Source organism: Streptomyces sp. NPDC012825, assembly GCF_042900925.1.
In the GTDB taxonomy this organism is placed as follows: Bacteria; Actinomycetota; Actinomycetes; order Streptomycetales; family Streptomycetaceae; genus Streptomyces.
The window spans coordinates 1-55,173 of the sequence record NZ_JBIBBZ010000025.1 but is presented as its reverse complement, the minus strand read 5'-3'; the positions used below and the strand labels follow the sequence as shown (position 1 = coordinate 55,173).

The 55,173-nt window shown below is 72.0% G+C and carries 43 protein-coding genes and 2 pseudogenes; 12 read left to right on the top strand and 33 right to left on the bottom strand.

Annotation, left to right across the window (positions count from 1 at the left end):
- From ACFY7E_RS30530 to ACFY7E_RS30515, 4 genes and pseudogenes are all read left to right on the top strand, one after another.
- A pseudogene (locus ACFY7E_RS30530) lies at positions 1-591 on the top strand (hypothetical protein); the annotation flags it as partial.
- Positions 592-599: 8 nt separating this feature from the next.
- Positions 600-1,394, top strand: a complete 795-nt coding sequence (locus tag ACFY7E_RS30525) for a thioesterase II family protein (protein ID WP_389490507.1) — start codon at positions 600-602, stop codon at positions 1,392-1,394.
- Positions 1,372-2,514 (top strand): acyl-CoA dehydrogenase family protein, encoded by a 1,143-nt coding sequence (locus tag ACFY7E_RS30520; protein WP_389490504.1) that lies wholly within the window; start codon positions 1,372-1,374, stop codon positions 2,512-2,514. The genes ACFY7E_RS30525 and ACFY7E_RS30520 overlap by 23 nt, the downstream gene beginning before the upstream one ends.
- Positions 2,515-2,544: 30 nt before the next feature.
- A complete protein-coding gene (locus ACFY7E_RS30515; protein ID WP_389490502.1) occupies positions 2,545-3,684 on the top strand; it encodes an acyl-CoA dehydrogenase family protein in 1,140 nt (379 codons plus the stop codon).
- 65 nt (positions 3,685-3,749) lie between these two features.
- On the opposite strand, the gene ACFY7E_RS30510 is transcribed toward ACFY7E_RS30515, so the two are convergent.
- From ACFY7E_RS30510 to ACFY7E_RS30450, 13 genes are all read right to left on the bottom strand, one after another.
- On the bottom strand, positions 3,750-6,914 hold the full coding sequence (locus ACFY7E_RS30510; RefSeq protein WP_389490511.1) for an amino acid adenylation domain-containing protein: 3,165 nt from the start codon (positions 6,912-6,914) through the stop codon (positions 3,750-3,752).
- A gap of 12 nt (positions 6,915-6,926) precedes the next feature.
- Positions 6,927-7,103 (bottom strand): hypothetical protein, encoded by a 177-nt coding sequence (locus tag ACFY7E_RS30505; RefSeq protein WP_389490500.1) that lies wholly within the window; start codon positions 7,101-7,103, stop codon positions 6,927-6,929.
- A gap of 123 nt (positions 7,104-7,226) precedes the next feature.
- A complete protein-coding gene (locus ACFY7E_RS30500) occupies positions 7,227-7,556 on the bottom strand; it encodes an acyl carrier protein (protein ID WP_389490497.1) in 330 nt (109 codons plus the stop codon).
- Positions 7,553-8,956: a DegT/DnrJ/EryC1/StrS family aminotransferase gene (locus ACFY7E_RS30495; protein WP_389490494.1), complete on the bottom strand. Its 1,404-nt coding sequence runs from the start codon at positions 8,954-8,956 to the stop codon at positions 7,553-7,555. Before ACFY7E_RS30495 ends, ACFY7E_RS30500 begins: the two co-directional genes overlap by 4 nt.
- Positions 8,953-9,978 (bottom strand): BtrH N-terminal domain-containing protein, encoded by a 1,026-nt coding sequence (locus ACFY7E_RS30490; protein WP_389490492.1) that lies wholly within the window; start codon positions 9,976-9,978, stop codon positions 8,953-8,955. Before ACFY7E_RS30490 ends, ACFY7E_RS30495 begins: the two co-directional genes overlap by 4 nt.
- Positions 9,975-10,598, bottom strand: a complete 624-nt coding sequence (locus ACFY7E_RS30485) for a hypothetical protein (RefSeq protein ID WP_389490489.1) — start codon at positions 10,596-10,598, stop codon at positions 9,975-9,977. The genes ACFY7E_RS30490 and ACFY7E_RS30485 overlap by 4 nt, the downstream gene beginning before the upstream one ends.
- Positions 10,598-11,515: a GNAT family N-acetyltransferase gene (locus tag ACFY7E_RS30480; RefSeq protein WP_389490487.1), complete on the bottom strand. Its 918-nt coding sequence runs from the start codon at positions 11,513-11,515 to the stop codon at positions 10,598-10,600. The genes ACFY7E_RS30485 and ACFY7E_RS30480 overlap by 1 nt, the downstream gene beginning before the upstream one ends.
- A complete protein-coding gene (locus ACFY7E_RS30475) occupies positions 11,508-12,869 on the bottom strand; it encodes a M20/M25/M40 family metallo-hydrolase (RefSeq protein WP_389490485.1) in 1,362 nt (453 codons plus the stop codon). The genes ACFY7E_RS30480 and ACFY7E_RS30475 overlap by 8 nt, the downstream gene beginning before the upstream one ends.
- On the bottom strand, positions 12,866-14,152 hold the full coding sequence (locus tag ACFY7E_RS30470; RefSeq protein WP_389490483.1) for a cytochrome P450: 1,287 nt from the start codon (positions 14,150-14,152) through the stop codon (positions 12,866-12,868). Before ACFY7E_RS30470 ends, ACFY7E_RS30475 begins: the two co-directional genes overlap by 4 nt.
- Positions 14,149-15,951 carry an amino acid adenylation domain-containing protein gene (locus ACFY7E_RS30465; RefSeq protein WP_389490481.1) on the bottom strand — a complete coding sequence of 601 codons (1,803 nt, stop codon included), beginning with the start codon at positions 15,949-15,951 and terminating at the stop codon, positions 14,149-14,151. Before ACFY7E_RS30465 ends, ACFY7E_RS30470 begins: the two co-directional genes overlap by 4 nt.
- 57 nt (positions 15,952-16,008) lie before the next feature.
- Complete coding sequence (locus tag ACFY7E_RS30460; RefSeq protein WP_389490478.1) at positions 16,009-16,221, bottom strand: MbtH family protein; 213 nt, start codon at positions 16,219-16,221, stop codon at positions 16,009-16,011.
- A 58-nt stretch (positions 16,222-16,279) separates the two neighbouring features.
- Positions 16,280-17,089: a hypothetical protein gene (locus ACFY7E_RS30455; protein ID WP_389490476.1), complete on the bottom strand. Its 810-nt coding sequence runs from the start codon at positions 17,087-17,089 to the stop codon at positions 16,280-16,282.
- 2 nt (positions 17,090-17,091) lie between these two features.
- The gene (locus ACFY7E_RS30450) at positions 17,092-17,763 is read right to left on the bottom strand and encodes a LuxR C-terminal-related transcriptional regulator (RefSeq protein WP_389490473.1); all 672 of its coding nucleotides are present in this window, start codon (positions 17,761-17,763) and stop codon (positions 17,092-17,094) included.
- A gap of 285 nt (positions 17,764-18,048) precedes the next feature.
- Between ACFY7E_RS30450 and ACFY7E_RS30445 the strand changes: the two genes are divergently transcribed.
- Positions 18,049-18,195, top strand: coding sequence for a hypothetical protein (locus tag ACFY7E_RS30445; RefSeq protein WP_389490471.1), 147 nt, complete (start codon positions 18,049-18,051; stop codon positions 18,193-18,195).
- Between the two features lie 95 nt (positions 18,196-18,290).
- Entirely contained in the window at positions 18,291-19,499 is a 1,209-nt protein-coding gene (locus tag ACFY7E_RS30440) for a helix-turn-helix domain-containing protein (protein WP_389490469.1), read from the top strand.
- Between the two features lie 121 nt (positions 19,500-19,620).
- On the opposite strand, the gene ACFY7E_RS30435 is transcribed toward ACFY7E_RS30440, so the two are convergent.
- The 3 genes from ACFY7E_RS30435 to ACFY7E_RS30425 are packed head-to-tail and all read right to left on the bottom strand — an operon-like array spanning position 19,621 to position 28,612.
- The gene (locus ACFY7E_RS30435; protein WP_383440251.1) at positions 19,621-19,971 is read right to left on the bottom strand and encodes a VOC family protein; all 351 of its coding nucleotides are present in this window, start codon (positions 19,969-19,971) and stop codon (positions 19,621-19,623) included.
- Positions 19,972-19,993: 22 nt separating this feature from the next.
- Positions 19,994-21,319 (bottom strand): MFS transporter, encoded by a 1,326-nt coding sequence (locus tag ACFY7E_RS30430; protein ID WP_389490466.1) that lies wholly within the window; start codon positions 21,317-21,319, stop codon positions 19,994-19,996.
- Positions 21,320-28,612, bottom strand: a complete 7,293-nt coding sequence (locus ACFY7E_RS30425; protein WP_389490464.1) for an amino acid adenylation domain-containing protein — start codon at positions 28,610-28,612, stop codon at positions 21,320-21,322.
- 806 nt (positions 28,613-29,418) lie between these two features.
- Here ACFY7E_RS30425 and ACFY7E_RS30420 point away from each other — a divergent pair.
- Positions 29,419-31,311 (top strand): DNA/RNA helicase domain-containing protein, encoded by a 1,893-nt coding sequence (locus tag ACFY7E_RS30420; RefSeq protein ID WP_389490462.1) that lies wholly within the window; start codon positions 29,419-29,421, stop codon positions 31,309-31,311.
- A gap of 253 nt (positions 31,312-31,564) precedes the next feature.
- Positions 31,565-31,693, top strand: a complete 129-nt coding sequence (locus ACFY7E_RS30415; protein WP_234344666.1) for a DUF6408 family protein — start codon at positions 31,565-31,567, stop codon at positions 31,691-31,693.
- A gap of 55 nt (positions 31,694-31,748) precedes the next feature.
- Here the strand turns inward: ACFY7E_RS30415 and ACFY7E_RS30410 are convergent, their stop codons facing one another.
- From ACFY7E_RS30410 to ACFY7E_RS30395, 4 genes and pseudogenes are all read right to left on the bottom strand, one after another.
- A complete protein-coding gene (locus tag ACFY7E_RS30410) occupies positions 31,749-33,878 on the bottom strand; it encodes a DNA/RNA helicase domain-containing protein (RefSeq protein ID WP_389490509.1) in 2,130 nt (709 codons plus the stop codon).
- A 241-nt stretch (positions 33,879-34,119) separates the two neighbouring features.
- Positions 34,120-35,942, bottom strand: a pseudogene (locus tag ACFY7E_RS30405) (helicase-related protein); the annotation flags it as partial.
- Between the two features lie 591 nt (positions 35,943-36,533).
- On the bottom strand, positions 36,534-37,862 hold the full coding sequence (locus ACFY7E_RS30400) for a class I SAM-dependent RNA methyltransferase (protein ID WP_389490459.1): 1,329 nt from the start codon (positions 37,860-37,862) through the stop codon (positions 36,534-36,536).
- Between the two features lie 94 nt (positions 37,863-37,956).
- Positions 37,957-40,008 (bottom strand): APC family permease, encoded by a 2,052-nt coding sequence (locus ACFY7E_RS30395; protein WP_383440241.1) that lies wholly within the window; start codon positions 40,006-40,008, stop codon positions 37,957-37,959.
- 233 nt (positions 40,009-40,241) lie between these two features.
- On the opposite strand from ACFY7E_RS30395, the gene ACFY7E_RS30390 reads away from it, so the two are divergent.
- Positions 40,242-40,910: a TrkA family potassium uptake protein gene (locus ACFY7E_RS30390; protein ID WP_030211255.1), complete on the top strand. Its 669-nt coding sequence runs from the start codon at positions 40,242-40,244 to the stop codon at positions 40,908-40,910.
- On the top strand, positions 40,910-41,581 hold the full coding sequence (locus ACFY7E_RS30385) for a TrkA family potassium uptake protein (RefSeq protein WP_030211251.1): 672 nt from the start codon (positions 40,910-40,912) through the stop codon (positions 41,579-41,581). The genes ACFY7E_RS30390 and ACFY7E_RS30385 overlap by 1 nt, the downstream gene beginning before the upstream one ends.
- A 140-nt stretch (positions 41,582-41,721) precedes the next feature.
- Here ACFY7E_RS30385 and ACFY7E_RS30380 read toward each other — a convergent pair whose 3' ends face one another.
- From ACFY7E_RS30380 to ACFY7E_RS30345, 8 genes are all read right to left on the bottom strand, one after another.
- Positions 41,722-42,468 (bottom strand): DUF3159 domain-containing protein, encoded by a 747-nt coding sequence (locus ACFY7E_RS30380; RefSeq protein WP_389490455.1) that lies wholly within the window; start codon positions 42,466-42,468, stop codon positions 41,722-41,724.
- A gap of 3 nt (positions 42,469-42,471) precedes the next feature.
- Positions 42,472-42,870 carry an OB-fold nucleic acid binding domain-containing protein gene (locus tag ACFY7E_RS30375; protein WP_383440238.1) on the bottom strand — a complete coding sequence of 133 codons (399 nt, stop codon included), beginning with the start codon at positions 42,868-42,870 and terminating at the stop codon, positions 42,472-42,474.
- Between the two features lie 57 nt (positions 42,871-42,927).
- Positions 42,928-43,614: a response regulator gene (locus tag ACFY7E_RS30370; RefSeq protein WP_383440236.1), complete on the bottom strand. Its 687-nt coding sequence runs from the start codon at positions 43,612-43,614 to the stop codon at positions 42,928-42,930.
- An 82-nt stretch (positions 43,615-43,696) separates the two neighbouring features.
- The gene (locus tag ACFY7E_RS30365; protein WP_389490452.1) at positions 43,697-46,243 is read right to left on the bottom strand and encodes a DUF4118 domain-containing protein; all 2,547 of its coding nucleotides are present in this window, start codon (positions 46,241-46,243) and stop codon (positions 43,697-43,699) included.
- A 106-nt stretch (positions 46,244-46,349) separates the two neighbouring features.
- Positions 46,350-47,078, bottom strand: coding sequence for an ABC transporter ATP-binding protein (locus tag ACFY7E_RS30360; RefSeq protein WP_389490450.1), 729 nt, complete (start codon positions 47,076-47,078; stop codon positions 46,350-46,352).
- A 252-nt stretch (positions 47,079-47,330) separates the two neighbouring features.
- Entirely contained in the window at positions 47,331-48,089 is a 759-nt protein-coding gene (locus ACFY7E_RS30355) for a DUF3710 domain-containing protein (protein WP_389490448.1), read from the bottom strand.
- Position 48,090: 1 nt separating this feature from the next.
- Positions 48,091-48,603, bottom strand: coding sequence for a dUTP diphosphatase (gene dut, locus ACFY7E_RS30350; protein ID WP_383444323.1), 513 nt, complete (start codon positions 48,601-48,603; stop codon positions 48,091-48,093).
- Positions 48,603-49,187 carry a PaaI family thioesterase gene (locus ACFY7E_RS30345; protein WP_030211231.1) on the bottom strand — a complete coding sequence of 195 codons (585 nt, stop codon included), beginning with the start codon at positions 49,185-49,187 and terminating at the stop codon, positions 48,603-48,605. Before ACFY7E_RS30345 ends, dut begins: the two co-directional genes overlap by 1 nt.
- A gap of 58 nt (positions 49,188-49,245) precedes the next feature.
- On the opposite strand from ACFY7E_RS30345, the gene ACFY7E_RS30340 reads away from it, so the two are divergent.
- Positions 49,246-49,758 (top strand): DUF3093 domain-containing protein, encoded by a 513-nt coding sequence (locus ACFY7E_RS30340; RefSeq protein ID WP_389490445.1) that lies wholly within the window; start codon positions 49,246-49,248, stop codon positions 49,756-49,758.
- A 24-nt stretch (positions 49,759-49,782) separates the two neighbouring features.
- On the opposite strand, the gene ACFY7E_RS30335 is transcribed toward ACFY7E_RS30340, so the two are convergent.
- The 4 genes from ACFY7E_RS30335 to ACFY7E_RS30320 all read right to left on the bottom strand — a co-directional run bounded on the left by ACFY7E_RS30335 (position 49,783) and on the right by ACFY7E_RS30320 (position 53,461).
- Positions 49,783-50,856: a hypothetical protein gene (locus tag ACFY7E_RS30335; RefSeq protein WP_389490442.1), complete on the bottom strand. Its 1,074-nt coding sequence runs from the start codon at positions 50,854-50,856 to the stop codon at positions 49,783-49,785.
- Positions 50,857-50,868: 12 nt separating this feature from the next.
- Positions 50,869-51,165: a DUF4193 domain-containing protein gene (locus tag ACFY7E_RS30330; RefSeq protein ID WP_003955561.1), complete on the bottom strand. Its 297-nt coding sequence runs from the start codon at positions 51,163-51,165 to the stop codon at positions 50,869-50,871.
- 395 nt (positions 51,166-51,560) lie between these two features.
- Complete coding sequence (locus ACFY7E_RS30325) at positions 51,561-52,802, bottom strand: sensor histidine kinase (protein ID WP_383444333.1); 1,242 nt, start codon at positions 52,800-52,802, stop codon at positions 51,561-51,563.
- A 5-nt stretch (positions 52,803-52,807) separates the two neighbouring features.
- Positions 52,808-53,461, bottom strand: a complete 654-nt coding sequence (locus ACFY7E_RS30320; protein ID WP_030211224.1) for a response regulator transcription factor — start codon at positions 53,459-53,461, stop codon at positions 52,808-52,810.
- A 348-nt stretch (positions 53,462-53,809) separates the two neighbouring features.
- Between ACFY7E_RS30320 and ACFY7E_RS30315 the strand changes: the two genes are divergently transcribed.
- Positions 53,810-53,983 carry a hypothetical protein gene (locus ACFY7E_RS30315; protein ID WP_167346881.1) on the top strand — a complete coding sequence of 58 codons (174 nt, stop codon included), beginning with the start codon at positions 53,810-53,812 and terminating at the stop codon, positions 53,981-53,983.
- A gap of 124 nt (positions 53,984-54,107) precedes the next feature.
- Here ACFY7E_RS30315 and ACFY7E_RS30310 read toward each other — a convergent pair whose 3' ends face one another.
- Positions 54,108-54,917: an inositol monophosphatase family protein gene (locus ACFY7E_RS30310; RefSeq protein WP_389490440.1), complete on the bottom strand. Its 810-nt coding sequence runs from the start codon at positions 54,915-54,917 to the stop codon at positions 54,108-54,110.
- Positions 54,918-55,173: the final 256 nt, after the last annotated feature.

Below are 55,173 nucleotides of genomic sequence, written 5' to 3'. Positions count from 1 at the left end.
GTCATCCGCCCCCAGACCGCCGAACACCCCGACTACCGCGGCTACGCCGGACAGATCGCCGCCGGAACCTTCCACGTCGGCGAAGAAGTCACCGTGCTCCCCGCGGGGCACACGAGTCGCGTCAAGGCCATCGACGTCCTGGGAGTTCCCGCGGACACCGCACGGGCCGGTCAGTCCGTCGCCCTCCACCTCACCGAGGAGCTGGACGTCTCCCGGGGCGACATGATCGTCCGCACCGCCGAGGCGCCCCGGGTCGTGCAGGACGTGGACGCGACCGTCTGCCACGTCGCCGACCGGCCGCTCACGGTCGGCCAGCGGGTCCTGCTCAAGCACACCACCCGCACGGTCAAGGCGATCGTCACGGACATCCCCTCGCGGCTCAGGCTCGATGACCTCTCCCAGGACGCCGGTCCCGGGGAACTCGTCGCCAACGACATCGGCCGCGTCCGGGTGCGCACGACCGAGCCGCTCGCGCTCGACGCGTACGCCGATTCGCGGCTGACCGGCTCCTTCCTGCTCATCGACCCGGCCGACGGCACCACCCTCGCCGCCGGCATGGCGTCCACGCCCGCCGCTCCCGTCACGAGGTGATCCCCGGTATGGCCCCTTCGCCCCGTCCCCCACGCTGGCTGCTCCGCAAGCCCAAGGACGAAGCCCCCGCCCGGCTCTTCTGCTTCCCGTACTCCGGCACGGGAGCGTCGATGTACCACCGCTGGCCGCAGCGGATCGGCCCCGCCGAGGTGTGCCTGATACAGCTGCCCGGCCGTGAGAACCGCGTGCGCGACCCGCACTACGGCACGTACGAGGACCTCGCGGAGCCGCTGGCCGAAGCGCTGCTCCCCCATCTGGACCGGCCCTTCGCCTTCTTCGGCCACTGCGGCGGGGTGCTGCCCGGCTTCGCCACGGCGCTGCATCTGCGGGACCGGGGCATGCCCGTGCCCTCGGCCCTGTTCCTCTCCTCCCAGGTCCCTCCGCACGAGGGACCGTTCGGCCGCTTCCTCGGCATGTCCGACGAGGAACTGGCCGTGGAACTGGCCGAGCTGACGCGTGCCATGGGCGGTGAACCGCATCCGGCGCTGATCGAGATGAACCTCGGCGTGCTGCGCGCGGACGTGGACGCCAACCGCGCCTACCGCCTCGACAAGCCCGTGCGCCTGCCGTCCGCGCTCCACGCGATCGGCTGGGACGCCGACGTCGAGATCCGGCCCGACCGGATGAGCGGCTGGAGCGAGTACGCCGAGCCGGGCCGCTTCCACCCCTGTGTGCTCCCCGGCGAGCACTACACGTTCCTGGACGCGCCCGAGGCGCTGACCGAGGTCGTCGCGGCCGGCATGCGGCGCGTACTGGACGAGCACGGCGAAGGAGGGCCCGATGCTTCTGGAACCGACGCCTGAGCAGCGGACGTACCGCGACGCCGTGCGCGCCGTCCTCGGCACGGACGAGACGCGCGCCGAGGCGGCGGCGGTACGCGCCCGCCCCGGCACCGAGGGCGGCCTCCTCGACGTCTACCGCCGCCTCGGGGAACGCGGCCTGCTGGCCCCCAACTGGCCCCGCGAGTACGGGGGCCTGGGGGCGGGCATCGCCGAGAAGGCGATCCTCACCGAGGAGCTGATCGCGCACGGCGTGCCCGACATCGCGCACACGCTCAGCATCGACATCGTCGGCCTCGCGGTGCTCCTGTACGGCAGCGAGCGGCAGAAGACGCGGCTGCTGCCGCCCATCGCCCGCGGCGAGAGCATCGCCGGTGTGCTCTTCAGCGAACCCGAGGCGGGCTCGGACCTCAGTGCCCTGCGCACCAGGGCGGAGAAGGACGGGGACGGCTGGCGGCTCTTCGGCACCAAGGTCTACAGCGCCAAGACGCACCTCGGCGACTTCGCGCTGTGCGCCGCGCGGACCACCGAGTCCGGCGTCCGCTTCCACGGCATCACGGTCTTCCTGGTCCCCCTCCGGTCCCCGGGCGTCGCCGTCGAGCCGCTGTGGAACATCGGTGACGAACGCTTCAACCGGATCACGCTCTCCGGCATCCGGCTCACGGCCGACGACGTCCTCGGCGCGGTCGACGACGGCTGGCACCTCATCGGCGAGGTCCTGGGCCTCGAACGGACCGGCATCGAGTTCCAGGCCAAGGCGCGTCACTGGCTCGACGCCGTCCTGGACGCCACCGACGGCTCCGACCCGGTCGCGGACGAGCGCCTGGTGGCCCTCGACGCCGAGGTCACGGCCGCCCGCCTGCTCGCCTGGCGGTGCGTGGACCACCTGCGCGACGGGCAGCCCGACGAGGTGCACTCGGCGATGGCCAAGTACGCGGCCGGCGAGACGGCCCGCCGGGTCGCCTCGACGGCCGCCGAGCTCTGCGGCCTCGACGCCCTCCTCGCCGGCGACGACGAGGAGGCGGCAGGCCTCGCGGTCCTGGAGGCCGCCGCCCGGGAGGCACCCGGCCTCACCCTCGCCTCCGGCACCTCCGAGGTCATGCTCACCCTGATCGCCGCAACCGGACTCGGCCTGCCCGGCTGAGCCCCCGACACGGACTGGGAACCACCCGCCATGGATGTCACCCCCGCCCCCGAGCACACAGCGCTCCGGCAGATCGTCACCGACGTGTTCGACGACGAACTCGCCCCTCTCGTCCGGCGGATGGCCGATCGCCCCCGCCACACCGACGCCCCCGCCGACGGACCGGACGACGCGGACGTCCGCGCGATGGTCTGGCAGGCACTGACCGATCTGGACGTCCTGGCCCTGAACCAGTCGCCGGTCCCCGGCGCGCTGCGGGGACTGCAGAGTCTGGCCGTGGTCGCCGAACGGCTCGGCGAGGTCCTCTACCAGGGGCCGTTCGCCGACACGGTCCTCACCTCCGAGGCACTGCTGCGCACGGCCCCGGGTTCCTCCCGTGACACGCTCCTCAAGCGGATCGCCGCCGGTACCTCGGTCGCGGCGGCGATCCGCGACGGTCGCCCCGACCCCGGCGGCGCTCCCCTCTCCGTGGACGCGACCGGGCGGCTGCTCACCGCGGAGCGGCGTTTCGTCGTGTGCGCCGCCGAGGCCGACCTGCTCCTCGTCACGGGCCGGACGGCCGCCGGAGAGTTCCGCACCGCCCTGGTCGAGCGCGACGACCCCACCGTACGGCTGCGCCGGCAGGAGGAGCTGAGCCGCGGTGAGCTGTACGCGGTGGGGCTGGCCGGCACCCCGGTCCTCGCGTGGCTCGACCTCGACGAGCGGGACTGGCGGGAGCTGACCGGCTCGGCCCGGGTGCTGCAGGCCGCCCACCTCGTCGGGCTGAGCAGGGGGGCGCTGCGGCTCGGTGTGGCCCACGCGGGCGAGCGGCACCAGTTCGGCGGCCCGATCGGCCGGCAGCAGTCGCTCGCCTTCACGCTGGCTCGTCTCGCCACTCGGACCGACTCCGCCCACCTGCTCACCCGGGCGGCGGCGTGGGAGGCCGACCGGGGCGGGGACCACCGCCTCACAGCGGGGCAGTGCCTCGCCATGGCGGGTGAACTGGCCCGTGACACGGCGCGTGACGTGCTCCAGGTGCACGGTGCCCACGGCCTCACCGAGGGGTGCGACGCCCAGCTCTTCTACCGGCGGGCGGCGCTGGACTCGCTCGCCCTGGGCACTCCGGCACAGCTGCGCGCCGATGTCCTCCCCCTGCTCCGCGCGCGCCGCAGGACCTCGCCGCCCGTGTGATCCGCCGACGCGGAAGGGCGCCGGACCCCTCGGGGTCCGGCGCCCTTCCGCGTGTCTCCGGAGGATCAGCCCTCCTCCCTGAGCAGCCGGTCGAGCTCCTCCTCCGAAAGACCGGCGATCTCCGCCTCCAGGGCCGCCTCCAGAGCCGCTTCCTCCGCGGCCGCGTCCGCCAGGTGCTGGTCGATCCTGGCGGCCAGGTCGTGGAGCGCGGAATGCGCGAAGAGGGTGCGGGGCTCCAGGTCGATGGAGAGGGAGTCCCGGATGCGGGAGATCAGGCGGGTGACCTGGAGCGAATTGCCGCCGAGGTCGAAGAAGCCGTCGTGGCTGCCGATGCCGGCCGCGGGAACGCCCAGGAGCTGCGCCCATATGTCCGCGAGGACCTGCTCGGTGGGGGTGCCGGGCGCCACGTGGACCCGGTCGCCGGCCTGCCGGGGAGCGGGCAGCGCCTTGTGGTCGAGCTTGCCGTTCGGGGTGAGCGGCAGCGCGTCGAGGGCGAGGATCTGCGCCGGGACCATGTGCTGGGGCAGCGAGTTCATCAGCGCGCCGCGGAGCTTCTCGGTGTCGGCGCCGGTGCCGCTCTCCAGGACGGCGTACCCGATCAGCCGTGCCTGCGGCGTGCCCGGCAGGTCGACCGTGACGACGGCCTGCCGGACCCCGTCGAGCCGGATCAGCGCGTGCTCGATCTCGTCGGGTTCGATCCGCAGGCCGCGGATCTTGACCTGGCGGTCGGCGCGGCCCCGGAACTCGAGGTTGCCGTCCGCGCGCCGGACGACCACGTCACCGGTGCGGTACATCCGTTCGCCGACGCCGGTGAAGGGGTCGGGCAGGAAGCGTTCGGCCGTGAGGTCCGGGCGGTTCAGATAGCCGCGCGCCAGGCCGGCTCCCGCGACGTACAGCTCGCCCGGCACCCCGATCGGGACGGGCTCGTAGGAGTCGTCGAGCACGTAGGCCCGGTGGTCGTCCATCGCGGTGCCGATCGGCGGCGGCGCGGTCAGTCCGCCGGGCGGGCAGAGGTAGTCGATGCAGGCCACCGTCGCCTCGGTCGGGCCGTAGCCGTTGTGGAACGCGCGCTTCCCGGTCGCCCAGCGGTTGACCAGTTCCGCGGGGAAGGCCTCCAGACCCACGAACAGCGCCCGGAGTTCGGTCAGCGGTTCGGGGTCGAGGAGCCGGAGGACGGCCGGCGGCACGTCGGCCACCGTGACGCCCTCGCGCCGCATGAGGTCCTGCAGCCGGTCCGGGTCGAGCAGGGTGGTCCGGGGCGCGCCGACCACGGTGGCTCCCGAACCGAGCGCGCCGTAGAAGTCGAAGACGGACACGTCGAAGGCCGGGTTGGCGAACTGCAGCAGCCGGTCGCCCGGGGCGATCCCGAACAGCTCCCCGGCGTTGAGCACGAAGGTGGCCGCCGCCCGGTGGGATATCATCACGCCCTTCGGCGCGCCGGTCGATCCCGACGTGTAGATGACGTAGGCGAGGTCGTCCGGGGAGTTCACGGCGTGCGGCGCGGTGGCGGGAGCGGAGGCCAGGCGCTGCCGCACCGCCGGGTCGTCCAGGCTCAGCACCGGTGTGCCGGCCGGCAGGCCGGCGGCGAGCACGTCGGTGGTGATCACCACCCGGGCGCGGGCGTCGCCCAGGTACACGGCGACGCGTTCCCGCGGATGCTGCGGGTCCAGCGGCAGGAACGCCCCGCCGGCCTTGAGCACGGCCAGCTGCGCGACCGGGATGTCGGGGCCCCGGTCGAGGAACAGCCCCGCCACGGTGTCCGGTCCGATGCCGAACTCGTCGCGCAGCAGGTGCGCGAGCCGGTTCGCGTCCGCCTCCAGCTCCCGGTAGGTCAGCTCCGCGCCCTCGAAGCGCACGGCCGGCAGGTCGCCCGCGGCACGGGCCTGCCGCTCGACGAGCTGGTGCAGCAGGCCGTCCCCGGCCCGGTCGACGGGCGCGGGGTTCCAGCCCTCGATCAGTCGCCTGCGCTCGTCCTCGGGCACCAGGCTCACGGCGGACAGCCGCAGCCCGGGATCGGCGATCACCTGTTCGAGCACGTGGCGGAAATGTCCCACCAGGCGTTCCATCCGGTCCCGGTCGAAGAGTTCCGTCGAGTACTCCAGCCAGACGCCGAGCCGGCCGTCGGTGCCCTGGTTGACCTGGAAGGCCAGGTCGAAGCGGGTGGTGCCGTTCTCCACCGGCACGCTCTCGACGGCCAGGTCGCCGAGGGCGAACTCGCCGACGACCGACCCCGTCAGCAGGGTGAAGCTGATCTGGAACAGCGGGTTCCGGCCGGGTACGCGCTCGGGGCGCAGCTCCTCCACGAGGGTGCCGAAGGGAACGTCCTGATGGGCGAGGGCGCCGAGCACCACCTCCTTGCACCGTGCGACCAGGTCCCGGAAGGTGGGGTCGCCGGCGATGCTCGTCCGCAGGACCAGGGTGTTGGCGAAGAAGCCCACCAGCGGCTCGGTCTCGCTGCGGGTGCGCCCGGAGAACACCGAGCCCACCGCGAGGTCGTCCTCGCCCGTGTAGCGGCCGAGCACGGCCAGGAAGGCGGCCTGCAGGACCGCGAGCAGCGGGGCGCGCTCGGCGCGGGCGAGCCCGGCGACGGCGGGGCCCAGCTCGTCGGGCAGTTCGAGTTCGAGCTCGGCGCCCGCCCAGGCGGGCTGCGAGGGGCGGGGCCGGTCCGTGGGGAAGTCCAGGGACGGTACCGCGTCGAGGGTGTCGCGCCAGTAGTCGAGCTGTTCGCGCAGGGCGCCCCCGGCCAGGCGCCGGCGCTGCCAGGCCGCGTGGTCGGCGGGCTGGATGTCGAGGGGGCCGAGCTCCCCGCCCTCGTACAGCGCGGCCAGCTCGTGGGTGACCACGCCGACGGACCAGCCGTCGACGACGATGTGGTGCAGGCAGAGGGCGAGGACGTGTTCGTCGTCGGCGAGCCGCAGGAGGTGCGTGTGGAAGAGGGGTCCCGTCTCCAGGTCGAAGGGGGCCCGGGCGCGCTCTTCCGTCCAGGCGCGGGCCCGGGCCTCGCGGTCGGCCGGGGGGAGCCCGGACAGGTCCGTGACCGGGAGCCGCCAGGTGTCCGGTGCCTCGTCGATCACCTGGTAGGGCACGCCGCGCTCCGCGCCGAACCGGGTGCGCAGCGCCTCGTGGCGCACGACGAGGCGGCGCAGCGCCTCGGTGAGCGCGGCCACGTCGAGCCGGCCGCGCAGCCTCAGGACGATCGGGACGTTGTAGACCGGATCCTCGGCGGCGATCTGGTGCAGGACCTACAGGTGGCGCTGCTGGTCGGACACCTCCAGCCGTCCCGTGCGGTCGACGCGGTCGATGCGGTTCTCCTTCGCCGCGCCGGCCCGCTGCCGGCTCAGCTTGGCCTCCAGGAGCGCCTTCCTGATGTCGGCGAGCCCCTTCTTCTCGGGCGCGGTGTCCGATCCCGTGATGGTCATTCCTCATTCCCTTCGCGCCCTGTCGGGGCTGTGAGTCCGAACTGTCCTGCGTGGGGGAACCGCCGGTCGCGCCCGCGGGCACCCGGTGGCCGGCCCCGGGGCCGTGGCGGGAGGGCGTGGGCGTCAGGCATGGTCTCCGGTCCGTTCGGCCCGTGCGGTCTCCTCCTGCAGCAGCCGCAGGGCCTCCTCCGGGGTGAGGCCGTCGAGCCCCGCGAGAAGGCCTTCCTCCACCAGCTCGGAGAGGCGGCCGACACTGCCCTCGGCGTAGATGACGGCCAGTTCGATCTCCACCCCGAACGCTTCCCGGATGCGGGTCATCAGCTGCACGGCCTGCAGCGAGGTCCCGCCGACCTCGAAGAGGAACTCCTCCGGATCGACCTCGTCCTCGTCGAGTTCGAGGACCTCCCGCCAGATGGCGGTCAGTTCGCGGGTGATGTGGTCCTCGGCGCTCATGACGCGCCTTCCCGGGGGCCGAACGCGCCGTCCCACTCGGACGCGGCGATCTTCTCCGCCTGTTCCCACGGAGGGGTGTGGGGCAGCGACGTGGCGATGCCGAGCAGGTTCTCGCGCAACGCCCACACCTTCTCGAACGCGTCCGCGTACCGGTCGAGCAGCGGCCCGGCGTCCGGGTGCAGGTGGGCCTTCTGCAGGGCGAAGGAGTCGTCGATCAGGCGGTACGCCACCGGGAAGTCCTCTTCCCGGAAGGGGCGTTCGGGCACCCCGGGCAGCGACCACGGCAGTCCGCCGAACCCGCGCCGCTCCCTGAAGATCCGCTGGGCGGGCAGCGGCATCAGCTGGTACGGGGCGGCGGGCACCCCTTCGGCCCGCAGCGCCCGCTGGACGACGGCGCGCAGCGGACCCGCGTACGAGTCGGCGAGGCCGAAGGCCGCCGGATCGACCCGGAAGCGCAGGATGTGCCAGGCGTGGGTGCGGTCGGCGGGCACCCGGGGCCGGAGGAACCCGGGCAGTTCCGCGACCCGGTCGAGCAGCCGGCGGACGTTCTCGTCACGCCGCTTGGCCTCGTCGGGAAAGCATTCGAGCCGGTTGCGGGTGAAGGCGGCCTGCAGGGCGCTCGGCTTGTTGTTCCAGCCCAGCACGTGCGAGACGTAGGACCGCTCGCCGCGCTCGGGGATCAGCTCGCCGAACTGGCGCAGCATGACCGCCCTGGTGGCGAGCCCGTCGTCGTCGGTGGTGACGAGGCCTCCCTCGCCGCACGTGGCCAGGTTCTTGCTGACGTTGAGGCTGAACGTGTTGATCGCGCCGATCGAACCGACCTTGCGACCGCGGTACTCGGCGCCGTGCGCCTGTGCCGCGTCCTCGACGACGGCGATGCCGTGCCGTCGCGCCAGTGCGGTGATCTCGTCCATCTCGGCGGGCAGGCCGTGCAGGTGGACGACGACGACGGCCCTGGTCCGCTCGGTGACGGCCGCCTCGATCGCCGCCGGGCTCATGTTGTAGGTCACCGGGTCGACGTCCACGAACACCGGTACCGCGAGGAGGTGCAGCGGCGCGGCCGCGGTGGCGATGAAACTCAGCGCGGGCACGATGACCTCGTCACCGGGTTCGAGGCCGAGGGCTCCGAGGGCGATCGAGATCGCCGCGGTGCCGTTGGCGACGGCGACGGCGTGCCGGGTGCCGGTGAACCGCGCCCACTCCTCCTCCAGGCCGGGTATCTCCCGCTCGCCCGCCGCGGCCGCGGTGAACCGGCCGGAGTCGAGGGCGCGCTGCACGGCCGCCCGGTCCTGGTCGGTGACCTGCGGCCAGGCGGCGATGCGCAGGTCCTTGGGCACGGCGCGGCCGCCGCCCAGCATGGCGAGCTTGTCCGCGGTACGGCCCTGCTTCGGTCCGGTCACAGGTGTGCCCTCTCGTACTCCAGCCCGCTCAGGGTGTTCTCGTGGTCCCTCATCAGGGCGTCCACCCGTCGGTTCAGGCGGTCGGGGGTGACGTCGCCCTCGGTGGTGAGGGCGGCGAAGATGCGGAGGGCCGACCAGTGGTGGGCGACCCGGTCCACGGCCCGGGCCTGCTCCACCAGGCCCGGCAGGTCCAGCGTGCGGCCGGCGAGGGCCAGCCAGTCGGCGTGCACGGCGGTGCAGGCGAGGGCGGCTCCGGAGGCCACGAAGAGTTCGTCGCGGACGTCCTCCCCCGCGCCCAGCCGCTTGACCGTGTCCCGCAGGAAGGAGTGCTGCCCGGCGAGCCCCCGGTATCCGTCGCCGCCGGACGGCGCCGCGAAGTGTTCCCGGTTGAGGCCGAGCACCCGGTCCACCTCGGCGCGGTCGAGGGCCGGGAAGTCCTCCGGGGCGGCGTCCAGCTCGACGGACAGCCATCTGTTGCCGATCCGCACGCCGGTGAAGAACATGTCGCGCTCGTGCACGAGTTCGTTGCCCGAGTCCCGCGCCGCGGCGAGTTCGGCGAGCGTGATGTCGCCGTGGAAGGCGGGCGGCACCGCGTCCAGGACCCGTACGGTGCCGCGCTCCTCGTCGTAGCCGTGCACGACCACCAGGTGGTTGGAGTGCACGTCCCGGTAGGCCGGGCGGAACGGCAGGTGGTAGTTGTCCACGGCGACCGCGACGGGGACGCCCGCGCGGAGCTGTTCCCGCACCTCCCGCCAGCCGGCCGCCGCGTCGGCCGGCTCGTGCCAGCGCGAGCGCACCGGGTGGTGCGGGGCGAGCGCCCCGAGCAGGGAGTCGTCGCCCGCGTACGGGTAGTAGTACTCCTCGCGGCGCACCCCGTCGGGGAAGTGCCGGAAGGTCCAGGCCGCGCCGAGCACGGGGAGCGCCGCGACGCCCCGGTGCTCCAGGAGCGTGGCCAGGCAGCCGTGCAGGCAGCCGCCGAGGTCGTGGCGCCACGGCCGTACGCCGTCGATGAGCACGCTCATGACGGCACCTCCTGCGCCCGCGGTCCGGGCCGTGCCGGGACGAGGGTCATCGCGAAGACGTGGACGGCGGGGTTGTCCGGCAGCCGGATCGCGGCGAGTGCGCTCTCGCGCGGTACGGGCACGCGGTGCCGCCACAGGGTGGGGCCGAACTTGCGCTCGACGTGGCGCGGGTAGTGCAGGCGCGTGCACGTGTAGGCGGGGACGCCGCCGAAGCGGGAGGCGGTCTCCGGCCAGAAGTCGGAGACCCGCAGCCACTCGGGGTCGACCGAGCCGTCGGCGTAGTGCAGGAGGACCTGGTCCTCCGTGCGGCGTTCGGCGGCGGCGAGCAGCTGGATCCAGTCGTAGCGTCCGGGGGGCAGCTCGATCAACTGGCCGGCACAGCGCACGTTGTCCGGTTCGCCGGGCGGGCCGAGCGGAAAGCGGAAGGGCAGTCCGTCGACCACGGCCGTGCCGGCGGTGGGCAGTTCGTCGGCCGGATAGGTGTTGCCCCACAGGTTGAAGGCACCGCCGGACAGGCCGTCGGCACCGGTGATCCCGGTGTTGTCGGCGTGGGGTGCGAGGTCCACCGGGAGCGGTGGCGCGTCCTGGTGCCCATCGGTGTGGGCCTGGAGTAGTTCCATCACGTGCACCTGACTGCGTCGGTACGGATATCGGGACGGGCGGCGGACGGGACGGGTTCGGGGAGGTCCGGACCCGCCCCGTTCCAGGGGAGCTCCGCGCCGGGGCGGAACCGGCACCATGCGTGCAGCCGGGGTTCCGCCGCGCGGGGCATCAGATGGACGGGAGCGGCGTGGCGCCCGGGCGGGAAGGCGACGGTCGTCCCGCCCGCGCGGCGGCCGGTCGCGGTGAGCAGGTCGCGCAGGCGGCCGTGCGCGCGCGGGCCGTCGCCCCGCCACACGTCGATGCCGGCGAGGCGGGTGCCGGGCGGCACCTCGGCGGTGTCGTCGCCGATGACGGCGAGCAGGGCGTCGCCGGTCAGCAACCAGTGCACGCGCACACCGTCGCCGGCCCCGAGCCAGGATCGCTGCCCGGGCCGCGGGGGCGCACCGGGACGCCGCTCCATGGTGACCTCGGTCAGGGGCTTGTCGCCGCTCGGCCAGTGGCGCACGGGGGCGAACCCGAGGCGCGCGTACAGCGGGGGCAGGCACCGCTCGACCACCGCGTCGAGGCGCAGGACCGGCACGCCCTCGCGCAGCGCGGCGTCCTCGACGGCGTCGAGCAGGGTCCGGGCGACCCCGGTGCCGCGGGCGGCGGGCAGTACCGAGACCCGGCCGATTCCCCAGGCTCCGTCGGGCAGTTCGGTGACCCTCAGGGCGGCGACGGGACGGCCTGGCGCGCTTTCGGCGAGCCACACGGTGGCACCGGACGCCAGATCCGCGCGGACGGCGGCCTCCGTCTCGGTGGCCCCGTCGGGGACCGGCAGGCCGGGCAGGGGGTCCGAGCCGCGGTACGCGGCGCGGGTCAGCGCCGCGATCCGGCCGGCGAGCCCGGCGGCCGTCCGGGGCGGCAGCACGGTGACGTCCGGCCCCTCAGCCATGGCCGGCCAGCAGTTCGTGGAAGCAGTCCGCGCCGAATTCCAGGGCCTCGACGGAGATGCGTTCGTCCGGGCAGTGAAGCCTTCCGCGGTAGGACCTGTCGAGGGCGTGCCGCATCGGGAACCAGCCGAAGCAGCGGATGCCGAGCCGCGGGAAGACCCGGGCGTCCGTGGACGCCGTCGTCACCATGGGGAACGGCACGCCCTGCGGGTCCTTCGCCCTGAGGATCCCGGCGAGCCGGTCGTAGAAGCCGTCGAGCCGCGGTTCGGGCATCTGCTCGCCCTCGACGAGGACCTCCAGGTCCATTTCGCAGCCGGCCCGTTCGCGCAGCCGCGCCAGGAAGTCCTCGCGCCCGAAGTCACCGGGCAGCAGCCGCCCGTCGAGGTCGACGTCGATCCGCGCGGGCAGCACGTTGGTGGCCGTGCCGCCGTGGACGACGGTGGCGTTGACGGTGTGCTGGACGAGCGAGCGCAGGTACCGGGCGTCGCCCTCCTCGAAGACGGCGAGCGCCGCGGCGTCGTCCGGGTCGGCCCGGAAGGCGGCCAGGTGCCGGGCGTAGGGGTCGGGCAGCACGGCGGACAGTTCGGCGAGCATCCGGTCGACGACCGGGGTCATCACCGTGCCGAGGCCTCCTCCGTCGATGGCGGTGAGGAGCCGCAGGAGCTTGTGCGCGGCGCCGCCCGGGCCCGCGGCCCGCGAGCCGTGGCCGGGTTCGCCGCGCACGGTGGCGCGCACCCAGCAGGCGCGCTTCTCCGCGACGACGACGGGGTGCAGCCGCAGTCGCCGGCCGAGGGCGAGTTCGGCGCCGCCGTCCTCGCCGATCGCGTGGCGCACGCCCTCGAACAGTTCGGGGTGGCGCTCCACCAGGAAGCGCGCGCCCGTGCCGCTGCCGGCCTCCTCGTCCGGCACCACCGCGAGGATCACGTCGCCCGCGGGCGGGGTGCCGGTCCCGGCGAGCCGCAGCAGGGCGGCCAGCATCATCGCCAGGTGGCCCTTCATGTCGACCGCGCCGCGGCCCCACAGCTCGCCGTCGACGACGTCGGCGGCGAACGGCGGCCGGGTCCAGTGCTGGCCCGCCACCGGCACCACGTCGACGTGGGCGTGCAGCAGCAGGGGCTCGGCAAGGCCCCGGCCCGGGAGGCGGGCGATCAGGTTGGGCCGCTCCGGGTCGAGGGACAGCAGCCGGGTCTCCAGGCCGGCCGCGTCCAGGAGGTCGCGTATCCACAGCACGCAGGCGCGCTCGGCGCCCGGCGGGTTGACGGTCTCGAACCTGATCAACCGCTGCGCGAGGGCCACGGGACCCGCGGCGGGCCCCGTCGTCTCCGGTGCGGTCGGATGGGTGGCGGAGGATGTCATGCGCTCACGAGTCCCTCGCGCAGCGCGTCCCGCAGCAGTCGCTCGCCGCCCGCGCGGAACCGGGCGGCGAGCGGCAGGTGCTTGATGCCGGCCACGAAGTTCGACTCGAGGTGTTCGACGGGTCCGGCGACCTCGAACTCCTCGACCACCCGCACGATCTCCTCGAAGAGGAGGTTGAGCGCGATCTTCGCCAGTGGCGCGCCGATGCAGTAGTGCGGGCCGAAGCCGAACGCGACGTGCCGGTTGGGCCGGCGGGAGACGTCGAAGCGGTAGGGCTCGGGGAAGACGTCCTCGTCGCGGTTGGCCGAGCCCAGCCAGGTGACGAGCGCGTCGCCCCGCGCGATCCGGGCGCCGCCGAGCTCCAGGTCGCGCACCGCGTACCGCATGAAGTGGTTGGCGGGCGAGGACCAGCGCAGTCCCTCGTCGACCGCTCCCGGCACGAGGGCCGGGTCCGCGAGCAGCCGCCGGTACTCCCCGGGGTGCTCGATCAGGGCGAGCACGGTCGAGGCGATGGCGTGCGGGGTGGTGACGTTGGCGCCCAGGAGCAGGCTGTAGCAGTTGTAGACGATCTCGTCGTGCCGCAGCCGGCGTCCGCCGGCCTCCATGGAGGCGAGGAAGCCGACGAGGTCGTCGCCGCCGGGGTGGCGCCGTACGAACCGGGAGAAGTAGTCGAAGAGCTCGTGGTGCGCGGCGACCAGGGTGGCGTGGCCGCCGCCCTCCTGGAACTCCGAGTCGGTCGGCGCGACGGCCATCGTGGTGAGCTTGGTCAGGCGCGGCCAGTCGCGCTCCGGCAGTCCCATGAGGGTGCCGGTGAACGCCATCGGGAAGTCGGCGGCCGCGGCCGCGATGTCCCACGTCCCGCCGTCGAGCAGGTGGGCGAGCAGCCGGCGGTGCACGATGCGCCGGATCTGTGGTTGGCGGTCCTTGAGCGCGCGGTGCGACATGACCTTCATCAGCGGCTCGCGCATCGCGGAGTGCACCGGCGGGTCGCTGGCGGCCATCATCTTGCCGCCGGCCGGATCCTGGGAGCCGAGGATGGACAGCAGGGTGCCCTTGCTCGAGGTGAAACGCGTGTGGTCGCGCAGCACGTCGTTCACGTCGTGGTACTTGGTGACGTTCCAGAAGGAGCGGCCGTCCGGCAGCGTCTGCCGGTGCACCGGTGCCTGGGCGCGCAGGGCGCGCCAGACGGCGTGCGGGTCGCCGGTGGAGTACAGGGTGGGGTCGAACAGGTCGACGGAGTCCGGGTCGATCGTCGGCTCGCCCGTGGGAACGGTGATCCTCACTTCACCGACTCCTCTATGAGGGCCGCGAGTTCGGCCACCGAGGGGTTCTCGTAGAAGGCCCGGGCGGTGACCTCCACGTTCCAGCGGGCGGAGATGCGCGCGGTGATCTGGGTGGCCATGAGGGAGTGGCCGCCCAACTCGAAGAAGTCGTCGTCGGCGCCGATCTCGTCGATCTCCATCAGGTCGCCCCAGAGCTCTGCGAGCTCCCGCTCCACCCCGTCCCGCGGAGCGCGGTACTCGCTGCCCAGGTCGGGCCGGTCGCGGAAGATCTCGCCGAGGAGCGCGGCCCGGTCCACCTTGCCGTTGGCGGTCAGCGGGAGCCCGGTCAGCCGTACGAACGCGGCCGGGACCAGGTACGGGGGCAGGGTCTCCGACAGGCCCGCGCGCAGCTCGGGGACGGACAGGCCGTGGTCGGCGACGTAGAAGGCGACCAGGCGCTTGCCGCCGTGGACCCGGTCCTGGGCGACGACGGCCGCGTCGGAGATGTCGTCCCGGGCGAGCAGGGCGGCTTCGATCTCACCGGGCTCGACCCGGTAGCCGCGGATCTTCACCTGGTTGTCGACCCGGCCGACGAACTCCACGACGCCGTCGGCACGCCTCCTGGCCAGGTCGCCGGTGCGGTAGAGCGTGCGGCCCGGCAGGGGGCCGAAGGTGTCGGGGACGAAGCGCTCCCGGGTCTGCTCGGGCCGGCCGAGGTAGCCGAGGGCCACGCCGTCGCCGCCCGCGTACAGCTCGCCGGTCTCGCCGTCGGGGACCGGACGCATCCCGTCGTCCAGGAGGTACACCTGGGTTCCGGTGACGGGGGTGCCGATGGGCACGGTCTCCGAGTCGATCTTCTCGGTGATCACGTGGCAGCAGGTGAACGTGGTGTTCTCGGTGGGGCCGTAGCCGTTGATCACCCGGATGCCGGGGTGGGCGGCGAGGGTCTTGTTGACGTGGGCGACGGACAGCACGTCACCGCCGGCCACGAGCTGGCGGACGCCGGCGAGCCGCTCCAGGGGGCCGTCGGCCATCTGGTGGAAGAGCCCGGCGGTCAGCCACAGGACGGTGACGCCTTCGCGTTCGACCTCCTCGGCGAGCTGGTCGAGCGTCGGCGCGAAGGGCGGGAAGACCGCGAGCCGGGCGCCGTTGAGCAGCGGTGCCCAGATCTCCAGGGTGGACGCGTCGAAGGCGACCGGCGCGAACTGCAGGAAGACGTCGTCGGCGCCGATCGTGAGGAAGTTCGGCTCGGTGACCAGGCGCAGGACGGCGCGGTGCGGGACCACCACGCCCTTGGGGACGCCGGTCGACCCCGAGGTGTAGGCGATGTAGGCGGGGTCGTCCGCGCCCGGTGACGGCGCGGGAGCGGTGTCGGGCCACCGGTCGTTCCCGGAGGACTCCTCGTCCAGGACCAGGGAGCGGCCGGCCAGGCCGTCGACGTCCGCCAGGAGGTGGCTCTCGGTGAGCAGGACCGTGATGCCGGCGTCCTCGACGATGGTCCGGTGCCGTTCCCGCGGCTGCTTCGGGTCGAGGGCGACGTAGGCGCCGCCCGCCTTCAGCACGGCGAGCAGCGCGACGATCAGCCGGGGGGAGCGCTCGGCGCAGACGCCGACACGGGCGCCCGGCGACACTCCGGCCTCGCTCAGCGCGTGTGCCAGGCGATTCGCGTCGGCGTCGAGTTCGGCGTAGCTCAGCCGCGTGTCACCGCCGCTGACGGCCGTGGCGTCGGGGGTCAGCGCGACCCGGCGCTCGAAGAGTCCGGGAATGGAGTCAGCGCTCCCGGTGCGCGACGGTTCACGTATTTCAGCAAAGGTGGTCACTGGGTAGTCCTTCTGCCGAGCAGTACAGGAGGTCGGAGGGCGCCTGGCCGGTCGGGGTCAGACGCGGGCGGAGTCCCGGCGGCGCAGGCTGAGGGGACGCATGTCCTGCCAGTTCTCCGCGACGTACGCGAGGCAGTCGTCCTTCGTTCCCTGCTTGCCGGCCTCCCGCCAGCCCGCGGGCAGTGCCTTGCCGGCGGGCCAGACGGAGTACTGTTCCTCGTCGTTCACGACGACGGTGTATCGGACGGGATGGGATTCCTCGGCGGTCATCTCGATTCCCTCTCTGTCGCGGGCACCGGTTGTCCGGGGCCCGCAGCCTCCGTGAAAGCTATTCGGCTCGACGCCCGCCGTGCGTCCACTCGGCGGTGGATTCGGCGGAAGCCCGGTTGTGGACGTGCGGCACGACGGGGGTAGCCGTGCCGTTGACGGCGGCCCACACCGCCGAGGCCTCGGCGATCAGGTTCCCGTCCGTGTCGTGGAGGGCCGTGACGTTCACCGCGGTGCGACCGCTGCGGCGCAGCCTCCGTCCCACGACGACGTGGGGGCGGCCTGGGGCCGGCCGGCCGTAGATCCGCGCGGCCATCCGGCTGAGCACCATCGGTTCCTCGGCCGGGTCGTCGGTCCAGCCTCCGGGACAGTCGAGGACGGCCCACACGACGGGCGCCCCGACGTCTCCCCGGTGGTCGGCGTCCGAGCGGTCCGGCGTCCAGACGCAGGCCACGGTGGACGGTCTGCCCGCGACGGCTCCGGGTGCCAGCAGCAGGCCGTCCCCCACCGCGCGGTCGGTGCCGCAGACGAAACAGGTGGGGAAGGGGTGGCCGGTGGTGCCCAGGAAGCGCGTGGACGCCTCGCGGGCCGCGGCGAGGCCGACCGGGGCAGGGGCGTCGAACTCGCCGGCACCTCCGGCGACGGTGGCGATCAGCCGCTCGCCGTGGCGGACCTGGGATCTGCGGGTGCCGGGGTGAAAGGTGAGTTCGGTCCCGAGCGGGGGCGGGGCGAGGAGCGTCACGGCCACGTCGGGTCCGTGTCGCGAGGCCGCGAGGCCGGCGAAGTACCCGCAGGCGTAACCGCCGTTGGCGGTCTCCGGCGGGCCGTTGAAGCGGGTGGGGAGGACGAAGCGGGTGGGAGGGGCGGTCATGGTCAGGCCGCTTCGCGCATGATGCCGGCCTGATAGGCGAAGGCCACGAGTTGCGCCCGGTCCTTGAGGGCGAGTTTGTGCCGGACGCGGTGCAGGTGGGTGCGTACGGTGCTGACGCCGATGTAGAGCTCCGCCGCGGCGTCCTCGATCGACATGCCCTGGCCGATGAGCCTGAGCACCTCGCGCTCCCTGCGGGTCAGCGCGTCCGCCTCCGGCCGGTCGCCGGCGGGAGGGATGGTGTCGCGGTCGCGGAACCAGCCGACGAGACGGTCGACGATGTCGGGGCTGAGGACGGTGCGCCCGCGAGCCGCCAGCCGGGTCGCCGCGATCACGTCGTCGCTGGTGGAATCCCGGCTGATCAGTCCCTTCACCCCCGCGGTCAGCAGGTCGGCCACCATGGAGTCGGTGTAGTCGAACTGGAAGACCACGACGCGCGGGAGCCGTCCGTCGGGGTGCTCCTCCGCGCTGAGCCTGCGGATCAGCTCCAGATCGGGAGCGGGTTCGTCGAGACCGATCAGCACGATGTCGGGACGGTGGGTGCGCGCCAGCATCGCGGTCTGCATGGAGCTGTCGGTGGTCGCCACCACGTCGATGTCGGGACACGCGTCGAGCACGGTGCGCAGGCCGTCCCTGACCAGCGGAAGTCGATCACAGATCAGAACTTTGATGGACATGGAGTTTCACTCCTCAGCAACCGGGAACGCGATGCCTTCACTCCCCGTTTCGAGACGTTCGGTCATCGGCGGACGACTGAAAGCTACGGAATGCTGTCAAGTTCTGTCAAGCATTGCCAAAAGCGAAGTAGCGCACTACCGTCACTTCCGCGACAAAAGAGCTCCGAAGCCTCGTCGTCACCGGCGTCCACCGCCCCACCGGGAGCGGCGCCGACCACCGCGATCGAAATCCCGGAAGAGAGCGAAATGACAAGGATCGGGCGAATCGCCCTGACGTCTTTCACGTTGACCGCGACCGCACTGCTCTTCACCCCGTCGACGGGCGGCCCGAACGGGCAGCACGCGGACACGAGGGCAGCGACCGTCATCACGGACGACATCGAGTGGCCCGCCCCCGATCCGATCGGCCTGCCGGACATCGAGTGGCCCTGAGAACGGGACGGATAAAGATCGATTTGACGAAGGGAGTCAAGGATTGACAGAATGCACCGAAAAAGGGGGGGAAACCTACCCATGAATGGAAGAAGATGCTCGAGCAGCCTGCATTCGGGCGACGCCTGCGCCAGCTGAGGCAGCAACGTGGTCTGACCCAGACCGCCCTTGCAGGACCCGACGTGTCCGCCGCCTACATCTCCCGGCTCGAGTCGGGATCGCGCCCGCCCACGGAACGCGTCCTCCGGGAACTCGCGGTGAAGCTGGACGTCTCCCTGTCCGCGTTCGAAGAGATCGAGATGTCCAGTCTGCTGGACGTGGTCACCACCACCCTCGTTCTCTCGGACGCCGACATGAGCCTGTCCCTCCAGGACCAGATCGAGAAGGCCCTGTCACGCAGTGACAATCCCGAAAGCGCCCTGCGCTGGCAGGCGTACGCGCAACTGGCCCGGCTCAAGGGCAAGGCCGGCGACCGCGAGGGAGAGCGTCTCAGTCTCCGGCAGCTCGTGGAGGTGAGCCGGGAACTCGGCTACCCCGTCCTGCGGGTCCACGCCTGCTTCCGCCTCGCCCGCTGCGAACGCTCGCTCGGAGACGTGAACGCCGCGCGCGCCACCGCGCGCGAGGGGCTTCGGATCGCGGCCGACGCCGGCCTGAGGACACCCGACGCCGTCCGGCTGAGGCTGCTGCTGGCGTCGGTGGTCACCGAACTCGGCGACCTCGCCGAGGCACTCCGCATCAGCGACGACGTCTGCGATCAGCTCCGGGACGAGCGCGGCCCGCTGGCCGCCGAGGCCCTGTGGACCGCGGCGACCGTGTCGACGCGACACGGCAACCACGCACGGGCCTCGGAGCTGCTCGACCGGGCCATGGCGGTGCTGGACAGCCGGGACAACCTCACGCTGTGGATGCGCCTCCGGCTGGCCGCGTCCGCACTGGCCCTGCAGGCGAGCCCCCCTCGCGCGGACGACGCCGAAGCGCACCTCGACACCGTGAAGCCGGCACTCGACCTGGTCGGCCACCCCCAGCACCTGCAGGAGTACGTCTTCCTGCGGGCCCAGCTGGCGTTCGTGCGCGGCGACCACGCCACCGCGGAGGCCCTCTGCGCCGAGGCCGCCGGCTCCGGCGACCTCCTCAACTTCCGCGACCGGGTCCGGCTGCGCATGCTGCAGGGGCAGATCCGGGTCCTCCGCGGCGACCCCGACGCCCTCGGCGACCTCGGGGCGCTGGCGGAGGAGGCCCGGTCCACCGGCATGCTCGACCTGGCGGCCGAGGTGTGGCGCGCGGCCGCGGAGACACGGGCGTAACCCCCACGGAGACACGGGCCCGACGCCCTTCGGGGCCCGCGCCGGGCGCGCGGACACCGAACCGGCCGGGGCGGGCCCTCCCTCAGGGGAGGACCCGCCCCGGCCGTGCGGCACGCCGGTGTCAGTCACGGTCTCCCGTGACGCAGAACTCGTTGCCCTCCGGATCCGCCAGAACGGTGTAGCCGTCGTGCGGGGTGAGCACCCGGGCGCCCAGTCCGACGAGCCTGGCGATCTCGGCTCCGGCCGTGCTGCCCTCGGCGGGGCCGATGTCGAGGTGGACGCGGTTCTTGCCCGCCTTCTCCTCCGGCACCCCCATGAAGTAGAGGTTCACGCCCGGGCCGGGATTGCGCACCATCGCCTCCCCGGCGTTCGACCACTCGGCGACCTCCCAGCCGGTGGCGTCCGCCCAGAAGGACGCCAGTTTCGCGGCGTCGGCGGAGTCGATGACCACGTTCTGGAGTTGCACGGTCATGAGGCGGTGGTTCCTTTCGGAGTCAGGCGGTGGCGTCGTCGCCGGTGGAAACGCGTGAGGGGACCCCGCCGGTGCCGGGCTCCGGCGGGGCGACCTCGGACAGGTCCCTCAGCTTCGGGATGGGTGAGCCGAGGAAGAAGCTCAACGCGGCCAACGTACCGAGTCCGCCCACGACCAGGGTGGCCCGCAGACCGATCAGTTCGCCGAGTCCGCCGCCGAGGAGGGAGCCGAGCGCGGCGGCGCCGGTGACCAGGAAGCGGTAGCCGGCGTTGGCCCGGCCCAGCACGTCGGAGGGGACCGCGGTCTGCCGCAGGCTGATCACCTGGATGTTGCAGATGACCACTCCGGCGCCGTTGAGCAGCAGGGCGAAGGCCACGATCGGGATCGCGACGTGCTTGTCGCCGCTCGCGGCCGGGATGATCAGCGGAGAGGCGCAGCCGATCAGCATGGCGATCATGATCGTCCGTCCCAGGCCCCAGTGGCGCCCGCACCATCCGGCGGCCAGGCTGCCGAGGAACGCCCCGACCCCGCTCATCGCGAGCACGATGCCGATGGTGAGGGCGGAGAAGTGCAGCCGGTGGGTCAGGTAGAGGACGAGGGCGGTCCACAGCGCCTGGTTGAAGAGGTTGTAGACGGAGGCCTCGCCGGCGATGGCCCGCAGGTAGGGGTTGTGCCCGATCAGGCGCAGCCCCGTGCCGATCCTGGAGAGCATCGAGCCCTGCTCCCCCGTGGCGGCGGGTACCTCTTCGGGCTTGCGGATCCGCATCGCCGCGAAGCCCGCGACCAGATAGGTCAGGGCGTTGACGAGGACGGTGACGGGCGCGGTGATCAGTCCCACGAGCAGACCGGCGATGCCGGGGCCGGACGCCTGGGCGACCGAGCGGCTCCCCTCCAGCTTGCCGTTGGCCTCGACCAGGTGCTCCCGGCCCACCAGCGACGGCAGGTACGACTGGTAGGCCAGGTCGAAGACCACGGTCAGGGTCGCCGCCAGGAAGACGATCGCGGCGAGTCCCCAGATGCCGAGCAGCCCCAGCGCGGTGCCCAGCGGCACCAGGCCGTACACGGCGGCCCGGCCCAGGTTGGCGCCGATCATCAGGGGGCGCCGGCGCCGCTGGTCCACCCACACTCCGGCCGGCAGCGTGAACAGCAGGTACGGCAGGAACTGCGCGGCGTTGACCACGCCCATCTCGAAGGGGGTCGCGTCCAGGGTGGCCACCGCGAGGAGCGGGATCGCCACGAGTGAGATCTGCGCGCCGAACATCGACAGGCTCTCCCCGGACCAGAGCCGCATGAAGTCGCGGTCCCGCCACAGACCGCCCTGCCGCGACCGCTCCTCGGGTGCGCTCATCTACCTTCCACCTCGCTGTGTGTCGTCGAGAATCCGCTGCAGGACGCGTGCCGTACCGCTCAGGTGCGGAGGCTGCAGCATGGTGTGGTGCGTGCCCGGCACCACGTGGTGGTCCAGTTCCCCGCCGACCAGGTCGTGCCACCCGGCCAGGTCGTCGCCGGGCTCGTCCGCCGCGCTCAGCAGCGCGACGCGGCCGCCGTAGCGGCCCGGCCGGTGCGCGTGGAAGGCCAGGGAGTTCGCGAAGAAGGCGCCGACGCGGGTGCGCAGTTCCTCCCGCACACCGGCCGGGACGAGCCCCGCGGCCTCCAGCGCCCGCAGGACCTCGTCGACGCGCTCGGCGTCCGGCAGCGAGCGCAGTCGGCCGGGATCGAGCGCCGGCGGCTCGGCGGCCCGCAGTCCGGCCAGGTCCCGCACGAACGCGACGAGCAGGTCGGTCGTGTCGGGCAGCGGCCCCGTGCCGTCGGGCAGTCCGGTGTCGAGGAGGACGACGACGGCCGCCCGTTCCCCGTCCTGCTCCAGCTGCCGGGCCATCTCCAGGGCCACCGCGCCGCCGTACGACCAGCCGGCCAGGTGGTACGGGCCGGTCCGGCGCACCGCGCGCACCTCGGCCAGGTACGCCGCGGCCGTCTCCGCCACGCTGCGGGCGCCGGCGGCACCGCCGAGCGCGGGATCCTCCAGGGCGTACACCGGCAGGTCGGGGTCGAGCTCCCGGGCCAGCGGCCAGTACGGCGCCGCGGAACCGCCGACCGCGTGGACGAGGAACAGCGGGTCCCTGGTGCCGCGGTCGCGTATCGCCACCAGGGGTGAGGACCCGGCGGACGCGTCCGCGTCCGCCACCGGGCCGGACTCCGCCACCGGGTCCCGCTCCGTCTCGATCATCCGGGCCATGTCCCGTACCGTACGGGTTCCGTACAGGATCCGCGGCTCGACCGCGACACCGAACTCCGTCCGGATCGCCGCGCGCAGCCTGATCAGGTCCAGCGAGCTGCCGCCCCGTTCGAAGAAGCCGTCCTCCGCGCCGACCGACCCCGTGCCGAGCACGTCCTCCCAGAGCGCGGCGAGACGGCGTTCGACCGGTGTCTCCGGAGGGGCCGAGGGACGGGCGGCCGTGGCCGGCTCCGGCAGGGCACGCCGGTCGATCTTGCCGTTGGGGGTCAGCGGCAGGGCGTCGAGCGGCACGATCACGGCGGGCAGCATGTACTCGGGCAGGCGCTCCGCGAGCGCCGCCCGCAGCCGGGCGGGCAGGTCGTCGCCCGCTGTGCGCGCGGGGACGACGTAGCCGATCGGGCGGCGGGCGTCACCGGTGCCGTGGAGGACCGTGAAGGCGTCGGCGACCTCAGGATGCGCGGTCATGGCCTCGGTGATCTCGCCGAGTTCCACCCGGAACCCGCGGATCTTGACCTGGTGGTCGATCCGGCCGAGGTAGTCGAGCGTGCCGTCGGGCAGGCGGCGGGCCAGGTCCCCCGAGCGGTACAGCCGTCCCGGCCGCCCGGAGAAGGGGTCCGGCACGAAGCGTTCCGCGGTCAGCGCGGGCCGGCCCAGGTAGCCGTCGGCCACGCCCGGGCCGCCGATCCACATCTCGCCCGGTACGCCCACGGGCGCGAGGTGGCCCTCGGCGTCGACGATCCAGACCGAGAGGTCGGGGATCGGCACCCCGATGGGGCTGCGTCCGCCGGTGAGCAGCTCGCGACCGAGCACCTCGTGGGTGACGTGCACCGTCGTCTCGGTGATGCCGTACATGTTGACCAGGCGGGGAGCGTCCTCGCCGTGCCGGTCGAACCAGCGCAGCACCGAGTCGGCGTCCAGGGCGTCGCCGCCGAAGACGATGGTGCGCAGGGCCAGTTCCGCCCCGCGCTCCTCGTCGACGGCGACGAGCTGGCGGAACGCCGCGGGCGTCTGGTTGAGGACGGTGACCCGCTCGCGCTCCAGGAGGGCGTGGAAGGCCTCCGGGGAACGGCTGGCCTCGTACGGGACGACGACCAGCCGGCCGCCGCGGCCCAGGGCCCCCCACAGCTCCCACACCGAGAAGTCGAACGCGACGGAGTGGAACAGCGTCCACACGTCGTGTTCGTCGAAGGAGAACCACTCCTCGGTGGCGTCGAGCAGGCGCACGACGTTGCCGTGGGGCACCATGACGGCCTTGGGGCGCCCCGTCGAACCGGACGTGTAGATGAGGTACGCGAGGTCCCCCGGCCCGGTCTCCACGGGGTCGGCGGGCGTTTCCGGGGCCGGGCCGGCCGGGTCGGCCCCGGTGAGCGGCACGGTCTGCCAGGGGCCGGGCGGAAGCTCGGTGCCGGGACCGGTCAGCACCACCCGGGCGGCGGCGTCGGAGAGCATGAAGGCGAGCCGGTCCGCCGGGAGGGCGGGGTCGAGGGGCAGGTACGCGGCGCCCGCGCGCAGGATGCCCAGCAGGCCGGCGACCAGCGCGGCCGAGCGGCCGGCGCACAGCCCCACCAGATCACCGCGGTCCACACCGCGCCGGCGCAGTCGCGCCGCGACCTCCCCGGCACGCCGGTCGAGTTCGCCGTACGTGACGTGCTCGTCGCCGTCCACGACGGCGACCGCGCCGGGGCGGCGCCGGGCCCGCTCGGCGAAGAGCGCGTACAGCGAGCCGGTCACGGGAGCGGTGGTCCGGGCGGCACTGCGGCGGACCAGCTCGCGGCGCTCGTCGGCGGTGACGACCTCCAGGGTCGAGATCCGGTCGTCGGGCCGGTCCGCTCCCTGGTCGAGGACGGTGGCCAGGTGACCGGCGAGCCGGGCGATCCGTTCGCGGTCGAAGAGCTCCGACGCGTACTCGAACTGGAGGTCGATGCCGCCCTCCGGCAGTTCGGTCGCGGCGATCGCGAGGTCGAACCGGGCCCGCGATCCGCCGAGGGCCACGTCCTCGACCGTCACGTCCCCCAGCGACGGCGTCGCTCCGGTCGGGCCGCCGCTCTGCAGGGTGAGGCTGATCTGGAACAGCGGGTTGCGCCCGGGCACCCGGTCGGGGTTGAGGTCCTCGACCACCATGGAGAAGGGCACGTCCTGGTGGCCGAGGGCACCGAGCACGCTCTGCCGGCACCGGCCGACGAGCTCGCGGAACGTGGGCCTCCCCCCGGTACTGGCCCGCAGGACACAGGTGTTGGCGAAGAAGCCGACCAGCGGTTCGAGTTCGGACCGCGTCCGTCCGGAGAAGACCGAGCCGACGGCGATGTCGTCCTGGCCGGTGGCGCGGGAGAGGACCACGAGGAGAGCCGCCTGGAGCACGGCGAGGACCGAGGTGTTCTCCTCGCGCGCCAGGGACCGCAGCCGGGCCGCGAGGGGTTCGGGCAGGACGTGGTCGAGGTGGGCGCCCTCCTGCGTGGGCGTCGTGGGCCTGGGCCGGTCGGTGGGGAAGTCGAGGGCCGGCAGCCCGGCCAGGGCCGTGCGCCAGTGGTCGAGCTGTTCCTCGAGCACCCGCCCGGTCAGCCGGGCCCGCTGCCACGCGGCGTGGTCGGCGACCTGGACCGGCAGGGCGGGCAGAGCGGCCGGCCGGCCCTCGCGCGCGGCCGCGTACAGCTCGGCCAGATCACGCCGCAGGACGCCGGTGGACCAGCCGTCGGTGACGATGTGGTGCATCGCCAGGACCAGGACGTGGTCGTCGGCGGCCACTTCCAGCAGCCGTGCCCGCAGGGCGGGCCCGGCGGCGAGGTCGAACGGTGCCGCCGCCTCCCGCTCGGCGCGCCGTATCGCGTCGGCGAGGCCGGCCACCGGCTCCGCGGCACCGGGGAGGACGTCCCCGGCCGGGTCGATCACCTGACGGGGCGCGCTGTCCTCGTCGGCGACGAGCCGGGTGCGCAGCACCTCGTGCCGTTCCGTCAGGCCGCGCAGGGCCCGGCGCAGCGCGGCGACGTCCAGGGGGCCGCGCAGGCGCAGGACGAGCGGGAGGTGGTAGACGGGCGAGTCCGGGTCGAGCTGGTGCAGGAACCACAGTCCTTCCTGCTGCCGGGAGAGCGGCAGGGCGCCGTCCCGGGAGACCCGCGTCATCGGCAGCTCGGCGGTGCCGGAGGCCGCGTCCACGAGGGCGGCCATGCGACGCAGGACCGGCGTTCCGAACAGCTCCCGCACTCCCGTCTCGGCGCCGAGCCGTTCGCGGATCCGGGAGGCGAGGCGGGTGGCCTGCAGGGACGTGCCGCCGAGGTCGAAGAAGCTGTCGTGGGCCCCGATCCGGTCCTGTGGAAGATCGAGCAGCTCCTGCCAGATCGCGGCGAGGGCCGTCTCGGTCCCCGGTGCGGGCGGCAGCCGGTCGGCGCCCGTGGGCGCGGTGGGGACGGGGAGCCGGCGGCTGTCGAGCTTGCCCGACGGGGTCAGCGGCAGGCTGTCCAGGACGACCACCGCGGTCGGCACCATGTGCAGGGGAAGGCGGTCCATCAGAAGGGCGCGGATCTCCTCCCCGTCCGGCTCCGCCGCTCCGGCGGGCACCACGTAGCCCGTCAGGCGGGCCTGCGGTGTGTCCCGCTCGTGGACGACGGTCACGCCCCGGGCGACGCCCGGACACTCCTCGAGGGCGCGGTCGACCTCTCCGAGTTCGATGCGCAGGCCGCGGATCTTGACCTGCCGGTCGGCCCGTCCGCGGAACGACAGCAGGCCGTCCTCGGTCCAGCAGACCAGGTCGCCCGTGCGGTACATGCGCGTGCCCGGCTCTCCGAACGGGTCCGGCAGGAACAGCTCCGCCGTCAGGTCCGGCCGGTTCAGGTAGCCGCGGGCCAGCCCGGTTCCCGCCAGGTACAGCTCGCCCTGCACTCCCGGCGGTACCGGCCGCAGGTGCCGGTCGAGGACGTACGCCCGGTGGTTGGCCATGGCCCGGCCGATCGGTGGCGCCGACGTCAGGGGCTCGGGCGGGCACGCGTAGTCCACGCAGGCGACCGTCGCCTCGGTCGGACCGTAGCCGTTGTGGAACTCCCGGTCCGGACTCCGCCACCGGTTCACCAGCTCCGCCGGGAACGCCTCCAGCCCGACGAACAGCGCCCGCAGGTCCGTCAGCGGTCCGGGGTCGAGCAGCCGCAGGACCGCCGGGGGGAGGTCCGCCACCGTCACGCGCTCCGTCCGCAGCAGTTCCGCCAGCGCGTCCGGGTCCAGCAGCGTCTCCCGCGGTGCCGTCACCACCGCTGCACCCGACACCAGCGCGGCGAAGACGTCGAAGACGCTCACGTCGAACGCGGGGTTGGCGAACTGCAGCAGCCGGTCGCCCGGCCCGAGCGCGAAGAGGTCCCGCGCGTTCAGGACGAATCCGGCCGCGGCCGCGTGGCTGATCATCACGCCCTTCGGACGCCCCGTCGAACCCGATGTGTAGATCACGTACGCGAGGTCCTCCGGCGTGACCGGCACCGCCGGCGCCGTCGCGGGCAGGTCCGCCCGTGCCCTCCGTACCACCGGGTCGTCCAGGCAGAGGGCCGTCAGGCCGTCCGGGACGCGGTCCGCCAGATCGCGCGTCGTCACCACGAGCCGCACCCCGGCGTCCCGGAGCTGGGCGGCGACGCGGTCGGCCGGGTTCTGCGGGTCGAGCGGCAGCCAGGCCGCGCCCGAGACCAGCACGCCGAGCTGGGCGACGGGCAGGTCCGTGCCGCGGTCGAGAAGCAGGGCCACGATCGTTCCCGGCCCGCTGTCGTGCTCCTCCCGCAGGAGGCGGCCCAGCCGGTTCGCCGCTGCGTCGAGCTCGCCGTACGTGAGCTCCCGGCCCGCGTCGCGGACCGCCGTCGCGTCCGGTGCGCGCCGGGCCTGCCGGGCCACCAGCTCGTGCAGGAGCAGTCCGTCCTCGGCGCGGTGCACCGGGGCCGGGTTCCACTCCTCCAGGATCCGCCGCCGCTCGTCGTCGGACAGCGGGTCGAACTCCGCGACGAGCCGGTCGGGTTGCTCCACGGCCTGGTCGAGCACCCGGTGGAAGTGCTGGGCGAGGCGGTCGACGCGGCTCCGGTCGAACAGGTCGGTGGAGTACTCCAGGGAGACCCGCAGGGTGTCGTCGGGCGACTCCACGACCGTCACACCGAGGTCGAAACGGGAGTGGACCGCGGCCTGCGGCAGGGGTTCGATCACGATGCCCGGCAGCTCGAACCCCGGGCCGCCCGTTCCGGTGGCCTGCAGGGTGAGGCTGATCTGGAAGAGCGGGTTGCGCCCCTGGGCACGCTCGGGCCGCAGGGCGTCCACCACGGTGCCGAAGGGCACGTCCTGGTGCGCCAGCGCGCCCAGCACCGTGTCGGAGCAGCGGCTCAGCAGCTCCCGGAAGGTCGGGTCGCCGGCCGTGCTGGTGCGCAGGACCAGGGTGTTGGCGAAGAAGCCGACGAGCTGTTCGGTGGCGGCCTTCGTACGGCCGGAGAAGACGGAACCGATCGCGATGTCGTCCTGACCGGTGTAGCGCGACAGCGCGGTCAGGAGTCCCGCGTGCAGCACGGCCAACAGGGACGTCCGTTCCCGTCCGGCCAGCGCGCGCAGCCGCTCCGCCAGGCCGACGGGCAGCGTGCGTTCCACCACGGCACCGGCGAACGTGGGCGTCTGGGGCCGGGGCCGGTCGGTGGGGAAGTCGAACGTGGGCACGCCGTCCAGCCTGTCGCGCCAGTAGGCGAGCTGGTTCCGCTCGCGCTCCCCCTCCAGTCGGCGCCGCTGCCATGCCGCGTAGTCGGCGGGCTGCACGGGCGGCGCGGGCAGGTCCGCACCGGCGTACAGCGCCGCCAGGTCCTTCGTGATGATGCCGGCCGACCAGCCGTCGGACACGATGTGGTGCAGGCAGAGCAGCAGGACGTGTTCGTCGGGTGCCAGCCGCAGCAGGCGTGTGCGGAACGGTGGTTCGCGCTCGATGTCGAAGGGCTCCAGCGCGTCCCGCTCGGCCAGTTCCTCCACGCGCGCCTCGCGCGCGTCCGCGTCCAGGCCGCTCAGGTCCTCCACCTCGAGCGGCCGCGCCCCGGGAGCCTCGTCGACGATCACGCGGGGGGCGCCGTCCTGCGCGACGAACCGGGTGCGCAGGCTCTCGTGGCGCACGACGAGCCGCCGCAGGGCCTCCTCCAGGGCGGTCGTGTCCAGCGCCCCGCGCAGTCTCAGCGCGAAGTACACGTTGTAGACGGTGGAGGAGGGATCCATCTGGTGCAGGAACCACAGCCCCTCCTGCTGGCGGGAGGGCATGAGTTCGGCGTCCCGCGGAACAGGCACGATCTGTTCGTCGTCGGCCGGCAGCGCCTGCCGCCGCCTGAGCCGCCGGTCCAGCAACGCCCGCCGCTTCTGCTCGATCGTCGCGTCGGACATGGCCGTGGCTCCCCTGGTCGACTGCGGGATCTGTTCACTCATCGCCCGGACCCTAGCCCCGCCTCCCCCGGCAGGGCGTCCACCCAGGTGTGGAGCCGGACCGCAGCCCGTGTGGACGCCGTGGTGACCCCGGCCCGCCGGCGGAAGGGGCGACCGGTGCCACCGACACGCACACGACGGAAACCGCCCTTCTCCACCGGCACGGCACCCGCCCACCGGAACGGACACCGTTCACCGGGCTTCCGGTCCCCTCCGGACGTGCGACGGGCCGAAGGCCGGGCGCGTGCCGGGGCGACAGGCACCGTCTTCCCGGAGAGCGGTCGGCGACGCCTCCCCGTCGAACGCGAAGGAGCGGAACGGGGCCGACGAGCCGCGCCCGCCGTGCTCCGTACCCTTCGCCGCAGTACGCCTGTTCACCGGCCCCCACCACGGCCCGGCCCTCCACGTCAACCGGCTGACGTCCCACCAGGACGAGCGTCGTCCCGGCGTCGGGACACCACCCGCAACACCCGCACGGCACATGCCGCGCACCCGCAGAACCCCGGCTCAGGAGTCCTTCTTCACCGGCTCCAGAATCGCCACGCACTCCACGTGGTGCGTCCCTCAGAACACCTTGAGAAGCAAGCGATGGGGCAGGCTCACAGGTCAGAGTGTCCGTTTCGTCGGCGCAAGGGGCCGTGTGCGTCAGAGGAGCGTCGCCAGCTCCCCAGATACGAGGCTGTCGACCAGCTCAGGCGTCTAATCCATAGCTTGTTCTAGGATGGCGAGGACCATCTCAGCGGCCCGACGGGCTTCCGCTCCACTTCCGTGGAACCGAAGGATATGCCCCCACCCGCACGAGCTACTTCGTGCTGCCTGGGGGCACTTCCTTGCTGTTCCGTGAGTCCGTGGCCTCGTTGGCCAACCGCACCCACCTTGAAGGACAGCTGACCGAGCTCCTGACCGAGAACTTCCTGCACAAACACCGCCATCGGCCCCAGCCGTCGGAGGTGCGCTCCTGGGAGCGGAGCATCCCTGCGCTCACTAACGTGCTCATCGAAGCCGGGCTCGGTGATGTCGAGATGATGCTGGAGTACGCGCTGCCCCTGACCAGCAAGCGTGCGGACGTGATACTGGCCGGCGTTCATCCGGTTACCGGAGAGCCCTCGTACGTGGTCGTCGAACTGAAGCAGTGGAGCGAGGCGTACCCGGAGGAGGACGATCCGCTGCTGTGCCGCATCGACGCCTACCCGGATCCGGTCCTCAACCCGATCGAGCAGGTGCGCGGGTACTGCGACTATCTCATCTCGTTCAACGGAGCGCTGGAACGGATTCCCGACTCCGTCGCGGGGGTCGCCTACCTGCACAACGCGACCGACTTCGGGGTGGCGGGGCTCCGCGCCGTCACCGAGGACAATCGGGGCCGGATGTTCACCGGCGACCAGCGTGGTGCCTTCCTCGGCTACCTCCGCTCCAGGCTGGCGGCGAAGCCGGGTGCCGAGGCCGCCGACGCCCTGCTGCAGGGTAAGGTGCGGCCATCGAGGCAGCTGATGGCCGTTGCCGCCGAAGAGGTGCGCAACCGGGAGCAGTTCGTATTGCTGGACGAACAGCGGCTCGCCTACGAAACGGTAATGTCGGCAGTCCGACGGGCCCGGCGGTCCAACCGCAAGCAGGTCGTCGTCGTGGCCGGCGGACCAGGCTCCGGCAAGAGCGTGATCGCGCTCTCCCTGTTGGGCGACCTCTACCGGCGCGGGGTACCGGCCCTGCACGCCACCGGATCGCAGTCCTTCACCAAGACGATGCGCAAGGTCGCCGGTGCCCGCAAGCCGGAGGTCCAGCGGCTCTTCCGCTACTTCAACAGTTTCATGGAGGCTGAGCCGAACGACCTCGACGTGCTGGTCTGCGACGAGGCGCACCGGCTGCGCAAAACCTCCGCCAACCGCTACACAAAGGCGACTCTGCGGACCGGCCGACCGCAGGTGGCGGAGCTGATGGACGCCGCGCGGGTTCCAGTGTTCCTGCTGGACCAGCACCAAGTGGTGCGTCCGGGCGAGATGGGAACCGTGGAACAGATCCAGGCAGCCGCGGCCAAACAGGGTCTGGACTGTACGGTGGTGGAACTCGACAGCCAGTTCCGGTGCGGCGGAAGCGACGCCTACCTGCGCTGGGTGGTCGACCTGCTGGGGCTCGAAGAAAACACGCCCTCCGTGTGGGAGTCGGACGACAAGGTACAGCTCCTGACCGCGGACACCCCCCAGGAGCTGGAGGACTTCCTGGCTGCCCGACGGGCCGAGGACTACGGTGCGCGTATGTCCGCGGGCTACTGCTGGAAGTGGACGACAAAGATCACCTCCAACATGCACACCCTGCCCACCGACGTGGTCATCGGCGACTGGGCCAGGCCGTGGAACCTCTATGGCGACCGCGCCCTGCTCGGCGCCCCGCCGGCACCCCTCTGGGCCACCGACCCAGCAGGGTTCGGACAGGTCGGATGCGTCTACACCGCGCAGGGCTTCGAGTACGACTGGTCCGGCGTGATCATGGGTCCGGACCTCGTCTGGCGTACGGACCGATGGGTGGTGGACCGAAGCGCCTCCAAGGACCCGTCCTTCACCAAGGCCACTGCAGACCAGGACATCGACCGTCTCGTCCGCAACACGTACAAAGTGTTGCTGACCCGGGGCATGATCGGCACGATCATCTACTCGACGGACCCGGAAACCCGTGAAAAGCTCCGCTCACTGATCCCCCCGACGCTCTGACCGTCGGAAGCACCCGGATCATGCCTGGTCCGCGCATGCGACTGCGGAATCCACACCCCCCGCGTCGACTCACGCGATAGCATGATCGCGCTGCGCACCTTCCCGGAGGGTACGAAGCTGCGGTTCCTGAGCTCGCTCCAAAGAGCTGCGGGTGAGGAATGGTTGTGCCCGTCGTGTGGTGACATGCGACGCGAGCGTGGATGCCCGGTAGGGCGTCCCCCTGCCATTCCGATCTCACTGCTTTGGAGTGGTCATGACCTCAGTCGAGTGCAAGCCTGCGCGTCGTGAACGGATCCGCGAGATCCTGATCGAGATTGCCGCCGCAGTCGTCTCCAATCTTGTGGTGACGGCCTTGGTGGCGATTGCAGGTCTGCTCTTCTAGTGCAGGCCGGTGGCGGGCCCGGTGAGTCCGCCACCTCACTCATACGACAACCTTGTCAGAACAGCCTCATCTCAGGGGCTTGCGACCCCCCACTCTTCTGACGTCTCCCCTTGCTCTTGCCCCGCCCCCGCCCTCGGCCAGGTCTGGGCAGATGCGGGGTACGCGCCTCCACCGGCAGGTTCTCCCAAGTGGGACGCAACCCATGAATCTCGACTTTGCCGACGAGGCGCTTGAGATAGTCCCGGGTCTCCTGGTCCGTGGAATAGAGCACCGTGGCACGACTGGCCCGGGTCATCAGCACGTGGTAGGCGTGCCGGACGAGACGTGCGAACTCGTCGTCATCGACACTGCCAGCCTTCACTTTGGGATCGAACGAACCGGGCTCTGCGACCCGCTTGATGCCCGGCTCTGCTGTCTTTAGTTCCTTGCCCCGTCGAAAGACCCACCGGTCTCCGCGGCGCACCATGTCGTCACCCATGAGCACCCCGCACCAGTCCCATTCGAGTCCCTGCGCGGTGTAGACACAGCCGATCTGCCCCAGACCGTTCTCGTGCACGGACCAGATCCTCGACGGCGGCGCCTCGTTCTCGCAGAAGCTTTCGCTGTCCGCGTTCCACGGCCTGTGCCACTCACCGATACGGACGTCGGCCTCCAGCCGTCGCTCCTTGCCGAGCGGCTTCGTCCACGGCCAGCAGTAGCCGGCGACCATACGCGCGGACGCACCGGCCAGTGCTTCTGTCCGAATGATCTGCTCGAGTTCTTCCGGTGTGTCCGCCACCTCGATGTGCATCAGTCCGTCGGGGCGCCACTTGCCCGGCTCCTCGCTCGTCACGCCGAGCAACGCCTTCACCCAACGGACGTAGGCGTCACTGCCTCCACATCGGAACTGCTCCCTCAACCTGTAGGGAATGACGAGAGCGTTGTGCCGTTCGGCTGCGTCCTTGATCAGATCTACGGTTCCGACCTCGTTCGGTCTCACGGACTGTCCCTCGTCCAGAAAGAACACCGTCAAGCGGGACGCAGCAAGGAGCTCATCGACCTGCGGGCCCGTGCCCTGCTCCTCGGGTTTCCAGAATCGGCTGGTCGACCGATCCCTGAGCCTGTGTGCCTCGTCGCAGATCAGCACGTCCAGGAGCGGGTCAGGCGGAGTGACGAAGCTGCTGAAGTAGGTGAACGTCTCCCTGAACTGCCGATCCCCGTAGCCGACGTGCTCTTGAAGGGCCCCATTGAAAGCCCGGCTGCCGCTGGCGTATTTGACCGTACGGCCCTGAGCCTCCAGCTCTGCCTTGATCTGCAGGCCGATCGCGCTCTTCCCGGTTCCCGCGCCACCCGTCACGAGGAAGACCACACGCCGCTCATCAGGTACCAAAGCGGGACGCCGAGGATCCGGTAGGACCCTCGAAGCAGTCTCGAAGACTTGATCCGCGACCTCCTTCTGTCGTCCTCGCAGAGTGAAGACGGTGTCGGCTCCGCGGGACCAGATCATGGCATCGAGCAGCGGAGTATTGCGCAGGCCCATGCTCTGCAGCATCCTCTCCGCCGTGGAGGCCGCACCGTCCTCGGCGAAGTTCATCCTGAGGTCGGACAACAACTGCTCGCGTCGGTCACTCGTGTAGACGCGGGCATAGGCCCCTGTCGGCGCGTCCACGCCGATCAGGGTTCTTACGGATTCGTCGGTGGCGTTGTGCAAGTAGGCGAAACCGCCACATTCGAAGTCGGCACCTTGGAACGGACCTCGAGGGCCCGTGAACGCCTCATAGTTCGCGCGCAGTTGCAGCGCCGGATGCTTCTTCTTCTCTTTGATTCCCGGCACATGCAAAAGGTCCGCGGTCGCCCGTTCCACCCGGCTCACCGTCGACCAACGTTTCAACTCGACCAACTGCACGGAGGGCACGTGGCGCTCTGGATGGCGCCCCACCAGAACGACGTCGACAAGGCGGGGATCGCCGGGGCAGACCGCCTCGTCGAGGGTGGCCGCACACTCGACGATCATCTCCACGTTCCCCCGTTCCGCTGCGACCAGGTCGCTCGCGAGGCTCACCAGGCTCTCCGCCCAGGCAGAACGCTCCGACTCCGAGGCGTCCGCTCCCCGGAAGTAGCGCCATCGGGCGGCAAGATGCGGCACCATCCGGTCGCGCGAGTCGAGAGTGAGCAGATCCTGAGCCGACAGTCTCAGAAGGAGCATGGACACGAGGTGGTTCCCCCAGGGCACGAGTGACTCGTGCGGGTGGGGGCATGTCCTGTCCAGGAAGCCCGTCGGGCCGCAGTTCGGTTGTGGTGATCTTAGGTAGGGCCTGGCCTGCCGAGAACATCACGACGACTGTCGGCCGGAACTGTGGCGATCGTGGCTGGATCAAGCGGTGTGGGTCACGGGGTACCCCTTGAGGCCCGGCACCACGGAAATTGACGTCCCATCCCAGGCGGTCTCATTGCCCAGCGATCGAGACGAATCGCACAGGTTCGGACAACACGGCAGCCGCAGACTCCGAGCCGGCCAGACGGGCGGAAAGCGTCGCTTCCGCCAGCCTCGGCGGCAGCGCCTCTGCGAACTTCAGACCCCGTACGGCCCGCTCATCGACTGCGGGAAGACAAAGCCGGTCGGCCGCACCGGCGGTGCGACTCTTTCAGGATGCCGGCGTCACGTCCTCACGCAGCCGGATCCAGTGATCGTTGACGCGTTGGCCCAACACCGCCACCTCATCGAGGGTGGCCGTCAGTGTGGCGTTGGCCCGGTGCCCCGCCCACGTCCACCAGCGCATGCGACCATCGGCATCCCGAATGATGAGCGTGCCTCCTGGATGTACCCGCTCCAGGAAGTGCTCGCGCGCTTCACTCAGGGTTCGGACCGCCCGCTGCGTGAGTTTGACGGATGGATCTACGCCCAGCAGCACTTCGCGTACCGCCCGCGACACTTCGAACGATGATCCGGGGCCGAACCCGGCGCTGCTCCACTTCGCCTTTCCTCCCCCGTCCGCGGCTCCACGAAGCAGCGCTTTCGCCGCCAGTCGATGTACGTGACCAGCCAGCTCCGCCCGCCTAGCAACAGGCGACGCGGCCCGTTCACCCGCTCGGTGAGCAGGCTGGGATCGGTTCGACCGATCTCCGACCGGCCGTGCAGCACGGTGAATTGCGGAGGCGTGGTGAAGACTGCTGTGAGGTGCATAAAATGGCGGTGGCCAAAACGTCGTTCGGCTTCGGGGCCAATGAACAGGAGTCCTCCGCCCCTGTCCAGATATCTCTCGTCGATCAGATGTCGCGCGATCGGTTCTGCGGCGCCACCGAAGGGTCCGAGACCGTTCCACCACTCCTGCCACAAGTTCTCGCCAACTCGGTGCTCCTGCAGACAGAGAGCAAGCAATTGCTACGCGACGATGTGACGCGGCTCAGGAGGAGCGATCACGGGCTCTACCCATCCCCGCGACCACTGCAGTAGCAGCCCTGCCGCGTCCAGGAGCCCGGATTCGTCCAGTGCCAGGAAAAGGCAGTTTCTCAGGGTATCTGCCCTGCGCCCGGTACGGCCGAGCCGCTGAAGGAAGGAGGCGACCGAGGATGGCGCGTCGATCTGGATCACCCGGTCCAGGTCACCCACATCGATGCCGAGTTCCAGTGTGCTGGTCGAGATGATGACGCAGTCGCGTTCTTCCGCGAAGGCTGTCTCCGCCCGTCTGCATTCCTCAAGGGAGAGCGAGGCATGGGACAGGAAGGCCGTGACCCCCTTCGCGCGGAGTTTCTCTCCCAGCTCCTCCACAAGCCTTCGTGACTCGCAGAAGACAAGACGCTTCTCTCCTCTGTGAAGCGAGGCAATGACCGTGGCCGCGTTGTCGAGGGAACCGACGTAGTCGAGCTCGATGTCACCCGGCGGCATAAGGGCGGTATCCCCTGCCGCCGACGACCCTGGTCCGGCCAGGTGCGGGGCTACGACCTGGGCCGGCAGTTTCCCTGCGCCCGATCCCTGGAGCCACGTGAGCAGCTCCTCCGGGTTGCCGACCGTCGCCGAGAGCCCGATGCGCTGCAGGGGCCGGCCCACCACCCGTTGCATACGTTCAAGAACTGCGAGGAGATGCCACCCTCGGTCGTCTCCGGCGAAGGCATGCACCTCGTCGACCACCACTGCCCTGAGTCCCGAGAAGAAGGACGCGTGGTCGACATTGGCGCTGACCAGCATCGCCTCCAGCGACTCAGGCGTGGTCAGCAGGATGTCCGGGCGCTCGGCCAGGATGCGCTTCCTGGCCCCGGCGGTGGTGTCACCGCACCTGAAACCGCTTCCACCCCGACGCAAGGCGGGAGGAACACGTGCGCCAGGGAGCGGGCAGGTTCACGCCCGCGTCCGGCGCCCGACAGGCCACAGACGACCCTCGCTCGGTCGGCTATCCCCCAGCGCAGTGGTGATGACCGGGAACCCGTAGAGCAGTGGCATCGAGGCCGGCGAACACCGGGCCCATGCCCCCTGAGCCGAGGCGTCCGATGATCCGGTAGGGGCCGACGCACTTGGGGTCACCGGGATGGACAGCCAGCACCCGCCCACCAGAACGAGCACTGCTCACCAGGCTTCCGTTCTCCTTCAGACGTGCAGCAGGCCAAAGGCCGGACGCATGCCGGCGCCTGAAAACCTGACATCAGCCGTGCGTCGAGGCGATAGGCACTGCCTTCTCAGGCAATGGTCGGCAACGCCTCCCCTCGGGGGTCCAGGGGCGAGACGAAGCACTGCAGTCCGGCCCCTCTTCCCCCAACAGCAGCCTGACAGCCCATCAGAACGAGCGTCAAATGAGCGTCATCTCAGCGTCAAGACATCGCCCGTAACGCCCACACCGCACATACCGCGCACCCGCAAAACCGCAGCTCAGGCGTCCTTCTTCACCGGCTCCAGAATCGCCACGCACTCCACGTGGTGCGTCATAGGAAACAGGTCGAACGCCCTCAGCGTCCGCACCCGGTACCCCCGCTCCCGGAAGTAGCCCAGGTCGCGGGCCAGGGCCGCCGGGTCGCAGGCGACGTAGGCGATGCGGCGGGCGCCGAGGGTGGTCAGGTGGTGGACCGTCTGCTTGCCGGCGCCGGCACGCGGGGGGTCCAGGACGATGAGGTCGACCTCGGTGATGCCCGTGCGCGGGAGGACCGCTTCGACCTTGCCCTGTTCGATGCGGACGCGCGGGAAGCCGGCCAGGTTGTGGCGGGCGTCCTCCACCGCGCGCTTGCCGGACTCGATGCCGAGGACCGCGCCCTGGTCGCCGACCCGGTCGGCGAGGGCGCCCGCGAAGAGGCCGACGCCGCAGTAGAGGTCCAGGGCGGTGTCGCCCTTGCGCGGCAGGAGGCCCTGCATGACGGCCTTCATCAGGGTGTCGGCGGCCTTCGGGTGGATCTGCCAGAAGCCGCCGCTGCCCACCCGGTGGGTGCGGTCGTCGGCGCGCTCGCGGACGAAGGCGCGGCCGTGGACGCGGTGGACCCCGCCGTCCTTCTCGTCGACCCGCATGACCGAGACCGGCTTGTCCAGTTCCACCAGGGGCAGGCGGGCGCCCGGGCGCGGGGTCAGGATGACCTGGCGGTCGTTCGAGCCCGAGGCCGCGATCGCCTCGACGGAGGCCATGCCCTCCCAGGTGCGCTTCTCGACGCCCAGCTCCGAGACGCCCTCCGCGGCGATCATGCAGTGGTCGATGACCTCGACGTCGTGGGAGCGGTGCTTGCGCAGGCCCGCGCGGCCCTCGGGGTCGATCGCGTACTGGACGCGGGTGCGCCACTGCGGGACCTCGCCGGCGGGCAGCTTGTCGCCCTCGGCCGGCATGACCGTGCCGTCCCAGCCGGCCTCCTCCGGGGTGAGCCCGGCGAGCCGCTGGAGCTGCTCCGCGATCACCTCGCCCTTCAGTCGGCGCTGCGCGCCCGGCTTGGCGTGCTGCCAGTCGCAGCCGCCGCACTTGCCGGGGCCCGCGAAGGGGCAGGGCGCCTCGACCCGGTCCTTGGACGGGTCCAGGATCTCGACCGCGTCGGCGCGCAGGAAACGGGAGGTCTCCTCGCCCTCGGTGACCCGGGCGACGACCCGCTCCCCCGGCAGCGCGTGCCGGACGAAGAGGACCCGGCCGGCCTCCGTACGGGCGATGCAGTGGCCTCCGTGGGCGACCGGGCCGACCTCGACCTCGTACTCCTCCCCGACCAGCGACGGGACAGGCGTGTTCTGCATGGCGGGGAGCTCCAAGGGGAAGGGGTGTGGGCTGCCGTTCGGACGGCAGCCCACCAGTCTAGTTGGTCTTTTTCGGTTGTTCTTTCCGGTCGGTCTAGGTGTTCTTTCCTGCCGGTTCCTTGTGGCCCTTCTCCACGGGGCCCCGGCGGACCGCGCCCGGCGCGTTCCACTCCTGGCGCTTCCTGGCCCGCTTCCGCGCGACCTCGGAGGACTGGAGCTGGTACGGGACCGAGGTCACCATCACGCCCGGCGTGAAGAGGAGGCGGCCCTTGAGACGCAGGGCGCTCTGGTTGTGCAGCAGGTGCTCGTACCAGTGGCCGACGACGTACTCGGGGATGTAGACGGAGACGGCGTCGCGCGGGCTCTCGCGGCGCAGGCTCTTCACGTACTCGATCACCGGGCGGGTGATCTCGCGGTACGGCGAGTCGAGGATCTTGAGCGGGACGTTGATGCCGCGCCGCTCCCACTCCTCCTTGAGCGCCTTCGTCTCGACCGGGTCGACGTTGACGGTCAGCGCCTCCAGCTCGCTCGCGTGCATGAGCTTGGCGTAGGCCAGGGCGCGCAGGGTGGGCTTGTGGAGCTTGGAGACGAGGACGATGGAGCGGACCCGGGAGGGGCGCACGTACTCGTCGGGCCGCTCCTCCGCGGCGGCGATCTCCGCGGCCACCGAGTCGTAGTGCCTGCGGATCGCGGTCATCGTTCCGTAGAAGATCACCATGCCGAGCAGGGCGACCCAGGCGCCGTGGGTGAACTTGGTGGCGAGGACGACGACCAGGACCAGGCCGGTGAAGAAGGCGCCGAAGGCGTTGATCGCGCGGGAGCGGATCATGTGCCGGCGCTTGGCGGGTTCCCGCTCGGTCCTCAGGTGCCGGTTCCAGTGCCGGACCATGCCGATCTGGCTGAGGGTGAAGGAGACGAAGACGCCGACGATGTAGAGCTGGATCAGCCGGGTCGAGTCGGCCCCGTAGAGCCAGACGAGGAGGATGGCGGCGCCGGCGAGGAGCACGATGCCGTTGGAGAAGGCGAGGCGGTCGCCGCGGGTGTGGAGCTGGCGCGGCAGGTAGCGGTCCTGGGCGAGGATCGAGCCGAGGAGCGGGAAGCCGTTGTACGCGGTGTTCGCGGCCAGGAAGAGGACGAGCGCGGTGGCGGCGGCCAGGACGACGAAGAAGAACGTCCCGTCGCCGAAGACGGCGGCCGCGACCTGCGAGATGACCGGGTCCTGGACGTAGTCCGGGCCGACCGGGACGCCGTTGTGGATCAGGTCGTGGGCGGGCTTCTCGGCCATCCGCACGTCGGTGGCCATGGCCAGGAAGATGATGCCGCAGAACATGGTGACGGCCAGGCCGCCCATGAGGGCGAGCGTGGTGGCGGCGTTCCTCGACTTGGGCTTGCGGAAGGCGGGGACGCCGTTGGAGATGGCCTCGACGCCGGTGAGCGCGGCGCAGCCGGAGGAGAAGGCGCGCAGCAGCAGGAAGACGAGGGCGAAGCCGGCCAGGCCCTGGTGCTCGGGTTTGATCTCGAAGTCGGCGGTGGGGGCCTTCATCGTGTCGCCGAGGACGATGCCCCGGTAGGCGCCCCAGGCGATCATCAGGAAGACGCCGGTGACGAAGACGTACGTCGGGATGGCGAAGAGGGTGCCTGATTCCTTCACCCCGCGCAGGTTCATCAGGGTGAGCAGCACGATGACCGCGATCGCGGAGACGACCTTGTGCTCGACGACGAAGGGGACCGCCGAGCCGAGGTTCTCGATGCCCGAGGAGATCGAGACGGCGACGGTCAGGACGTAGTCGACGAGCAGGGCGCTCGCCACGGTGAGCCCGGCCTTCGGCCCGAGGTTGGTGGTGGCGACCTCGTAGTCGCCGCCGCCGCTCGGGTAGGCGTGCACGTTCTGCCGGTAGGAGGCGACGACCGTGAACATCAGGACGACGACCGCGAGCGCGATCCAGGGGCTGAAGTGGTAGGCCGACAGACCGGCTACGGAGAGGACGAGCAGTACCTCGCCGGGCGCGTACGCCACCGAGGAGAGCGGGTCGGAGGCGAAGACGGGGAGGGCGATCCGCTTCGAGAGGAGGGTCTCGCCGAGCTTGTCGCTGCGCAGGGCCCGCCCGATCAGGATCCGTTTGGGCACGTCGGTCAGTTTGGACACGGAGAGGATCGTAAGCGTTCGAAAAGAGCCAAGTTCACCACGACCCCCTATCCATACGGAATCTTTCCGCCGACCCCTCGGATGCGGTCCCCGTCGGCGTTGCCGCTTAAGCTCGGAGCGGGCGACCCGGCAGGGCGTCGCCCGCCGCGGCCCGGGCGGAGCGGGCGAGGAAAGTTGTGAGCAGGTTGTTTTCGCAGGTCAGCAGGGCGATCAGGAGTGCGGGGTAAGGGGACGTGCACATCGTCATCATGGGCTGCGGGCGAGTGGGAGCCGCTCTCGCGCAGACCCTCGAACAGCAGGGGCACACGGTCGCGGTCGTGGACCAGGACCCGACGGCTTTCCGCCGCCTGGGGTCGGGTTTCGGCGGTCGGCGCGTCACGGGCGTGGGGTTCGACCAGGACACGCTGCGCGAGGCCGGGATCGAGGACGCCGGTGCCTTCGCCGCGGTGAGCAGCGGCGACAACTCGAACATCATCGCGGCGCGGGTCGCGCGCGAGATGTTCGGCATCGAGAACGTGGCGGCGCGGATCTACGACCCGCGCCGTGCCGAGGTCTACCAGCGTCTGGGCATCCCGACGGTCGCGACGGTCCGCTGGACCGCCGACCAGATGCTGCGGCGGCTGCTGCCCTCGGGCGCCGAGCCCCTGTGGACGGACCCGAGCGGCGGGGTGCAGCTCGCCGAGGTGCACACCTCGCCGGCCTGGATCGGCCACAAGATCAGCCGGCTCCAGGACGAGACGGGCGTGCGCGTCGCGTTCCTGACCCGGCTCGGCGAGGCCGTCATCCCCTCGTCGCAGACGGTGCTCCAGGAGGGTGACCTGGTGCACGTGATGATGCGTACGGACGAGATCGCGAAGGTCGAGGAGGCCTTCGCCGAGGGCCCCGAGGAGGGTGGTCACTGATGCGTGTCGCCATTGCGGGCGCGGGCGCGGTGGGCCGTTCCATCGCGGGCGAGCTCCTGGAGAACGGGCACGAGGTCCTCCTCGTCGACAAGGCGCCGACCGCCATCTCGGTGGAGCGGGTGCCGCAGGCGGAGTGGCTGCTCGCCGACGCCTGCGAGATCACCTCCCTGGACGAGGCGGCGCTCCAGCGCTGCAACGTGGTGATCGCGGCGACCGGCGACGACAAGGTGAACCTGGTCGTCTCGCTGCTCGCCAAGACCGAGTACGGCGTGCCGCGGGTGGTCGCCCGGGTGAACAACCCGAAGAACGAGTGGCTGTTCAACGAGGCGTGGGGCGTGGACGTGGCCGTCTCGACGCCGCGTCTGATGTCGGCCCTGGTGGAGGAGGCGGTGAGCGTCGGCGACCTGGTCCGGCTGCTGCGCTTCAGCCACGGCGACGCGAACCTGGTCGAGCTGACGCTCCCGCCGGAGTCGGCCGTCGCCGGCACCTCGGTCGGGGACGTGGACTGGCCGCAGGACACCTCGCTCGTGACGATCATCCGCGGCTCGCGGGTGCTCACGCCGAGCCCGGAGGAGACTCTGGAGGCCGGTGACGAGCTGCTGTTCGTGGCCGCGCAGGCGCGCGAGGAGCAGCTGGAGGACCTGCTCCAGGTGCGGCGCGAGACGCCCTGACGGCCGCTTGTCGCACGCCGTACGCCGTATGCCGTACGGGGAAGGGCCCGGACCTGTTCGTCAGGTCCGGGCCCTTCCCCGTGTACGGGCTGTACGCGGCGTACGGGCTGTACGCGGGGTACGTGCGCCGGAGGCGGGTCCTAGATCTCCGGCCGGCCCTCGGCCGCGGCCGCTTCCTTGCGGGCCTTCTCCGCGCGCTCCTCCGCCTCCATCTCGGCGAAGACGTCGATCGGCGGCGGGGCCTTCGCCAGGAACACCCAGGTGAGGTAGACCGCGAGCAGGAACGGCGGGATCTTCAGGGCGACCGAGACCCAGCCGAACCGGGTCGGGTCGGCCCACCAGTACAGCGGGAAGAGGACCGCGCACTTGCCGAGCAGGATCAGGCCCCAGGCCAGGCTCGCCTTCGTGTACGCCTTCTTGCGGCCCGGGTTGCGGGTGCGCCAGGAGAGGTTCTCCTTGAAGACCGGGCCGAGGATCAGGCCGATCAGGGGGACTCCGGCGATCGCGGTGACGATGTACGCGAGGGCGAGGCCGAGCGTGTACAGCATGCCCGGCAGGTAGAAGTCCTTGGCGTTGCCCGTCATCATCGCGAAGACCACGCCGAAGGCGACGCCGAAGACGCCGCTGAAGGCGTGCTTGACGGTGTCGCGGCGGATCAGGCGGACGGCGACGAGGGCCAGCGAGACCCCGAGCGCGGCGATCGCCGAGCTCTTCAGGTCCTTGTTGATCGTGAAGATCGTGACGAAGAGCAGACCGGGCAGGACCGTCTCGACCATGCCCCGCAGGCCGCCGAACGCCTCGAACAGGGCGGCCTCGGTGACCTCCTTCGAGGCGCGGGCGTCCTGGGCGTCCTGGTCCGTGCTGGTCGGCTTGTCGAGGGACGTCACCGGCTACTCCTGTCCGAGCGGTCGGAGCTCGTATTTGGGGTTGAAGAGGACCCGCCGGCCGTGGCTCATGGAGATCCGGCCGGAGGCGATCAGCTTGCGGCCCGGCTCGATGCCCACGATGGAGCGGCGGCCGAGCCAGACGACGTCGAGCGGCGCCGTGCCGTCGAAGAGCTCGGCCTCGAGCGCGGGCACACCGGCCCGGGGGCGCAGCGTGACCGTGCGCAAGGTACCAGTCACCTTGACTATCTGGCGGTCGGAGCAGTCGCAGATTCGCGTGCACCCCGACGCCTGGGCGTCCTCCTGGAGCTCCTCGGACTCCAGGTCCTCGGGGGAGGAGGAGAGCCGGTCGATCATCCGGCGGAATCTGCCGGCCGGCTTCTCTGTACGCGGTGCAGCACTCATACAGAAAGCGTACCGGCCGCCGCTGTCACGGGAGGCGGGCCCGGGGCGCCCCTCCGTTCACCGTTCGAAGCGGTACCCCATGCCCGGTTCGGTGACGAAGTGGCGCGGGTGGGACGGGTCGCGCTCCAGCTTGCGGCGCAGCTGCGCCATGTACACCCGGAGGTAGTTGGTCTCGGTGCCGTACGAGGGTCCCCAGACCTCCTGGAGGAGCTGCTTCTGGCCGACCAGGCGGCCGCCGTTGCGGACGAGGACTTCGAGGAGGTGCCACTCGGTGGGGGTGAGCCGGACGTCCCGGCCGTCGCGGTGGACCTTCTTCGCCGCCAGGTCGACGGTGAAGGCCTCGGCCTCGACGAGGGCGGCCCCGCCCTCGGGGACACCGACCGGCTCGTTCCGGCGCACGGCGGCGCGCAGCCGGGCGAGCAGTTCGTCCATGCCGAAGGGCTTGGTGACGTAGTCGTCGGCGCCCGCGTCGAGGGCCTCGACCTTCTCGTCGGAGGTCTGGCGGGCCGAGAGGACCAGGATCGGCACCCGCGTCCAGCCGCGCAGGCCCCTGATGACCTCGACGCCGTCCATGTCGGGCAGGCCGAGGTCGAGGACGACGACGTCGGGGTGCCGGTCGGCGGCGAGGCGGAGGGCGGTGGCGCCGTCGGGGGCGGAGTCGACCTCGTACTTCCGCGCCTTGAGGTTGATCACCAGGGCGCGGACGATCTGCGGCTCGTCGTCGACCACGAGGACCCGGGTCATGGAGGAGTGCCTTCCTTTTCGGCCGCCGTACGGGCGGACTGGTGCGGAGCAGCGGGAGGGGGTGTACGGGGTGGGGCGCGGCTCAGGTCACCGCGTGGGCCGGCAGGTCGGCGGCCGGTGCCGGGGGTCCGCCCCGCGCGGCCGGCAGGGTGAGGACCATGGTGAGGCCGCCGCCCGGGGTGTCCTCGGCGCCGAGGGTCCCGCCCATCGCCTCGACGAAACCGCGGGCCACGGCGAGGCCGAGGCCGACTCCGGAGCCGCGCGGGGCGTCGCCGAAGCGCTGGAAGGGTTCGAAGATGCCGTCCTTGGCCGTGTCGGGGACGCCGGGGCCGCGGTCCACGACCCGCAGCTCGACCCGGTCCCCCAGGGTGCTGGCGGCGACGGCGACGGGCACGCCCCCGGGGCTGTACTTCACGGCGTTCTCCACGATGTTGGCGACGGCCCGCTCCAGGAGGCCCTTGTCGACCTCGACCATGGGCAGCGTCTCGGGTATGTCGAGCTCGGCGCTGCCGTCCGGCACGCCTCCGAGGGCCATGGGGACGACCTCGTCGAGGTCGACGACCCGCATGAGGGGGGCGACGGAGCCGGTCCGCAGGCGGGACATGTCGAGGAGGTTGCCGACGAGGTGGTCGAGGCGGTCGGCGCCGGCCTCGATGCCCTCCAGGAGTTCGGCCCGGTCCTGTTCGGACCACTCGACGTCGTCGGAGCGGAGGGAGGAGACGGAGGCCTTGATGCTCGCGAGCGGGGTCCGCAGGTCGTGGCTGACGGCGGCGAGCAGGGAGGTGCGGATCTTGTTGCCCTCGGCCAGCTTCCGCGCCTCCTCCGCCTCGCCGACGAGCCGCTGCCGGTCGAGGACGACGGCGGCCTGGGCGGCGAAGGCGCCGAGGACCCGCCGGTCCTCGGCGGGCAGCACCCGGCCGGACAGGGCGAGCGCCAGGCGGTCCCCGACCGGCATGTCGGCGTCCGCCTCCTCCGGCCGGACCGCCGGATGGGGGCCGACGCTCGCGACGGGCGTCCACGGCTCGACCTCGTCCTCGCGCTCCAGGAGGGCGACCGACTCCATGGAGAAGGTCTCGCGGACCCGTTCGAGGAGGGCGTCCAGGCTGGTCTCGCCGCGCAGCACGCTGCCCGCGAGGTGGGAGAGGACCTCGGACTCCGCGCGGAGCCGGGCGGCCTGGTGGGTGCGGCGGGCGGCCAGGTCGACCACCGAGGCGACCGACATCGCGACGCCGAGGAAGACGGCGAGGGCGACGATGTTCTTGGGGTCGGCGATGGTCAGCCGGTGGACGGGAGGGGTGAAGAACCAGTTGAGGAGGAGCGAACCGGCGGCGGCCGAGGCGAGCGCCGGCAGGAACCCGCCGAGCAGCGCGGAGGCCACCGTCAGGGCGAGGAAGAGCAGCATGTCGTTGGCGAGGCCGAGGTCGGCGTCGACGTGGGTGAGGAGCAGGGCGAGGCAGGCGGGTCCCGCGACGCCGACCGTCCAGGCGGCGAGGATCCGGGAGCGGCCGAGGCGGGCGCCGCGCGCGACCGGCAGGCCGCGTCCCTTGGCGACCTCGCCGTGGGTGACGATGTGGACGTCCAGGTCGGGCCCGGAGTCGCGGGCGACGGTCTGGCCGACGCCGGGGCCGAGGATGTACTGCCAGGACCGGCGGCGGCTGGAGCCGAGGACGATCTGGGTGGCGTTGACGCCGCGGGCGAACTCCAGGAGCGCGGTGGGGATGTCGTCGCCGATGACGTGGTGGAACGTTCCGCCGAGGTCTTCGACGAGGGTGCGCTGGACGGCCAGTTCCTTCGGGGAGGCCGCGGTGAGTCCGTCGCTGCGGGCGATGTAGACGGCGAGGACCTCGCCCCCGGCGCCCTTCTCGGCGAGGCGGGTGGCCCGGCGTATGAGGGTGCGGCCCTCGGGTCCGCCGGTCAGGCCGACGACGATGCGTTCCCGGGCCTGCCAGGTGGAGCGGATGTTGTGCTCGCCCCGGTACTTGCGGAGGTACTCGTCGACCCGGTCGGCGGTCCAGAGCAGCGCCAGTTCGCGCAGGGCGGTGAGGTTGCCGGGGCGGAAGTAGTTGGAGAGGGCCGCGTCGACCTCGTCCGGGGTGTAGACGTTGCCGTGGGCCATCCGGCGCCGCAGCGCCTCCGGGCTCATGTCGACCAGTTCGATCTGGTCCGCCCGGCGCACGACCTCGTCGGGGACGGTCTCCCGCTGGCGCACGCCCGTGATCGCCTCGACGACGTCGCCGAGCGACTCCAGGTGCTGGATGTTGACGGTGGAGACGACGTCGACGCCGGCCGCGAGCAGTTCGGCGACGTCCTGCCACCGCTTGGGGTTGCGGGAGCCGGGCGCGTTCGTGTGGGCGAGCTCGTCGACGAGGGCGACCGCGGGGCGGCGGGCCAGGACCGCGTCGACGTCCATCTCGGTGAGGGCGGCCCCCGGGTGTTCCAGGGTGCGGCGCGGGACCTGCTCCAGGCCGCGCAGCATCGTCTCCGTGCGCGGGCGTCCGTGGGTCTCGACGAACGCCACCACGCAGTCCGTGCCGCGCTCCACCCGGCGGTGGCCCTCGGAGAGCATCGCGTAGGTCTTGCCGACGCCCGGCGCAGCGCCGAGGTAGATGCGTAGCTTGCCGCGTCCCATGGATCGACCATACGTCCAGCCGATCGGGCGTCCCGCACGCGGAGAACGGCCGGGGGCCGTATTGACGTGATCCTGATGCCCGATCGACGGAGACCCCCGGGCGTCCTCAGGCTTCCAGGATCTCGCCGTCGCGCAGCTCCAGGACCCGGTCCGCCAGGCCGAGGAGCTGGGGGTCGTGGGTGGCGACCAGGGCCGTGCAGCCCTCGCCGCGGACCACGGCCCGCAGCAGCTGCATGACGGCGAGCCCGGTCTCCGCGTCGAGCTGACCGGTCGGCTCGTCGGCTATGAGGAGGGCCGGCCTGTTGGCGAGGGCGCGGGCGATGGCGACCCGCTGCTGCTGGCCGCCGGAGAGCTCGCCGGGCCGCTGGGCCGCGTGGTCGGCGAGGCCCACCAGTCCGAGCAGCAGGGCCACCCGCTCCTCGCGCTCCTTCGGGTCCGCCCTGCGCAGCCGCAGGGGTACGCCCACGTTCTCCGCGGCGGAGAGGATCGGGAGGAGGCCGAAGGACTGGAAGACGAAGCCGATCCGGTCGCGGCGCAGCTCCAGGAGCCCGCTCTCGCCGAGCGTGGAGAGGTCGGTGCCGTCGATGACGATCCGGCCGCCGTCGGCGGTGTCGAGGCCGCCCACGAGGTTGAGCAGCGTCGTCTTGCCGGAGCCGGAGCGGCCCTTGAGGGCGACGAGCTCGCCGCGCGGGATGTCGAAGGAGACGCCGCGCAGGGCGTGGACCGCGGCCTCGCCCGTGCCGTACGAGCGGCGCAGGTCCTCGACGCGGACCATGGGCCGGTCCGCCGGGTCCCCGACGACGGCCGTCGCGGACCCCGTGCCGCTCTCGCTCACCCTGCGTCCCCCTCTTCGAACGTGTGCGCCCGCCAGTATGGTCCGCCGCGGGTCCGGAGGACCAGGGCCGGGTCCGGCGCCTGTGGAAAACCGGCGGGACCGGGGCCGGGCGAGACCGCGCCCCGTGGAGAACCGGCGGGAGGGGCGGCAGGAGCAACGGCGGGAGAGGCCGAAAGGCCGGTGGGCCGTTCCCGTACGAGAGGTACGGGAACGGCCCACCGGCCCTGTTCACGGGCTTCCGGAGCCCGCCGCTCAGCGGATCTCGGAGATCTCCGGACCGCGCTGGAGCTGGCCCATGCCGCCGGAGAAGCGGGAGTTCTCCTGCTCCTCCTGCTGCACGCCGTCCGGCACCATCTGCGCGTCGTTCGGCAGCTTGAGGACGATCGGGTCGCGCGGGGCCATCGGGCCGTCACCGCGGACGACCACGGTGTCGCGGACGATCTGCTCCAGGAGCCCGGCCGCCTCGGGCTGGACCGCGCCCTGTCCGGAGATCACTCCGCGCAGGAACCAGCGGGGCCCGTCGACGCCCACGAAGCGCACGAGCTGCACGCCGCGGTTGCCGTCCGGCAGCTGCACGGGGACCTGCGCGCGCAGCTCCCAGCCCAGCGGCCCCTCGACCTCGTCGATGACACCGCCCTGCTGGACGATGCCCGTGGCGATCTCGTCACGGACCTCGCCCCAGATGCCCTCGTTCTTGGGGGCGGCGAAGGCCTGGAGCTGTACGGCGCTGTCGCGCAGCACGACGGTGGCCGCGACGATCGCGTCGCCCGCCACCTCGACCCGCAGCTCCATGCCCTCGACGCCGGGTACGAAGACTCCGCCGAGGTCCACGCGGCCCTCGTCGGGCTTGCCGACCTCGGAGATGTCCCAGGGCCCGTCGGGCCGGGGCGCGGGCGGGAGGTTCACCCGACGCGGCCCGGCCGCGTCCTCGCCCTCCGCCGCGTCGACGACCTGCTCGGCCTCGCCCGCCGCGTCCTCGGCGGCACCGCTCTTCTTGCGACGTCCGAACACGTCACTGTCCTTCCCGGTCGGATACGACCGAAGCGTATCGATTCCCACCCGTCGTGCCGCCCACGGCGGCGTGACCGCCGGTGGACCCGAAGCCCCCCTCGGCCCGCGCCGAACCGGGAAGTTCCGCCACCTCGTGGAAGCGCACCTTCTCGACCTGCTGGACGACGAGTTGGGCAATCCGGTCGAATCGTTCGAACCGCACGCTCTCGTGCGGGTCGAGATTGACCACGATCACCTTGATCTCTCCACGGTACCCGGCATCCACCGTCCCCGGGGCATTCACGAGCGCCACTCCGCAGCGGGCCGCGAGACCGGAGCGCGGGTGCACGAAGGCGGCGTACCCGTCGGGGAGGGCCAGGGAGACGCCGGTGGGCAGGACGGCGCGCTCGCCGGGGGCCAGCACGGCGGCCTCCGTGGTCACGAGGTCGGCGCCGGCGTCGCCGGGGTGCCCGTAGGCCGGGACGGGGACCTCGGGGTCCAGGCGCCGGATCAGTACGTCGACGGGGTTGCGCATCAGGGGTTCACCTCGAAGGCGCGGGCGCGCCTGACCTGGTCGGGGTCGGACATGGCCGCCCGGATCTCCTCCGGGCGCCCGTTGTCGATGAAGTGGTCGACCTTGACCTCGATGAAGAGGGCGTCGGCGCGGACGGCGACGGGGCCTTCCGGCCCGCCGATCCGGCCGACGGCGGTCGAGTAGAGCTTGCGGCCGTGCACGGCGGTGACGGCGGCCTCCAGGTGGAGCACGGTGCCGACCGGGACGGGCCGCAGGAAGTCGGTCTCCAGGCGTCCGGTCACGGCGATGACCCGCAGCAGCCAGTTGAGGGAGCCGAGGGTCTCGTCGAGCGCGGTGGCGAGGACGCCGCCGTGCGCGAGGCCGGGGGCGCCCTGGTGGTCGGCGGTCACCGTGAACTCGGCGGTGACGGTCACGCCCTCGCCGGCCCGCGCCTCCAGGTGGAGGCCGTGGGGCTGCCCGCCGCCGCACCCGAAACAGTGCCCGTAGTGCGAGCCGAGCAGCTCGCCGGGGGCCGGCGCGTCGGGGTGGCGTACCGGCGGTATGGCGTCGGCCGGCGGGGTGAGGGCGGCAGATGTTGCAGTCACAGGCGCAGACCTTACCCGCGCGGACGGACGCGGGTCGCGCCGTGCCAAGCTTGGACGCATGCAGCCTTCCGTACCGTCCCCGACCCCCTCCCCCGAGTCCTCCGCCGTCCCGGCCGCGCCGCGCTTCGACGAGCGGCTGACGGCGCCCGGCTCCTGGTGGGTGATCGCGGGCCTGCTCGGCCTGTCCGGCGGTCTGATCATGTTCCCCTTCGGGACGGTCCCGATGCTGGGCGGTCTGATCGTGGCGGCGGTGCTCGCCGGGGTCGCGGTCTCCTCGTACGGCTCCGCCCGGATCCGGATGGTGGCCGGTTCGCTGGTGGCGGGCGACGCGCGGATCCCGGTCTCCGCCCTGGGGGCGGCCGAGGTGCTCGACGCGGAGGAGGCGCGCGCCTGGCGCACGTACAAGGCGGATCCGCGCGCCTTCATGCTGATGCGCGGCTACGTGTCGCGGGCGGTGCGGATCGAGGTGACGGACCCGGCGGACCCGACGCCGTACGTGTACCTGTCCAGCCGTGAGCCGGAGGCGCTGGCCGCCGCGCTCGAAGCCGCACGGACCGGCGCCGGGGGCTGACGGCGGCGCCGGGGGCCGGGGCGGCTAGAAGCCCAGCTCCTCGGGGTTCTCCGGCTGCTCCAGCGGGGGCAGCTCCGGGAGGGCGCTCCAGGGGACCTGGCGCTCGCGCAGGTCCTTGCGGATGTGCGAGGCGAGCTTCTTGGTGTCGCGGCGGTTCATGACGGCGCCGACGGCGGCGCCCACCATGAACGGCATGAGGTTCGGCAGGTTGCGCACCATGCGCTTCATGATCTGCTGGCGCAGTTCGCGTTTGAGCTGTCCGCCGAGCGCCGCGTTGACGGTGGTGGGCTTGGTGGGGTCGATGCCCCGCTCCTCGGCCCAGGAGGTCAGATAGGCCGCCGAGCGCTGGGTGAGCCGGCCGGGGGGACGCAGCCCGTACACCTCGTGCAGTTCGGCGATGAGCTTGAGCTCCACGGCGGCGACGCCGGTGATCTCGGCCGCCAGCTCGGCCGGCAGGGCCGGGGGTACGGGGAGCATGGCGGCGACGCCGATGCCCGCGCCCACGGTCGACGAGGCGTTCGCCGCGCCGGTGACGAGTTTGTCGGCGATCTCCTCCGGACCGAGTCCGGGGAACTGCCTGCGAAGGGTCGCCAGGTCGCGGACGGGGATCCTCGGGGCGAGGTCGATCAGCCGGTCGGCCAGATGGCCGATGCCCGCTTTCGCGCCGTCTCCGCCGCGCTTGACGCCCTGGGCGACGCCGCGCCGGACGGCGTCGACGCGATCGGAGTCGATCTTCATCCTGCCGAGCCGGCTCCGCGCCGGGTCGGCGAGCCGTTTGACGGCGCCGAGGCGCCCGGCCCGTCGTGCTTCGACGGGCGACCCGTCGTCCGGTCCCGTGCCCCGCTCGGCGGGGAGGGAGGCGTCCTCGGGAAGGGACGTCTCCTCGGGGAGGGGTGCCGCCTCGGGTCCGGTGACCGCTTCGAGCGAGGCCGGCAGGCCCCGCTCGTCGTCACGTGCTCCGAGGGAGGGCAGGGAGGCGGTGGGCTCGGCGTCGGGGGCCTCCTGGGCACCCTCTGCCGGGCCTTGTCCGCCCTTGTCCGTCCGCGGGCTCCCGGGGAGCCGCAGACGCCGCTTCCGGGACGGTGTGTCGCCTGCCACGGTCGAGCGTTCTCAGTCGCAGTCGCGGCAGATGGGCTGACCGTTCTTCTCCCGGGCCAGCTGGCTCCGGTGGTGCACGAGGAAGCAGCTCATGCAGGTGAACTCGTCGGCCTGCTTGGGCAGGACCCGGACGGCCAGCTCCTCGTTCGAGAGGTCGGCGCCGGGAAGCTCCAGGCCTTCGGCGGCCTCGAACTCGTCGACGTCGACGGTCGAGGTCGACTTGTCGTTCCGGCGGGCCTTCAGTTCCTCAAGGCTGTCCGAGTCGACGTCGTCGTCGGTCTTGCGTGGGGTGTCGTAATCCGTTGCCATGTCGCTCTCCCCCTCTGGGTGGTTGCGGTGTCTCCAGCGCACGTAACGCGTGAGAGGTCGGACTTGTGCCCGACCTGAGGCGGAGATTTTGCCTCACATCAAGGTCTGTTACTCAATCGACACCCGTCGCGCCCTCTCACGAGTGATCGGCTTCGGGTGGCGAACCGGACCGTACACGGTCCCGCGGGTGCCCTCTGCAGGCGCCACCCCGTGTACTTCCCGTCATACGGGGTCCTGAAAACCCGGACTTTTCCTGGTTTTCGGAGGGATTTCCCGGTCACGGAGAGTGGACGCCCACGCACCCCTCCCTGTGATCGATCACACATGAGCGTCTCAGGAATGGGGGCGCGGAATTCCGCGCAAAGCGAACGGAACCGGTCGGCCCGTGCAGTGTGTCAGATCGGCAGAGTGACGCGCATCACGAGACCGCCGCCCTCGCGGGGCTCCGCGATGATACGGCCGCCGTGGGCGCGGGCCACGGACCGGGCGATCGACAGGCCGAGGCCGACCCCCTTGTCGCTGCCGGTCCGCTCCTGCCGGAGCCGCCGGAACGGCTCGAAGAGGTTGTCGATCTCGTACGCGGGGACCACGGGTCCCGTGTTCGAGACGAGCAGCACCGCCTGGCCGTGCTCGACCCCGGTGGTGACCTCCACCCAGCCGTCCTCCGGCACGTTGTACCGCACGGCGTTCTGGAGCAGGTTCAGCGCGATCCGTTCGAGCAGGACGCCGTTGCCCTGGACGACGGCGGGCGCGCGCTCGCCGCGGATCTCGACGCCCCTGCCCTCGGCCTCGGCGCGCACCTGGTCGACGCCCCGATCGGCGACCTCGGCGAGGTCGACGGCCTTGCGCTCGATGATCTGGTTGTCGCTCCGGGCGAGCAGCAGCAGGCCCTCGACGAGCTGCTCGCTGCGCTCGTTGGTGGCGAGCAGGGTCTTGCCGAGCTGCTGGAGCTCCACCGGTGCCCCGGGATCGGAGAGGTGCACCTCCAGGAGGGTCCGGTTGATCGCGAGCGGGGTCCGCAGCTCGTGCGAGGCGTTCGCGACGAACCGCTGCTGGGCGGTGAAGGCCCGCTCCAGGCGCTCCAGCATCTCGTCGAAGGTGTCGGCCAGCTCCTTGAGCTCGTCGTCCGGGCCGTCCAGCTCGATCCGCCGGGACAGGTCCGAACCGGCCACCTGGCGGGCGGTGCGGGTGATCCGGCCGAGCGGGGAGAGCACCCGTCCCGCCATGGCGTAGCCGAAGGCGAAGGCGATGATGCTCAGGCCGAGCAGGGCGAAGAGCGAGCGGCGCAGCAGGTCCTCCAGGGCCAGGTCGCCCTGGTGCCGCAGGCAGATCGTGACGGCGTCGTTGAGCTGGTCGCCGGTGGGGTTGTTCTCGGGCAGCCGGCACCAGGAGGTGGTGGGCTGGACCGTGCCGTTGACGACCTTGAAGGGGAGCTGGGCGACGCTGTCGCTGAGGGCCTGCGCGGTGAAGAGGTAGATGATCGAGAGCAGCAGGATGCCCGCGATCAGGAACATGCCGCCGTACAGCAGGGTGAGCCGTATGCGGATGGTCGGGCGCAGGAGCGGGCGGACCGGGTCCCTGGGGTCCCAGGTCGGCTTCGGGGGCGCCTGGGGGTGGGGCGCGGGAGTCGTGGCCATCGCGTTCAGATCCGGTACCCGGAGCCGGGCACGGTGACGATGACGGGGGGCTCGCCGAGTTTGCGGCGCAGGGTCATGACGGTGACGCGGACCACGTTGGTGAACGGGTCGGTGTTCTCGTCCCAGGCCTTCTCCAGGAGCTGCTCGGCCGAGACGACGGCGCCCTCGCTGCGCATGAGGACCTCCAGGACGGCGAACTCCTTCGGCGCCAGCTGGACCTCGCGGCCGTCGCGGAAGACCTCGCGGCGGTTCGGGTCGAGCTTGATGCCGGCGCGCTCCAGGACGGGCGGGAGCGGCACGGTCGTGCGGCGGCCGAGCGCCCGCACGCGCGCGGTGAGCTCGGTGAAGGCGAAGGGCTTGGGGAGGTAGTCGTCCGCGCCCAGTTCCAGGCCCTCCACGCGGTCGCTGACGTCGCCGGAGGCGGTGAGCATCAGGACGCGGGTGGGCATGCCCAGCTCGACGATCCGGCGGCAGACGTCGTCGCCGTGCACGAGGGGGAGGTCGCGGTCGAGGACGACGACGTCGTAGTCGTTGACCCCCACGCGCTCCAGGGCCGCCGCGCCGTCGTACACGACGTCGACGGCCATGGCCTCCCGGCGCAGTCCGGTGGCCACCGCATCGGCGAGCAGCTGCTCGTCCTCGACGACGAGTACGCGCACGTCGTACATCCTTCCCGTGGAGCCGCCTCCCGGGACGGGAGCGGCCGAGACCTGAGCTGATTGTGGGTGTCCATCCTGCCCCGTACGCGCGTAAACCGGCTGTAAGGCGGGGGTGCGGGCCCGGGGCCGGGCGGAGCCCCGGAGAGGGGCACCGAGAATTCACCTCATTCGCGGGCCAGTTGAGGTTTCCCTGAGGAAAGGGGTGGGGAGGACGACTGCACACCCCGCGATCACGCCCTGTATGTGGCACGCCACCCGGCGCTCTCTGTCCCCCAGAGACCGCGGCGCGTGATCCGAACACCCTCGGCACACCCCCGTGCCACCCGACCCACGACGAGGGGGCGCACGATGGACGCTTTCACCGCAGGCCTGCTGCACCGCATCAGGACCACGCAGACGGACCTCACGCGGGCGCGTGAGACGGGAGACGACTACCTGGCGGAGGTGGAGCAGGCCGAGCTGGAGGACCTGCACCGCCTGGCCGCCGAGCACGGCGTGGAGGTGGCCGTACCGGGCGTCTGACCCGCCCACCGCTTCCACCGCTTCCACCGCTTCCACCGGTGGGGCCGTACACCCGGGCAGGGCCCCGGTGCCGTCATGGCGCCGGGGCCCTCGTCCGTCCGCTCCCGGTCCGCCGGGGCCGGGGTCAGTCGTGCCAGGCCCCCAGCTCCTCCAGGAGTTCCTGAAGGGGCGCGAAGAGGCCCGGGGAGGCCGCGACCGCCAGGTCGCCGGACTCCGGCTCCCCGGGGCGGCCGCCGGTCAGGGCGCCCGCCTCGCGGGCGATCAGCGCGCCCGCCGCGAGGTCCCAGGGGTTGAGGCCGCGCTCGTAGTAGGCGTCGAGGCGGCCCGCGGCGACGTCGCAGAGGTCGAGGGCGGCCGAGCCGCCGCGACGGATGTCGCGGACGCGCGGGATCACCTGCCGGGCGATGTCGGCCTGGTGGGCGCGCCGGGTCTGGACGTACGCGAAGCCGGTGCCGACCAGGGCGAGGTCGAGCGGGGGCGAGGTGCGGACGGCGAGCCGCCGGTCCCCGGCGTACGCGCCGCGGCCGAGGACCGCGTGGTACGTCTCGCCGCGCAGCGGCGCCTCGACCACGCCGACGACGGCCTCGCCGTCGCGTTCGGCGGCGATCGAGACGCCCCAGGTGGGCAGGCCGTAGAGGTAGTTCACGGTGCCGTCGAGCGGGTCGACGATCCAGCGGACGCCGCTGGTGCCGGGGCTGGCGGCGCCCTCCTCGCCGAGGAGGCCGTCCTGCGGGCGGTGCTCGGCGAGGAAGCCGGTGATCAGCTTCTCGGCGGCGATGTCCATCTCGGTGACCACGTCGATGGGACTCGTCTTGGTCCTCGCCACGGTCAGGTCGTCCGGCCGGCCGTCGCGCAGCAGCGCTCCGGCCCGCCGGGCGGCCTCCAAGGCGAGGTCGTGCAGCTCGGTGAGCAGGGGGTCGGGAACCTCGGTCATGGGATCTCCTTGCGCGTACGGACAGGTCACGGATCTCTCGCCCGCGTACGGACGGGCCACGGGTCTCGCGCGCGTACGGGCGGGTCCGGGTCGCGGGCCTCACCCGCGCGTACGGCTCCGCCCACGCATACGGCTTCGCCCGCGCGTCGGGGCTCCTACGCGTACGGGCTGTCGGCGCCGGCCGCCGCGGGCCGTTCCGTCCTGGCCGGGCAGCAGCCGATCGGGCACAGGTCGTGGGAGGGTCCGAGCGCGCCCA

What these genes read in the sequence shown, in the direction of transcription:
- ACFY7E_RS30525 (WP_389490507.1), top strand. Translation starts at nt 600, where the DNA reads ATGGCCCCTTCGCCCCGTCCCCCACGCTGGCTGCTCCGCAAGCCCAAG.
- ACFY7E_RS30520 (WP_389490504.1), top strand. Translation starts at nt 1,372, where the DNA reads ATGCTTCTGGAACCGACGCCTGAGCAGCGGACGTACCGCGACGCCGTG.
- ACFY7E_RS30515 (WP_389490502.1), top strand. Translation starts at nt 2,545, where the DNA reads ATGGATGTCACCCCCGCCCCCGAGCACACAGCGCTCCGGCAGATCGTC.
- ACFY7E_RS30505 (WP_389490500.1), bottom strand. Translation starts at nt 7,103, where the DNA reads ATGACCATCACGGGATCGGACACCGCGCCCGAGAAGAAGGGGCTCGCC.
- ACFY7E_RS30500 (WP_389490497.1), bottom strand. Translation starts at nt 7,556, where the DNA reads ATGAGCGCCGAGGACCACATCACCCGCGAACTGACCGCCATCTGGCGG.
- ACFY7E_RS30490 (WP_389490492.1), bottom strand. Translation starts at nt 9,978, where the DNA reads ATGAGCGTGCTCATCGACGGCGTACGGCCGTGGCGCCACGACCTCGGC.
- ACFY7E_RS30485 (WP_389490489.1), bottom strand. Translation starts at nt 10,598, where the DNA reads ATGGAACTACTCCAGGCCCACACCGATGGGCACCAGGACGCGCCACCG.
- ACFY7E_RS30480 (WP_389490487.1), bottom strand. Translation starts at nt 11,515, where the DNA reads ATGGCTGAGGGGCCGGACGTCACCGTGCTGCCGCCCCGGACGGCCGCC.
- ACFY7E_RS30475 (WP_389490485.1), bottom strand. Translation starts at nt 12,869, where the DNA reads ATGACATCCTCCGCCACCCATCCGACCGCACCGGAGACGACGGGGCCC.
- ACFY7E_RS30460 (WP_389490478.1), bottom strand. Translation starts at nt 16,221, where the DNA reads ATGACCGCCGAGGAATCCCATCCCGTCCGATACACCGTCGTCGTGAAC.
- ACFY7E_RS30455 (WP_389490476.1), bottom strand. Translation starts at nt 17,089, where the DNA reads ATGACCGCCCCTCCCACCCGCTTCGTCCTCCCCACCCGCTTCAACGGC.
- ACFY7E_RS30450 (WP_389490473.1), bottom strand. Translation starts at nt 17,763, where the DNA reads ATGTCCATCAAAGTTCTGATCTGTGATCGACTTCCGCTGGTCAGGGAC.
- ACFY7E_RS30440 (WP_389490469.1), top strand. Translation starts at nt 18,291, where the DNA reads ATGCTCGAGCAGCCTGCATTCGGGCGACGCCTGCGCCAGCTGAGGCAG.
- ACFY7E_RS30435 (WP_383440251.1), bottom strand. Translation starts at nt 19,971, where the DNA reads ATGACCGTGCAACTCCAGAACGTGGTCATCGACTCCGCCGACGCCGCG.
- ACFY7E_RS30430 (WP_389490466.1), bottom strand. Translation starts at nt 21,319, where the DNA reads ATGAGCGCACCCGAGGAGCGGTCGCGGCAGGGCGGTCTGTGGCGGGAC.
- ACFY7E_RS30425 (WP_389490464.1), bottom strand. Translation starts at nt 28,612, where the DNA reads ATGAGTGAACAGATCCCGCAGTCGACCAGGGGAGCCACGGCCATGTCC.
- ACFY7E_RS30415 (WP_234344666.1), top strand. Translation starts at nt 31,565, where the DNA reads ATGACCTCAGTCGAGTGCAAGCCTGCGCGTCGTGAACGGATCCGCGAG.
- ACFY7E_RS30410 (WP_389490509.1), bottom strand. Translation starts at nt 33,878, where the DNA reads ATGCTCCTTCTGAGACTGTCGGCTCAGGATCTGCTCACTCTCGACTCG.
- ACFY7E_RS30400 (WP_389490459.1), bottom strand. Translation starts at nt 37,862, where the DNA reads ATGCAGAACACGCCTGTCCCGTCGCTGGTCGGGGAGGAGTACGAGGTC.
- ACFY7E_RS30385 (WP_030211251.1), top strand. Translation starts at nt 40,910, where the DNA reads ATGCGTGTCGCCATTGCGGGCGCGGGCGCGGTGGGCCGTTCCATCGCG.
- ACFY7E_RS30375 (WP_383440238.1), bottom strand. Translation starts at nt 42,870, where the DNA reads ATGAGTGCTGCACCGCGTACAGAGAAGCCGGCCGGCAGATTCCGCCGG.
- ACFY7E_RS30370 (WP_383440236.1), bottom strand. Translation starts at nt 43,614, where the DNA reads ATGACCCGGGTCCTCGTGGTCGACGACGAGCCGCAGATCGTCCGCGCC.
- ACFY7E_RS30365 (WP_389490452.1), bottom strand. Translation starts at nt 46,243, where the DNA reads ATGGGACGCGGCAAGCTACGCATCTACCTCGGCGCTGCGCCGGGCGTC.
- dut (WP_383444323.1), bottom strand. Translation starts at nt 48,603, where the DNA reads ATGCGCAACCCCGTCGACGTACTGATCCGGCGCCTGGACCCCGAGGTC.
- ACFY7E_RS30340 (WP_389490445.1), top strand. Translation starts at nt 49,246, where the DNA reads ATGCAGCCTTCCGTACCGTCCCCGACCCCCTCCCCCGAGTCCTCCGCC.
- ACFY7E_RS30330 (WP_003955561.1), bottom strand. Translation starts at nt 51,165, where the DNA reads ATGGCAACGGATTACGACACCCCACGCAAGACCGACGACGACGTCGAC.
- ACFY7E_RS30325 (WP_383444333.1), bottom strand. Translation starts at nt 52,802, where the DNA reads ATGGCCACGACTCCCGCGCCCCACCCCCAGGCGCCCCCGAAGCCGACC.
- ACFY7E_RS30315 (WP_167346881.1), top strand. Translation starts at nt 53,810, where the DNA reads ATGGACGCTTTCACCGCAGGCCTGCTGCACCGCATCAGGACCACGCAG.
- ACFY7E_RS30310 (WP_389490440.1), bottom strand. Translation starts at nt 54,917, where the DNA reads ATGACCGAGGTTCCCGACCCCCTGCTCACCGAGCTGCACGACCTCGCC.